At 59.6% G+C, this 54,985-nt stretch carries 60 protein-coding genes (2 of these 60 only partly in view); 26 read left to right on the forward strand and 34 right to left on the reverse strand.

Annotated elements, in window-relative coordinates:
- Nucleotides 1-185, reverse strand: the start of a protein-coding gene (locus NOR97_RS12050; RefSeq protein ID WP_257599250.1) for an SseB family protein. Its footprint begins 604 nt before the window's first position; the window shows 185 of its 789 coding nt (coding positions 1-185); it begins with the start codon at nt 183-185; its stop codon lies off the left edge, out of view.
- Nucleotides 178-789, reverse strand: coding sequence for a uracil-DNA glycosylase family protein (locus NOR97_RS12055; RefSeq protein ID WP_374041582.1), 612 nt, complete (start codon nt 787-789; stop codon nt 178-180). Before NOR97_RS12055 ends, NOR97_RS12050 begins: the two co-directional genes overlap by 8 nt.
- A gap of 224 nt (nt 790-1,013) precedes the next feature.
- On the opposite strand from NOR97_RS12055, the gene NOR97_RS12060 reads away from it, so the two are divergent.
- Genes NOR97_RS12060 through NOR97_RS12075 form a run of 4 tightly spaced genes read left to right on the forward strand, consistent with a single transcriptional unit; the run spans nt 1,014 to nt 5,579 of the window.
- Nucleotides 1,014-1,673, forward strand: coding sequence for an ABC transporter ATP-binding protein (locus NOR97_RS12060; protein ID WP_170346103.1), 660 nt, complete (start codon nt 1,014-1,016; stop codon nt 1,671-1,673).
- Nucleotides 1,651-3,228, forward strand: a complete 1,578-nt coding sequence (locus tag NOR97_RS12065; RefSeq protein WP_170346102.1) for a capsule biosynthesis protein — start codon at nt 1,651-1,653, stop codon at nt 3,226-3,228. The genes NOR97_RS12060 and NOR97_RS12065 overlap by 23 nt, the downstream gene beginning before the upstream one ends.
- Before the next feature lie 5 nt (nt 3,229-3,233).
- Complete coding sequence (kdsA, locus tag NOR97_RS12070) at nt 3,234-4,067, forward strand: 3-deoxy-8-phosphooctulonate synthase (protein ID WP_257599251.1); 834 nt, start codon at nt 3,234-3,236, stop codon at nt 4,065-4,067.
- 15 nt (nt 4,068-4,082) lie between these two features.
- Nucleotides 4,083-5,579, forward strand: coding sequence for a phosphomannomutase/phosphoglucomutase (locus NOR97_RS12075; RefSeq protein ID WP_257599252.1), 1,497 nt, complete (start codon nt 4,083-4,085; stop codon nt 5,577-5,579).
- A gap of 47 nt (nt 5,580-5,626) precedes the next feature.
- Here the strand turns inward: NOR97_RS12075 and NOR97_RS12080 are convergent, their stop codons facing one another.
- Complete coding sequence (locus NOR97_RS12080; protein WP_257599253.1) at nt 5,627-7,582, reverse strand: AsmA family protein; 1,956 nt, start codon at nt 7,580-7,582, stop codon at nt 5,627-5,629.
- Between the two features lie 94 nt (nt 7,583-7,676).
- Between NOR97_RS12080 and rimO the strand changes: the two genes are divergently transcribed.
- Nucleotides 7,677-9,065, forward strand: a complete 1,389-nt coding sequence (gene rimO / locus NOR97_RS12085) for a 30S ribosomal protein S12 methylthiotransferase RimO (RefSeq protein ID WP_257599254.1) — start codon at nt 7,677-7,679, stop codon at nt 9,063-9,065.
- Nucleotides 9,066-9,177: 112 nt separating this feature from the next.
- Nucleotides 9,178-9,537, forward strand: a complete 360-nt coding sequence (locus tag NOR97_RS12090) for a hypothetical protein (protein ID WP_257599255.1) — start codon at nt 9,178-9,180, stop codon at nt 9,535-9,537.
- 133 nt (nt 9,538-9,670) lie between these two features.
- Here NOR97_RS12090 and NOR97_RS12095 read toward each other — a convergent pair whose 3' ends face one another.
- The gene (locus tag NOR97_RS12095) at nt 9,671-9,859 is read right to left on the reverse strand and encodes a hypothetical protein (RefSeq protein WP_170346096.1); all 189 of its coding nucleotides are present in this window, start codon (nt 9,857-9,859) and stop codon (nt 9,671-9,673) included.
- A 230-nt stretch (nt 9,860-10,089) separates the two neighbouring features.
- On the opposite strand from NOR97_RS12095, the gene NOR97_RS12100 reads away from it, so the two are divergent.
- A complete protein-coding gene (locus NOR97_RS12100) occupies nt 10,090-10,332 on the forward strand; it encodes a CDGSH iron-sulfur domain-containing protein (protein ID WP_170346095.1) in 243 nt (80 codons plus the stop codon).
- Here the strand turns inward: NOR97_RS12100 and NOR97_RS12105 are convergent, their stop codons facing one another.
- From NOR97_RS12105 to NOR97_RS12125, 5 genes are all read right to left on the reverse strand, one after another.
- Nucleotides 10,333-10,593: a DUF6455 family protein gene (locus tag NOR97_RS12105; RefSeq protein WP_257599256.1), complete on the reverse strand. Its 261-nt coding sequence runs from the start codon at nt 10,591-10,593 to the stop codon at nt 10,333-10,335.
- The gene (locus NOR97_RS12110; protein WP_170346093.1) at nt 10,593-10,862 is read right to left on the reverse strand and encodes a DUF6455 family protein; all 270 of its coding nucleotides are present in this window, start codon (nt 10,860-10,862) and stop codon (nt 10,593-10,595) included. The genes NOR97_RS12105 and NOR97_RS12110 overlap by 1 nt, the downstream gene beginning before the upstream one ends.
- A 14-nt stretch (nt 10,863-10,876) precedes the next feature.
- On the reverse strand, nt 10,877-11,128 hold the full coding sequence (locus NOR97_RS12115) for a DUF6455 family protein (protein WP_117867945.1): 252 nt from the start codon (nt 11,126-11,128) through the stop codon (nt 10,877-10,879).
- A 69-nt stretch (nt 11,129-11,197) separates the two neighbouring features.
- The gene (locus NOR97_RS12120; protein ID WP_170346092.1) at nt 11,198-11,566 is read right to left on the reverse strand and encodes a YigZ family protein; all 369 of its coding nucleotides are present in this window, start codon (nt 11,564-11,566) and stop codon (nt 11,198-11,200) included.
- Nucleotides 11,563-12,270, reverse strand: coding sequence for a M48 family metallopeptidase (locus NOR97_RS12125; RefSeq protein ID WP_257599257.1), 708 nt, complete (start codon nt 12,268-12,270; stop codon nt 11,563-11,565). The genes NOR97_RS12120 and NOR97_RS12125 overlap by 4 nt, the downstream gene beginning before the upstream one ends.
- Before the next feature lie 120 nt (nt 12,271-12,390).
- Between NOR97_RS12125 and NOR97_RS12130 the strand changes: the two genes are divergently transcribed.
- Nucleotides 12,391-12,639, forward strand: coding sequence for a hypothetical protein (locus tag NOR97_RS12130; protein ID WP_170346090.1), 249 nt, complete (start codon nt 12,391-12,393; stop codon nt 12,637-12,639).
- On the opposite strand, the gene NOR97_RS12135 is transcribed toward NOR97_RS12130, so the two are convergent.
- Nucleotides 12,627-12,902, reverse strand: a complete 276-nt coding sequence (locus tag NOR97_RS12135; protein WP_171168874.1) for a DUF167 domain-containing protein — start codon at nt 12,900-12,902, stop codon at nt 12,627-12,629. The two genes, NOR97_RS12130 and NOR97_RS12135, sit on opposite strands and share 13 nt — an antisense overlap.
- A gap of 135 nt (nt 12,903-13,037) precedes the next feature.
- Here NOR97_RS12135 and NOR97_RS12140 point away from each other — a divergent pair, with 135 nt between their 5' ends.
- Both NOR97_RS12140 and NOR97_RS12145 read left to right on the forward strand, forming a co-directional pair.
- Nucleotides 13,038-13,616 carry a nitroreductase family protein gene (locus tag NOR97_RS12140; protein WP_257599258.1) on the forward strand — a complete coding sequence of 193 codons (579 nt, stop codon included), beginning with the start codon at nt 13,038-13,040 and terminating at the stop codon, nt 13,614-13,616.
- Entirely contained in the window at nt 13,613-14,311 is a 699-nt protein-coding gene (locus NOR97_RS12145; protein WP_257599259.1) for an EI24 domain-containing protein, read from the forward strand. The genes NOR97_RS12140 and NOR97_RS12145 overlap by 4 nt, the downstream gene beginning before the upstream one ends.
- A gap of 6 nt (nt 14,312-14,317) precedes the next feature.
- Here the strand turns inward: NOR97_RS12145 and NOR97_RS12150 are convergent, their stop codons facing one another.
- Together NOR97_RS12150 and mce are read right to left on the reverse strand one after the other, a co-directional pair.
- The gene (locus NOR97_RS12150) at nt 14,318-14,590 is read right to left on the reverse strand and encodes a DUF1467 family protein (RefSeq protein ID WP_117867937.1); all 273 of its coding nucleotides are present in this window, start codon (nt 14,588-14,590) and stop codon (nt 14,318-14,320) included.
- Between the two features lie 23 nt (nt 14,591-14,613).
- Complete coding sequence (gene mce, locus NOR97_RS12155; protein ID WP_170346086.1) at nt 14,614-15,018, reverse strand: methylmalonyl-CoA epimerase; 405 nt, start codon at nt 15,016-15,018, stop codon at nt 14,614-14,616.
- Between the two features lie 136 nt (nt 15,019-15,154).
- On the opposite strand from mce, the gene NOR97_RS12160 reads away from it, so the two are divergent.
- Entirely contained in the window at nt 15,155-15,874 is a 720-nt protein-coding gene (locus NOR97_RS12160) for a response regulator (RefSeq protein ID WP_257599260.1), read from the forward strand.
- Between the two features lie 172 nt (nt 15,875-16,046).
- On the opposite strand, the gene aspS is transcribed toward NOR97_RS12160, so the two are convergent.
- From aspS to NOR97_RS12180, 4 genes are all read right to left on the reverse strand, one after another.
- Nucleotides 16,047-17,825 (reverse strand): aspartate--tRNA ligase, encoded by a 1,779-nt coding sequence (gene aspS / locus NOR97_RS12165; RefSeq protein WP_257599261.1) that lies wholly within the window; start codon nt 17,823-17,825, stop codon nt 16,047-16,049.
- A 77-nt stretch (nt 17,826-17,902) separates the two neighbouring features.
- Nucleotides 17,903-18,574 (reverse strand): CPBP family intramembrane glutamic endopeptidase, encoded by a 672-nt coding sequence (locus NOR97_RS12170; RefSeq protein ID WP_257599262.1) that lies wholly within the window; start codon nt 18,572-18,574, stop codon nt 17,903-17,905.
- On the reverse strand, nt 18,571-19,218 hold the full coding sequence (locus tag NOR97_RS12175; RefSeq protein WP_257599263.1) for an aminotransferase class IV family protein: 648 nt from the start codon (nt 19,216-19,218) through the stop codon (nt 18,571-18,573). Before NOR97_RS12175 ends, NOR97_RS12170 begins: the two co-directional genes overlap by 4 nt.
- Nucleotides 19,173-20,300: an aminodeoxychorismate synthase component I gene (locus NOR97_RS12180; protein WP_257599264.1), complete on the reverse strand. Its 1,128-nt coding sequence runs from the start codon at nt 20,298-20,300 to the stop codon at nt 19,173-19,175. Before NOR97_RS12180 ends, NOR97_RS12175 begins: the two co-directional genes overlap by 46 nt.
- Nucleotides 20,301-20,490: 190 nt before the next feature.
- On the opposite strand from NOR97_RS12180, the gene carB reads away from it, so the two are divergent.
- On the forward strand, nt 20,491-23,835 hold the full coding sequence (gene carB, locus NOR97_RS12185) for a carbamoyl-phosphate synthase large subunit (protein WP_257599265.1): 3,345 nt from the start codon (nt 20,491-20,493) through the stop codon (nt 23,833-23,835).
- Between the two features lie 227 nt (nt 23,836-24,062).
- Here carB and NOR97_RS12190 read toward each other — a convergent pair whose 3' ends face one another.
- Genes NOR97_RS12190 through NOR97_RS12200 form a run of 3 tightly spaced genes read right to left on the reverse strand, consistent with a single transcriptional unit; the run spans nt 24,063 to nt 28,617 of the window.
- A complete protein-coding gene (locus tag NOR97_RS12190) occupies nt 24,063-27,104 on the reverse strand; it encodes an efflux RND transporter permease subunit (protein WP_257599266.1) in 3,042 nt (1,013 codons plus the stop codon).
- Nucleotides 27,105-27,115: 11 nt separating this feature from the next.
- Complete coding sequence (locus tag NOR97_RS12195; protein ID WP_257599267.1) at nt 27,116-28,153, reverse strand: efflux RND transporter periplasmic adaptor subunit; 1,038 nt, start codon at nt 28,151-28,153, stop codon at nt 27,116-27,118.
- Complete coding sequence (locus tag NOR97_RS12200; protein ID WP_257599268.1) at nt 28,150-28,617, reverse strand: MarR family winged helix-turn-helix transcriptional regulator; 468 nt, start codon at nt 28,615-28,617, stop codon at nt 28,150-28,152. Before NOR97_RS12200 ends, NOR97_RS12195 begins: the two co-directional genes overlap by 4 nt.
- A gap of 159 nt (nt 28,618-28,776) precedes the next feature.
- Between NOR97_RS12200 and NOR97_RS12205 the strand changes: the two genes are divergently transcribed.
- On the forward strand, nt 28,777-29,901 hold the full coding sequence (locus NOR97_RS12205) for a beta-ketoacyl-ACP synthase III (protein ID WP_257599269.1): 1,125 nt from the start codon (nt 28,777-28,779) through the stop codon (nt 29,899-29,901).
- 18 nt (nt 29,902-29,919) lie between these two features.
- Here NOR97_RS12205 and NOR97_RS12210 read toward each other — a convergent pair whose 3' ends face one another.
- A complete protein-coding gene (locus NOR97_RS12210) occupies nt 29,920-31,722 on the reverse strand; it encodes a hypothetical protein (protein WP_257599270.1) in 1,803 nt (600 codons plus the stop codon).
- Nucleotides 31,723-31,889: 167 nt separating this feature from the next.
- Nucleotides 31,890-32,351 (reverse strand): hypothetical protein, encoded by a 462-nt coding sequence (locus NOR97_RS12215; RefSeq protein WP_257599271.1) that lies wholly within the window; start codon nt 32,349-32,351, stop codon nt 31,890-31,892.
- A 354-nt stretch (nt 32,352-32,705) separates the two neighbouring features.
- Between NOR97_RS12215 and NOR97_RS12220 the strand changes: the two genes are divergently transcribed.
- Nucleotides 32,706-33,284 (forward strand): thymidine kinase, encoded by a 579-nt coding sequence (locus NOR97_RS12220; RefSeq protein WP_171206250.1) that lies wholly within the window; start codon nt 32,706-32,708, stop codon nt 33,282-33,284.
- On the opposite strand, the gene NOR97_RS12225 is transcribed toward NOR97_RS12220, so the two are convergent.
- From NOR97_RS12225 to NOR97_RS12245, 5 genes are all read right to left on the reverse strand, one after another.
- On the reverse strand, nt 33,281-34,231 hold the full coding sequence (locus NOR97_RS12225; RefSeq protein WP_257599272.1) for a D-glycerate dehydrogenase: 951 nt from the start codon (nt 34,229-34,231) through the stop codon (nt 33,281-33,283). The two genes, NOR97_RS12220 and NOR97_RS12225, sit on opposite strands and share 4 nt — an antisense overlap.
- On the reverse strand, nt 34,231-34,569 hold the full coding sequence (locus NOR97_RS12230; protein WP_117867910.1) for a tRNA-binding protein: 339 nt from the start codon (nt 34,567-34,569) through the stop codon (nt 34,231-34,233). Before NOR97_RS12230 ends, NOR97_RS12225 begins: the two co-directional genes overlap by 1 nt.
- Nucleotides 34,562-35,377 (reverse strand): pyrroline-5-carboxylate reductase, encoded by an 816-nt coding sequence (gene proC / locus NOR97_RS12235; RefSeq protein ID WP_257599273.1) that lies wholly within the window; start codon nt 35,375-35,377, stop codon nt 34,562-34,564. The genes NOR97_RS12230 and proC overlap by 8 nt, the downstream gene beginning before the upstream one ends.
- A 39-nt stretch (nt 35,378-35,416) precedes the next feature.
- Nucleotides 35,417-35,917: a YbjN domain-containing protein gene (locus tag NOR97_RS12240; RefSeq protein ID WP_117867906.1), complete on the reverse strand. Its 501-nt coding sequence runs from the start codon at nt 35,915-35,917 to the stop codon at nt 35,417-35,419.
- Nucleotides 35,918-36,238: 321 nt separating this feature from the next.
- Nucleotides 36,239-36,487 (reverse strand): accessory factor UbiK family protein, encoded by a 249-nt coding sequence (locus NOR97_RS12245; RefSeq protein ID WP_117867904.1) that lies wholly within the window; start codon nt 36,485-36,487, stop codon nt 36,239-36,241.
- Nucleotides 36,488-36,584: 97 nt separating this feature from the next.
- On the opposite strand from NOR97_RS12245, the gene lgt reads away from it, so the two are divergent.
- From lgt to NOR97_RS12270, 5 genes are all read left to right on the forward strand, one after another.
- Nucleotides 36,585-37,472: a prolipoprotein diacylglyceryl transferase gene (gene lgt / locus NOR97_RS12250; RefSeq protein WP_257599274.1), complete on the forward strand. Its 888-nt coding sequence runs from the start codon at nt 36,585-36,587 to the stop codon at nt 37,470-37,472.
- Nucleotides 37,469-38,536 carry a class I SAM-dependent methyltransferase gene (locus NOR97_RS12255; RefSeq protein WP_257599275.1) on the forward strand — a complete coding sequence of 356 codons (1,068 nt, stop codon included), beginning with the start codon at nt 37,469-37,471 and terminating at the stop codon, nt 38,534-38,536. The genes lgt and NOR97_RS12255 overlap by 4 nt, the downstream gene beginning before the upstream one ends.
- Entirely contained in the window at nt 38,533-39,291 is a 759-nt protein-coding gene (gene pgeF / locus NOR97_RS12260; protein ID WP_257599276.1) for a peptidoglycan editing factor PgeF, read from the forward strand. Before NOR97_RS12255 ends, pgeF begins: the two co-directional genes overlap by 4 nt.
- A 267-nt stretch (nt 39,292-39,558) precedes the next feature.
- Entirely contained in the window at nt 39,559-39,687 is a 129-nt protein-coding gene (locus NOR97_RS12265; RefSeq protein ID WP_256367481.1) for a hypothetical protein, read from the forward strand.
- 336 nt (nt 39,688-40,023) lie between these two features.
- A complete protein-coding gene (locus NOR97_RS12270; RefSeq protein ID WP_170346068.1) occupies nt 40,024-40,806 on the forward strand; it encodes a Hint domain-containing protein in 783 nt (260 codons plus the stop codon).
- Between the two features lie 119 nt (nt 40,807-40,925).
- Here the strand turns inward: NOR97_RS12270 and NOR97_RS12275 are convergent, their stop codons facing one another.
- On the reverse strand, nt 40,926-41,426 hold the full coding sequence (locus NOR97_RS12275; RefSeq protein ID WP_152458979.1) for an Lrp/AsnC family transcriptional regulator: 501 nt from the start codon (nt 41,424-41,426) through the stop codon (nt 40,926-40,928).
- 227 nt (nt 41,427-41,653) lie between these two features.
- On the opposite strand from NOR97_RS12275, the gene trxB reads away from it, so the two are divergent.
- The 3 genes from trxB (at nt 41,654) to NOR97_RS12290 (ending at nt 46,418) form a co-directional block, all read left to right on the forward strand.
- Nucleotides 41,654-42,595 (forward strand): thioredoxin-disulfide reductase, encoded by a 942-nt coding sequence (gene trxB / locus NOR97_RS12280; protein ID WP_170346067.1) that lies wholly within the window; start codon nt 41,654-41,656, stop codon nt 42,593-42,595.
- A gap of 216 nt (nt 42,596-42,811) precedes the next feature.
- Nucleotides 42,812-44,503 carry an adenylate/guanylate cyclase domain-containing protein gene (locus NOR97_RS12285; protein WP_257599277.1) on the forward strand — a complete coding sequence of 564 codons (1,692 nt, stop codon included), beginning with the start codon at nt 42,812-42,814 and terminating at the stop codon, nt 44,501-44,503.
- A gap of 196 nt (nt 44,504-44,699) precedes the next feature.
- Entirely contained in the window at nt 44,700-46,418 is a 1,719-nt protein-coding gene (locus NOR97_RS12290) for a bifunctional sulfate adenylyltransferase/adenylylsulfate kinase (RefSeq protein WP_257599278.1), read from the forward strand.
- A 396-nt stretch (nt 46,419-46,814) separates the two neighbouring features.
- Here the strand turns inward: NOR97_RS12290 and NOR97_RS12295 are convergent, their stop codons facing one another.
- The 3 genes from NOR97_RS12295 to NOR97_RS12305 all read right to left on the reverse strand — a co-directional run bounded on the left by NOR97_RS12295 (nt 46,815) and on the right by NOR97_RS12305 (nt 48,433).
- Complete coding sequence (locus NOR97_RS12295) at nt 46,815-47,705, reverse strand: PhzF family phenazine biosynthesis protein (protein ID WP_257599279.1); 891 nt, start codon at nt 47,703-47,705, stop codon at nt 46,815-46,817.
- Between the two features lie 84 nt (nt 47,706-47,789).
- Nucleotides 47,790-48,014, reverse strand: a complete 225-nt coding sequence (locus NOR97_RS12300) for a DUF1150 family protein (RefSeq protein ID WP_117872546.1) — start codon at nt 48,012-48,014, stop codon at nt 47,790-47,792.
- A gap of 5 nt (nt 48,015-48,019) precedes the next feature.
- Nucleotides 48,020-48,433, reverse strand: a complete 414-nt coding sequence (locus NOR97_RS12305; protein ID WP_058275530.1) for an Hsp20 family protein — start codon at nt 48,431-48,433, stop codon at nt 48,020-48,022.
- Nucleotides 48,434-48,596: 163 nt separating this feature from the next.
- On the opposite strand from NOR97_RS12305, the gene NOR97_RS12310 reads away from it, so the two are divergent.
- The 4 genes from NOR97_RS12310 (at nt 48,597) to NOR97_RS12325 (ending at nt 51,205) form a co-directional block, all read left to right on the forward strand.
- A complete protein-coding gene (locus NOR97_RS12310; RefSeq protein ID WP_152458986.1) occupies nt 48,597-48,821 on the forward strand; it encodes a YdcH family protein in 225 nt (74 codons plus the stop codon).
- 76 nt (nt 48,822-48,897) lie between these two features.
- On the forward strand, nt 48,898-49,383 hold the full coding sequence (gene purE, locus NOR97_RS12315) for a 5-(carboxyamino)imidazole ribonucleotide mutase (RefSeq protein WP_170346063.1): 486 nt from the start codon (nt 48,898-48,900) through the stop codon (nt 49,381-49,383).
- Nucleotides 49,380-50,135, forward strand: coding sequence for an NAD(P)-binding domain-containing protein (locus NOR97_RS12320; protein WP_257599280.1), 756 nt, complete (start codon nt 49,380-49,382; stop codon nt 50,133-50,135). Before purE ends, NOR97_RS12320 begins: the two co-directional genes overlap by 4 nt.
- Before the next feature lie 2 nt (nt 50,136-50,137).
- Entirely contained in the window at nt 50,138-51,205 is a 1,068-nt protein-coding gene (locus NOR97_RS12325; RefSeq protein WP_257599281.1) for a 5-(carboxyamino)imidazole ribonucleotide synthase, read from the forward strand.
- A 66-nt stretch (nt 51,206-51,271) separates the two neighbouring features.
- Here the strand turns inward: NOR97_RS12325 and NOR97_RS12330 are convergent, their stop codons facing one another.
- From NOR97_RS12330 to groL, 4 genes are all read right to left on the reverse strand, one after another.
- Entirely contained in the window at nt 51,272-52,423 is a 1,152-nt protein-coding gene (locus NOR97_RS12330) for an alpha-D-ribose 1-methylphosphonate 5-triphosphate diphosphatase (protein ID WP_257599282.1), read from the reverse strand.
- Nucleotides 52,420-53,193: an alpha/beta fold hydrolase gene (locus NOR97_RS12335; RefSeq protein ID WP_257599283.1), complete on the reverse strand. Its 774-nt coding sequence runs from the start codon at nt 53,191-53,193 to the stop codon at nt 52,420-52,422. Before NOR97_RS12335 ends, NOR97_RS12330 begins: the two co-directional genes overlap by 4 nt.
- 38 nt (nt 53,194-53,231) lie before the next feature.
- Complete coding sequence (locus tag NOR97_RS12340; protein ID WP_257599284.1) at nt 53,232-54,074, reverse strand: DMT family transporter; 843 nt, start codon at nt 54,072-54,074, stop codon at nt 53,232-53,234.
- 243 nt (nt 54,075-54,317) lie between these two features.
- Nucleotides 54,318-54,985, reverse strand: the final stretch of a protein-coding gene (gene groL / locus NOR97_RS12345; protein ID WP_170346057.1) for a chaperonin GroEL. Its footprint extends 976 nt past the window's final position; only the last 668 of its 1,644 coding nucleotides appear in the window; the start codon falls outside the window, past its right edge; its stop codon occupies nt 54,318-54,320.

The following is a 54,985-nucleotide window of genomic DNA, read 5'->3' on the forward strand; positions in this document are numbered from 1 at the left end:
ACAAAGCGCCCGTCAGCCACATCGAACACTTCGGGCGAGATATTCTGGTCCCGCGCTTCTTCGGTCAGCATCAGAAACAGCTCGCTATCCGCAAGCCGTTCAAAGAAACGCAGACGGGCGGCATCACTTGTCGGGTCCGCCTGCATCGCGGCATGCGCGGTGTCCAACGCCGTGGAGTCAGTCATTCAGCACCTCTTGGACCCGTGCACGCAAAACAGGCAGCAGTTCAGCCTCGAACCACGGGTTTTTCTTCAACCATGCCGTATTGCGCCAGGACGGGTGAGGCAAGGCAAAGACCCGCGGCGCATGGTCCCGCCAGTTGCGGACGGTGTCCGTCACCGACCCGCGCGCGCCAAGATGAAACTTGTGCGCGTGACCTCCGACCAGCACGGTCAGCGGCACACGCCCCAGGTCCTGCATCACCCGGTCATGCCAGGTCTTGCGACACATCGCAGGTGGGGGAAGATCCGCATTGCGCGCATCATACCCCGGAAAGCAGAACGCCATCGGTACAATCGAAACACGGTCGCGATCGTAAAAAACCGTCTCATCAATCCCCAGCCAGTGCCGCAGCCTGTCGCCGGACGGGTCGGTGAAGGGCCGCCCCGACTCGTGCACACGGGCGCCCGGTGCCTGCCCTGCGACAAGGATCGGTGTTCCGGGGCGGAACCAGACCACCGGGCGCGGCTCGTGTGCGGTTTCTGTTTGCGCGAACCTGTCGGCACACAAGCGGCAAGCGCGGATTTCCTGACGTAAAGCGTTCATCTGATCGTGACGGTCCCTGTCCATCCAGTCTGTTGTTGGCTGCCAAAACAGATAATAACGACCGAACGCAGCACCAAGTGAATGGAAACCCTTGCTGCGCCCGACCAGACATTCATGCGCGCAACCGGGACGCATTGATCATTTGTTTCATAATTCGACATAATGTAGCCAACATGGGCCGGTAAAAAAAACCCTTTCTGGCCGCCCGCAAGTGCGACAACACGAACGAAACGAGCAGCAGACAGCGAATGCTAGAATTCGACAACGTCAGCAAATCCTTCTGGACCGGAACGCGCCGCAAGGTGATTCTGGATCGGGTCTCGTTTCGGGTCGAACTGGGCACCTCACTGGGCGTTCTGGCCCCGAACGGAACCGGAAAAACCACGCTGATCAACATGATGGCCGGTCTGGAAAAACCCGACGAGGGCGTGGTCCGCCGCGAATGCCGGGTGTCCTTCCCCATGGGGTTCACCGGTGGCGTGTCGGGAAAACTGTCAGCGCTTGAGAACGCGCGCTACATCGCCAAGATCTACGGTATGGACCCCGATTACATCGAGGCCTACTGCAAATGGCTCTGCGGTCTGGGCGAATATTTCGACCAGCCCCTTGCCACTTACTCCTCTGGGATGAGGGCGCGCTTCACCTTTTCTTTGATGCTGGCGCTGGACTTTGACATGTATCTCATCGACGAAGGGATGCCGGCGACAACAGATGTCGAATTCAACGAAAAGGCTGGGGCGATCCTGAAGGAAAGATTGCGCACGACGACTTTGGTGATCGTATCGCACAGCCCGTCCGTGTTGGAGAAATTCGCCCAGAAAGCGGCCGTACTTCTGGACGGGCAATTGTATATATTTGACTCCTTGGAAGAGGCGAAGCAGCTGTATGACTACGAAACCCAAGGTTAGAAAATACAACTGGCGCCGCGGACGTCAGACGGAAAGCTCGGCCGAGGCGCGATCGGACGCCATCTCGCGTATTCGCAACGCGACGCAAGGCCCTGCGGCCGCCGGCGAAGCACAGCCCGGGACGCAGCTGGATGACATCAAGCGCGAAGGCCTGACGGGCCGTCAATTGCGTATCGCACGACGTCTGGCGCAGAAACACGGTCTGGCCGCGACGTCGGATTATGACGCGGTGCGGTTGCTGCGCAAAAAGGGCATCGACCCCTTCCAGCGCACCAATCTGCTGGACCTTGCTGCGGCAAAACCATCGAACGGGGGTGACAAACCCAAGGACAGGATCAACGTTCAACTGCCGCAGCCCATGGGCGCCGAGAAAACGAACCTGCCCGGGCCCGAGCTCAGCCCGGCTGAGCGGCGCAATTATGAAATCAGCCAAATCCAAAAAGACATCGCACGCCGTCGCAAGCGTAAACTGTTTGGACTGTTTGCGCGTCTGGCGGCCTTTGTGTTCCTGCCGACCTTCATTGTCGGCTTCTATTTCTACCGCATCGCCACGCCGATGTATGCCAGCGATTCCGAATTCCTGATCCTGCAAGCTGATGGCGGACCGGGCAGTGTCGGCGGTCTGCTCGCCGGCACGCAATTCGCCACCACGCAGGACTCGATCTCGGTTCAGTCTTTTTTGGAATCGAAAGAAGCTTTGCTGTTGCTGGATCGGGATGCCGGGTTTTCCGATGTCTTCAAGCAGGAATGGATCGACCCGATTCAAAGACTGGCGCCAGACGCCTCGCTTGAAGACGCCTATAAGCTGTTCAAACGCATGATCACCATCGGCTATGACCCGACCGAAGGGGTCATTCGGATGGAGGTTGCCGCCCCCGACGCGCAGACATCGACCGAGTTTTCCGAGCGCCTGATCTCTTACGCAGAAGACAGGGTGAACGCCTTGTCCGGAAAAAAACGCGAAGACCAGATGCGCGACGCGCTGCAAAGTTTCGAAGCGGCGCAGGAAGCGCGCAGGCAGGCTCAGGAAGAGTTGATCGAGCTTCAGCTTCAGGGCGCGGTTCTTGACCCCGAAAACGTCATTGCCAGCCTGCGTGCCCGCATCAACGAAATCGAAATACTGGTTCAGGACAAAGAGCTTGAGCTCGCCGCGCTTCAGGACAACCTGCGCCCGAACAAGGCAAAAGTTGATGGTGTCAAGGCAGATATCGCCCGTCTGGAAAAGGTTCTCAAAGAACTGAATGCCGAGATGCAGGATGCCTCGGACGGCGAAAACTCGCTGGCGCGGTTGAGCGTGCGTATCCAGATCGCGCAGGCGGACCTGGCGGCGCGTGACATGATGCTGCAAACGGCAATGCAGCAAATGGAAGCGACCCGGTCCGAAGCCAACCGGCAGGTGCGCTATCTGACCGTGTCGGTCAACCCGGTTCCCAGTCAGGAACCCAGCTATCCGCGCAAGTTCGAAAATACGATTTTGGCATTCCTGTTGTTTGCTGGTATCTACCTGATGATCTCGCTTACCGCGTCGGTCCTTCGTGAACAGGTATCCTCATAAAACTCATGAAACATGTTAAAATCTCCGACCTGACAGTCGGCAACGACCTTCCGCTGACCATCATAGCTGGGCCATGTCAGCTTGAAACCGCAGACCACGCGCAGATGATTGCGGGCAAGATGAAAGAAGCCTGCGACGCCGCCGGGGCGCAATACGTCTTCAAGGCGTCTTATGACAAGGCGAACCGGACATCCCTGTCGGGCAAGCGTGGCATGGGCATCGATGCGGGGCTGAAGGTGCTAAGCGACATCCGCAAGACGATGGGCATCCCGGTTCTGACCGATGTTCATACCGAAGCGCAATGCGCCATCGCCGCCGAGGCGGTGGACGTTCTGCAAATACCGGCATTCCTGTGCCGTCAGACCGACATGCTGCTGGCGGCCGGCAACACCGGCAAAGCGGTCAATGTGAAAAAGGGGCAATTCCTTGCACCTTGGGAAATGACCAACATCGTCGATAAAATCGAAAGCACCGGAAATCAGAATATCCTGCTGACCGAGCGTGGCACCTCATTTGGCTACAACACGCTTGTCGCCGACATGCGCGCGCTGCCCCAAATGGCGAAAACCGGGTATCCGGTGGTGATGGACGCCACCCATTCCGTGCAGCAACCCGGAGGCAAGGGCGGGTCTTCGGGCGGGCAGCGCGAATTTGCACCGGTAATGGCCCGCGCCGCGGTTTCTCTGGGTGTTGGGGCCGTGTTCATCGAAACCCATCAGGACCCGGACTCGGCCCCATCGGACGGGCCAAATATGATCCCCCTCGACCAGATGCCCCAACTTGTTGACACATTGATGCGATTTGATGCGCTTGCTAAAGCGAATCCGATACAGATTTAACGATTGAGACTTGTTATGACCAAACCCCTCACCGAGGTAACGCCCAACAGCTGGAACTTTCTGCGCGACGCGATGATCACGCCCACCGGGTTCCGTGAATACGACGCCCGTTGGAAATATCCCGAAGAGATCAACCTGCCCGGCATGACCGCGCTTGGGCTGGGGCTTGGCACGCAGATGCACAGGCGCGGGATCGAGCCTGTAATTGCTGTCGGCAACGATTATCGCGATTATTCATTGGCGATCAAAAATGCCCTGATGCTGGGCCTGATACAGGCTGGTATCCGTGTCAAAGACATCGGCCCTGCGCTCAGCCCCATGGCATACTTCGCACAGTTCCATCTGGATGTGCCGGCGGTGGCGATGGTCACCGCCAGCCACAATCCCAACGGCTGGACCGGGGTCAAAATGGGTTTTGAGCGTCCGCTGACCCATGGCCCGGATGAGATGTCGGAACTGCGTGACATCGTACTGAACGGCGAAAGCGTCACGCGCGAAGGCGGCTCGTACGAGTTCGTCGATGGCGTCAAAGAGGCCTATATCGACGACCTGGTCGGCGATTTCAAAATGTCCCGCCCGCTCAAAGTGGTCTGCGCAACGGGCAACGGCACGGCTTCGGCCTTTGCGCCCGAGATTTTCGAGCGGATCGGGGTTGAGGTCGTACCCAGCCATAACCGTCTGGACTATACGTTCCCCAACTACAACCCGAACCCAGAAGCCATGGAGATGCTGCACGACATGGCCGCCACCGTGAAATCCAGTGGTGCCGATCTGGCGCTGGGGTTTGACGGTGACGGAGACCGCTGCGGCGTCGTCGATGATGAGGGCGAGGAGATCTTTGCCGACAAGGTTGGCGTCATCATGGCGCGTGATCTGGCCAAGCTTCACCCCGGATCGACATTTGTCGCGGATGTGAAATCCACCGGTCTGTTCGCCAGCGACCCCGAGTTGCAGGCCCTGGGCGTCAAAGCCGATTACTGGAAGACCGGCCACAGCCACATGAAGCGTCGGGTCAAGGAAATCGGTGCACTGGCCGGGTTCGAAAAATCAGGCCACTACTTTTTGGCCGAACCGATCGGGCGTGGATACGACTGCGGGATGCGTGTCGCAGTCGAAATCTGCAAACTGATGGACCGCAACCCGGATCAGAGCATGTCGGACCTGCGCAAGGCCCTGCCCAAGACCTGGTCCACACCCACGATGTCACCCCACGCCGCTGATACCGAGAAATATGATATCCTTCAGCGGCTGGTCGACAAGTTGGTCGCCAAGGGAGATGCGGGCGAAACACTCGCTGGCCGCGCAATCAAGGAAGTGGTCACGGTGAACGGCGCACGTGTGATTCTGGACAACGGCAGCTGGGGTCTGGTGCGGGCTTCGTCCAATACCCCCAATCTGGTCGTTGTCTGTGAAAGCAGCGAAAGCGAGGCTGAGATGCGCGCCATCTTCGCGGACATAGACGCCGTCATCCGAACCGAGCCCGGTGTCGGCGATTACGACCAAACCATCTGAAAACAACTGCTTGGGGCATATCCCGATGCCCCAAGCACGATGGTTGCTCAGTCGCCGCCGAATAATTTGAGCAGGCCTTTTTTTGCCTCTTCTTCAAGCTTGTTCTTGATGGCGTCTTCGATCTGATCACTGTCGGTGATCGTCGTATCCAATTCGTTGCCGACCTTATCAAAAACCTTCTGTTTGGCGTCGTCTTCCAGTTCCTTGACCTTCACATCCGCGGCCGCCTCGATCACCTTGGTCAGGTCCGGCTTGATCGACGGGTCGCTCCAGGGGCCTTTGATGTGAACGGGAACCGATATCCCCTGCCCGGAATTGGCACGCAACGCCACGGGCGTGAACAGATAGTCGATGTTGCGACCCCCCAGATCTACTGTACCGGTGCCATCTGCACGGAAATTCTTCAGTGACATGAGCAGATCACTGTTCGTCAACACGCCCTGGTCGATGGTGAAACTGGCCGTCAGGCTGTTGAACACGGTGGTTCCGCCTGATCCGGTGCCCTGCCCCATCAATCGGTCCAGATCGAGCCCGGAAATCACTCCGGGACCGACATCCAGGTTTCCCTTGCCGCTGAGGGACCGCATGATCTGATCCTCGGACTGACCAACGCCCAGAAACTCAAATGCTCCCGCAGCGGTTCCCGACAGGCGTTTGACCCCGGCCATCGTGGTCAGTGCCTGTTCCAGATCGATCCCGGTGGCGGTCACGTTGCCGCCGACAGACAGGCCGTTGCGGTTGTTGGCAACCACCTGACCCTTCAGTTGCCCCGAAAACAGCGTGGCCGGGTGCATGTCCAGAACGGCCCGCGACCGATCCAGCGACAGGGTCAGGTCACTCTTACCGAACGTCATTCCGGGCACGGCGATCGAGTTGGCCGTCAGGCGAATCTTACCGTTCGCCAAGGCCAGAGCGGACGCGTCGATAGGGTCCTTCGACCACCCCTCAGGTGCAGGAGCGTTTGCCTGAGACGTGCCGCTTGGGGCAGAACCCGTTTCGGAAATCCGCGACAGATCCAGATCACCGGCATCCAGACGGGCCACGATACGCGGCGGGTCCGAGATGGTGATATCCGCCTCACCCACGAACCGGTTGTCATCCAATTGCGCAACCATGTTCCGCATGGAAATCCGCCCGTCCTGCGTATACGTCATATGCGCTGAAATGTCGGCGATTTTGCCCAATCCGGGCGGTACAGATGTGCCAGCCTGACCGAAGGCGGCAAGCATTCTTTCAGTGTCCCGCGTCACGACCTTGATGGTTCCATCCATTTCACCCGTAAGATTGACGCGTCCTTCAAATCCGATCTCGCCGCCCGGAGCCGTCAACGCCAGTTCCAGATCAGTCACTGACCCGGCCGCAAAAGCCGGTAAATCCGGGATTTTCAGATCAACCTGAACCGCACCTCCGGGCACTGGCATGGCGGCCTCCATCACCAACGGGGCCGTCACCTCGGGCCAGCTTGTAGATAGTGTCACGCCCGAGAAGTCCATCTGCGTGACGCCATTTTCCACGTAAATCAGCCGTGCATTTGTCAGCTCCAGTTGATCCAGCGTGACCTGCCCCGAGGGCTCAGCGGGCGTGGTGCCCCCGGTCGTGGCCGCAGTTGTCGCTGTTGTTGGGGTGCTCAATTCCCAATTGCCGCGCCCATCGGATCGTTCCAACCGCAACACGGGATTGTCTGCAAAAACACGTTTGATCCGCAGATCCCCGTTCAACAGCCCGGCAGCGTCCACCCCGACGGCCAGGCTATCCGCGCTGAGCATCGGCTCCGGTCCGGCCCAGCTTGCGTTGCCGAAACGCACCGGCCCGGTCTCCATCCCGACCACCGGCCAGAAGGATATGCGCACATCGCCGGTCAGTGTCAGATCCCTCCCGGTCTGGGCCTTGACCTGCTCGGCCAGAATCGCGGCAAGCTTCTCCCCCGGCATCAGCAACAGCGCGCCGATGATCAACGCGACCACGGCCACAACAATAAACAGGATGCGCATCAGCCATTTCATAGTCTGCTCTCCGCCTTTTGGCTTGTCATTGCCGTGATCATTCAAATCACACGTCACATTTGCAAGGGGAAGCTTTCCCCACTATATGCCGCGCATGACGACGAACCCGCCAAACCTCCGCCCCGACCTGGCGCCTGCTGCCCGGATCACCGAGACGCCCCAATCAAACCAGCCGACCATCGGTATGGTGTCCTTGGGCTGCCCAAAGGCGTTGGTCGACAGTGAACGCATTCTGACCCGGCTGCGTGCCGAAGGATACGGCATTTCGCCAGATTATGCCGGGGCCGATGCCGTCATTGTGAACACCTGCGGGTTCCTTGACAGCGCCAAGGCGGAATCGCTGGACGCGATCGGAGAGGCGCTGGTGGAAAACGGCAAGGTCATCGTAACCGGCTGTCTGGGCGCAGAACCGGATTACATTCGCGAGCATCACCCCCGCATCATGGCTGTCACCGGCCCGCACCAATACGAGCAGGTGCTGGATGCGGTGCATGCCGCTGTGCCCCCCGATCCTGATCCGTTCGTGGACCTGTTACCCGCCAGCAGCGTTCAGTTGACGCCGCGCCACTACAGCTATCTGAAAATTTCCGAGGGCTGCAACCACAAGTGCAAGTTCTGCATCATCCCCGACATGCGCGGAAAGCTGGCCAGCCGCCCGGCGCATGCGGTTCTGCGCGAGGCGGAAAAGCTGGTCGACAATGGCGTGCGTGAATTGCTGGTGATTTCGCAGGACACCTCGGCCTATGGGCTGGACCGCAAATACGATGTGAACCCTTGGAAAGACGGTGAAGTACGCAGCCATATCACCGATCTGGCGCGTGAACTGGGGCAGTTGGATGCCTGGGTGCGGCTGCACTATGTGTATCCCTATCCGCATGTGCGGGACCTGATTCCGCTGATGGCGGATGCCGGGTGCAACGTGCTGCCTTATATGGATATCCCGTTTCAACACGCCCACCCGGACGTTCTGAAACGCATGGCACGCCCGGCCGCGTCGGCCAGAACGCTGGATGAAATCAAGGCCTGGCGCGCGATCTGCCCGGGTATCACCCTGCGATCGACCTTTATCGTCGGCTATCCGGGCGAGACCGAAGCCGAATTCCAGACCCTGCTGGACTGGATGGACGAGGCACAACTGGATCGTGTCGGGTGTTTTCAGTATGAAAACGTGGATGGCGCGCGCTCGAACGACCTGCCCGATCACGTCCCGGCCGAAATCAAGCAGGAACGCTGGGATCGCTTCATGGAAAAGGCTCAGGCGATCTCGGAGGCCAAGTTGCAGGCGAAGGTCGGACAGACGCTTGAGGTGATCGTGGACGAGGTCGACGACGAGGCCGCCACCTGCCGCACCAAGGCAGACGCGCCCGAGATCGACGGCAACCTGTTCATCGATGAAGGGTTCGAAAACCTCAGGCCCGGTGACATCGTCACGGTCGAAGTGGACGAGGCCGGAGAATACGATTTGTGGGGTAAGCCCGTCTAAGGTCTGACACCGCGTCGAGCACACGGCATATGGGCAAAGCGTGAACCGAGTTTACTGGCCGAACACGCGGTCAGACCCGATCTTGGACTGAAAGCCAATCACGGGGGTTTTCATGTCTCATATCTTCAAGCTTGGCCGGAAGGGTGTGATATTCCTGATCGCTGCGCATTTCGTGGCCACCCCCGGTTACGCCCAGCCCACACAGGTCGGCTCTGCCGGATTTATTGTGGTCGGCGGCAAAAATCTGAGCTTTCACAAAAACGGCCGTCACAAGATAAACCGGTATTACGTGGCCCCGAAAGCCAAGTCACACGCCAAGCACCCCAAGGCGCATATCAAAAAACCGACCACGGTTTATCGATACACCGCCCCCAAACGGCGTGTCATCGGGCATATCCCCTATGGGTCGGTCAAACGACAGAAATTCAAGTCATTCAAGTTCAAGCATTCCTACGGCTTCAAAAGGCACTAAACAGGGGTCGCACCCCGCGACAAAGCACTTGCCGACAGCCGCAAAAAAGCAGGCAAGAAAAAACCGCCACGAATGGCGGCGGTCGTTCCCGAAAGGGTGCAGGCGGTCCGCGTCCGGGCCGCCTGCGAATGGCTTACTGAGTAACCGGATTACAGACCGTCTGGCCTGCTTCGGTTGTGGCAAGCTCATAGCCACCCGGGCAGCTGGGCGTGCCGGCTTTGTCATAGCTGGGCTGAACGTAAACAGGTGTCGGTTCTTCCTGCTGCGCACAGGCAGTCAGGATCAGTGCAAATGCGCCAACGGCGGCGAGTTTCAGTTTCATGTCCGTCAATCCTTTATTACTTTTCTGATATTGCCCAGCTTTTCGGGGCCGGTTTCAGAATACGGGTTGAACGACTATCTGGCAACTGAATCGATCACGACTTCGTGAGTCACAGCGAATCCATGCCAATCCAATGGCGCAATGACGTTCCTTGCGGCGTCAAACCTATCCTTCTGACTGCGACGCCCTAAACTGTTGCAGCACATTCAGCCAAAAGACGGAGAAGCCACATGTCAAACGCACCCATCATTGCCCGGAAATCGCCCTTTCCGGTCGAGGTCGTTCAGGGAAAAACCTATTTCTGGTGCGCCTGCGGAAAATCCGGCCGACAGCCGTTTTGCGATGGCTCGCACAAAGGCACCGGATTTGAGCCTGTGAAATATACAGCGGAAGACAGTAAGAAGGTTTTCTTCTGTGGGTGCAAACACAGTTCGAAACCGCCTTTGTGCGACGGAACGCACAACGGGCTTTGATCAGGTTTTCAACCCATTCAATATCTCGGCATTCGGGCAAAAATCCGGGGCCGTGGCCGCTGTGCCCTGTTGCCGGGCAAGCCAATACTCGCATTGCAAATCACATCCGGCAGCGCGACACCGCGTGACAAGCTCGGCGTATTGTTCCGGCGAAAGGCGTCCTTCGGCCATCACTTCGGTCATGGAAATGCCCATACAGCGCGAAACCGAGCGTGTAAGCCAGAAATGCTTTTCGATTTCCCCCAACGCGACCTGAGACATCAAGCGTGCTCCTTCTGCTTGGTTTTGAGGGCGGCAAAAAACGTGCGATTCGGGCATGTCGACGGTGCCTGTTCAACCTGTTCGCGCCGTTCCAACCATTCCGGGCAGTCCTTGGCCCAGGAACAGCCGCGGCACTGCTGCACGATTTCAGCCCATTCTTCCTGTTTCAGATGACCGCTCCGATAGGCCGCGGCCAAATCGGCTCCGGTTGCCTGCCCCATGCGCAACACCAAACGCAGATGGGTCATGATTTCGCCCAGACGTGTCATGGCACACCCGTATGTCAAGGCAGGAGATTGTCGAGCAATTCCTGGTTTCGGCAGTATTCGGGCGTACGCCGAGCAGAACCGGGATTGTTCAGCAAACTCTTGCAGTGATCCGGGTTCGGGCAGTCGGTACAGCGCAAAACAGCGTCAGAGATCTGGTCCACGGAAACGGAGCCATCAATGGCGGCTTCCTCAAGATCAATGTCCAGCATTCTGGCCATATCGTCCACCAATCCGGCATGCAGCCGCAGGGTCTCTTGGGTAGGCATGCTGTTTCCTCTCGCTTTCACGCTGTGTCCAAAGGGTAGCGCATCCGCGAGGGCAAACATTGACTCAGGTCAAGATTGGATGCCGATGTGATCCAGATAGGCCCGCGTGGCATCCTGAACACGGCGAAAGCGATCCCCGCCCAGTTTCTTGCCGCCATACCAGCGCGTCACGACAATTACGTGATTTTTCAACCCGGCGCGTTCGATCATCCGAAGGATCACCATACCCGCGCCGCTTTCCCCGTCATCGGCCTTCAACGCGCCGGTCGGCAAAGCCGCAGCCCAGGTGTTATGGGTAGCCTTTGCATAGCTCTTGTCGGATTTCAAATCCTCCAGAACGGCGTCGATTTCAGCCCGCGTCGTGACCTGCGCGCCTGACACCGCGTATTTCGAGCCGCGATCCGTCAGGACGACACCCAGACACGTAAGCGCGGTCATTGGGACAGACCCAGTTGCTCTGCTGTCTCCAGCACGATCTGAACGCGTTGAGCATTTGGCGGGTGGGTTCCCAAAAACCTGTCACCGGGATCCGGGATGCGATCAAAGAATTTTGCCCCAACCAACGGATTGTATCCCGCGTTATAGGTGATGATGGTTCCCAACTGGTCTGCCTCCAGCTCAAAGTCTTTCACATAAGCCTGAACGCCGACCTGCGCGCCCAGCTTTTGCGCCTCTTCTATGGCGGCGGCGTCCCCGCCGCGCAACTCTGCCACCCGCCCGAACTCGGCCGCGCTGGCGCTGGCGATTTCACTCTGCCTGGCGATGTGTCCCAACACGTGGTGGGCTGCTTCATGCCCCATGACAAACGCCAGTTCATCCGCGTTCTGGGTGGATTCGATCATCGAGCGGGTGAATATGATCACCGGCTGCTTGTTTTCATCCAGCGTCTGGAATGCATTGACCGAAGCCTGTGGGTTCAAGTCGACAAGAATCCGAAAGTCGCAATTCTGCCCGGTCGTCTGTTTCAGACACTGTCTGCGGGCTTCCGCCCCAACGGCCCGACTGACCTCTCGGAAGGTTTGCACCATCGGTTCGGCCTCTGGCTCATCCCCCCGCCATTCCTCGGCGGGTTGGACGCGCAAGGCCCCCTCTCCACATGCCGCAAGCAGCAGGGACAGCAAAAAAACAAACCATCTGTGCATGTCATATCCTTTGAGACCGAATGGCCGTGATTTCAACATAGTACGACCGTGCCGGCGAAACCACACCGCCGGTTCAACGAACGGCTTGCATTGCGCCCCGGCGGCTTGCACTCTGGCCTCATGTTTACGATTGAGCATGAATTCGACTCGACGGTCATTACGCTTGTGGACGAAGGCGAACAACCTTTGCAGGAAGATGTGGTGATCAACAATTTCGCGGAATGCGTCACGCTGGAACAACTTGATCCCCGCACCGATCAAATACAGAAGATCACGTTGTCGCCCGAGCAGGTGCGGGATCTGGCGGCCGCGCTGGATCTGCCCGAAGGTGTTTATCAAATTCGCGAAACCGGACCTCAGGGGTCATAGGAAAACAGCTTGATCCGTGCGGCTTGCCCCTGCTTCAGCATCAGGGTCGAGGGCGCGACGCCAAGACATTCTGCAAGCAGCAACTGCACGGCCCTGTTGGCCTTGCCGTTTTCCGGCGGGGCCGTAACGGATACCTTGATCTGACCGTCTTCGACGCTCACCCGATCGCGGGCCGCCTTGGGCGTCACCTTCAGTTTGAAAACGGCCCCGGCCTGCGCCATCGCGCTGAGATCCGGCAGATCGCGCAGTTTGGGTTTCGCCATTGTCTCCTCTTTTTTCTCAAAGTCTTGCACGAAGCACGTCGTAATGAAATTGATCCAAGCAATCCATTGGCGTGCCCTTGAAACGGGCAGAATACCGACCAAGATACAGAGTCCCGATGTAAAGGAAGTTAACATATGTCCCTGAAAAACCCCGCCGCTCTGGAGTTTTTGCAGTCGCGCCGGTCCCGGCCGGCCAAGACACTGGTTGCTCCGGCCCCAACCCGGGAAGAGTTGCTGCCGTTGCTGACGGCCGCCGCCCGCAGCCCCGATCACGGCAAACTGGAGCCCTGGCGATTCATCGTTCTCGAAAAGGGCGCGATGCCACGTCTGGCGACCCTGACCGAGGCCTGCGGGCAAAGGCTGAACAAAAGCCCGGAAGACATCGCCAAGGCGCGCAGCCAGTTCGATATGGGGCATCTGGCCATCGCGGTCATCGAGGTTCGCAAGCAATCCGAAAAGATTCCGGCCATCGAACAATCCTACTCTGCTGGCGCGGTCTGTCTGGCGCTGCTGAATGCCGCGCTGGCTGCGGGCTGGGGCGCCAATTGGCTGTCGGGCTGGCAAACACATGATCGCGCGTTCTGTGTCGATGCTTTCGGGCTTGCCGAAAACGAACGCGTGGCCGGGTTGATTCATATCGCCACCGAGGGCGCGACCCCGCCGGAACGCCCCCGGCCCGATGTGGCCGCGTTGACAGAGTGGGTTTCGGAATGATCATCCTGAACGCCTTTTTCAGCGCACTTGGCCAGACCGGAGATCCCAAGTTCCGTGCCGTTTTGCTGCGCGGCGTGGGGTTGACCATTCTGCTGCTGGTTCTTGCCTGTGCAGGCGCAATCTGGTTGATCAACTGGTTGTCGGGCAGCGAAATCTCATTGCCGTTCGTGGGGGCTGTCCCGTGGCTGAACGACGTTCTGAACTATTCCGGTATCGTGCTCGTCCTGATCCTGCCCGTTTTTTTGATGGTGCCGGTCGCATCCGCCATCACCTCGATCTTTCTGGACGAGGTGGCACAGGCGGTTGAGGACAAACATTTTCCGGCGTTGCCGCCCGCTCGGCGTATCCCGGTCTCAGAGGCGGTAATGGACGGTCTCAGCTTTTTTGGTGTTCTGATTGTGGCAAACCTGCTGGCGCTGATCCTGTACGCAATTTTCACCCCGCTTGCGCCTTTCATCTTTTGGGCGATGAACGGGTTCTTGCTGGGGAGGGAATATTTCACCCTGGCTGCGATGCGAAGAATCGGGCGCGACGGGGCACGCAAGCTGCGGTCCAAACACTCGACAACGATCTGGGTGGCGGGCACCTTGATGGCCATTCCGCTTTCAGTGCCGCTGGTGAACCTGGTGATCCCGATCATCGGGGCCGCCACGTTCACCCATATCTATCACGCCGCGTCGGGCCAAAAGGCCTGACGGGGATTATCTTGGCTCCAGTTGGTTCAGCCAGTCGAAATCCCGCACCGAGATCACGCCCGACAGGATGATCCCGGCGATGATCGCCCACAGAACCACAGAGATACCGGTGGTGATCCACATCTTTCTTTTCATGTGATGCACTTCCGGCGCGCCCGCATGCGTGCCGGGAACGATGTCACCCAGATCGCCCTGGGTTTTGATGCGAATGGGCAGCACCACCAACAACGTCATGAACCAGATGACGGCGAACAACACCAGCGCGGCAGTAATGGTCATTTCGGGCCCTCCGGGGCTGGGGGTTATACCTGCTCCAGCTCGACCAGGCAGCCGTTGAAATCCTTGGGGTGCAGAAACAGAACCGGTTTACCATGCGCACCGATCTTGGGCTCACCTGATCCCAGAACACGGGCTCCGGTCGCTTTCAGATGATCACGGGCCGCGATGATATCCTCGACCTCGTAACATACATGGTGGATGCCGCCGGCCGGGTTCTTTTCCAAAAAACCGTTGATCGGGCTGTCATCACCCAGCGGATACAGAAGTTCGATCTTGGTGTTGGGCAGTTCGATGAACACGACCGTGACACCGTGATCCGGCTCGTCCTGCGGCGCGCCGACCTTGGCGCCCAGCGCGTTGCGGTATTGCTCGGACGCCGCCTCAAGATCCGGTACGGCGATGGCGACGTGGTTCAGACGTCCAATCATGTCTCACTCCTGCTGTCCTGCGTTGCATGGGTTATGGGGGCTGACCCGCCAAAGGACAAGTGCGCCAAATCGCGCGTTAACGTCGTGTTAGCCAGAAGTTCCTAGCGTGAAGCATCTGCTGCATAGGAGAGCTGCCATGGACGATTCGGGCCTACTTGCCACCACCACCGCCGCGCCCACCGCGACTCGACCCTTGCTGGGTCAGACCATACTGGTTGTCGAAGACAGCCGGTACGCTTGCGATGCCATCCGCCTGATGTGCCTGCACAGCGGCGCGCGCATTCGCCGTGCGGATTGCCTGAAATCGGCCCGAAGGCATCTACAGATCTATCGGCCTTCGGTCATCCTGGTCGATATGGGCCTGCCGGACGGATCCGGCGCCGACCTGATCGCCGAATTGGCCGAGGCCACGCCCCGTATCAGTGTCATCATGGGCCTGTCGGGCGATGACGGCAGCGAAGACATGGCTCTTGCGGCCGGAGCGGATGGGTTTTTGTCCAAGCCGCTAAAATCAATGTCTCATTTTCAGAAATCCATTCTGGAACGCCTGCCGGAGGATCGGCGGCCCAGCGGGCTTCATGCGGTGCGCGATGAAATCATCCGCCCGGACCCTCTGGCCTATCAGGACGACATGGCCCATATCGCCGATGTGCTCGCAGGTCCCAACGATCATCGTACCTTGGACTACGCCGCTCAGTTCCTGCACGGCGTCGCGCGCGAGGCAAATGACAGGCCCTTGGCGGAAGCCGCGCGAAAGCTGGCATTGTCACGCGCAAACGGGACGCCGATCATGGCGCAGGCAGCGCAGATTGCCGGGATGGTGCAGAACCGACTGGAACAGCGAGAGGCGATTTGAAATGGTGACAGCCTATTTCATCACTGCGACCCTTCTGTGCATCTGGCTGTACCGCCAAACACGGCATGCCGCGCGTTCCATACGCGTCAATCGAGACAATCTGAAAAACCCACTGGACTGACACACGCAGCCTGCGTGAAAAAAACCGCCCGCGACAAGCGGGCGGATTTTTTTACTGGTCCTGAGGGATAATGCGAAGACCCAACTCCATCAACTGATCCGAGGTCGGATCCGAAGGTGCGTCCATCATCAAGTCTTCGGCACGCTGGTTCATCGGGAACATCATGACTTCGCGGATATTGGCCTCATCTGCCAACAGCATCACGATCCGGTCGATACCAGCCGCACATCCACCGTGTGGCGGGGCGCCGTAGTGGAAGGCGTTGAACAGTGCGCCAAAGCGGGATTTTACTTCATCCTCGCCATAGCCTGCCAGTTCAAAGGCCTTCAGCATGATTTCCGGCTTGTGGTTCCGGATCGCGCCTGAAACCAGCTCGTACCCGTTACACGCCAGATCATACTGGTAGCCGCACACATCCAGCGGGTTGCCCTGCAACGCCTCCATACCGCCCTGCGGCATCGAGAACGGGTTGTGTTCAAAGTCGATGGCGCCGGTTTCTTCGTCCTGTTCATAGATCGGGAAGTCCACGATCCAGGCAAAGGCAAAACGGTCTTTTTCGGTCAGATTCAATTCCTCACCGATCACGTCACGCGCCTTACCGGCGACCTTTTCAAAGGCTTTTGGCTTGCCGCCCAGGAAGAAGGCTGCATCGCCAACACCTAGACCCAGTTGCTGACGGATTGCCTCGGTGCGTTCGGGGCCGATGTTCTTGGCCAGCGGTCCCGCAGCCTCCATCCCCTCACCCTGATCGCGCCAGAAGATATAGCCCATCCCCGGCAGACCCTCTTTCTGGGCAAAGGCGTTCATGCGGTCGCAGAACTTGCGGCTGCCGCCGCCTGGCGCGGGGATCGCCCGAATCTCGGTGCCTTCCTGTTCAAGCAGCTTCGCGAAGATTGCGAAACCGGAACCGCGGAAATGCTCGGAAACCACCTGCATCTTGATGGGGTTCCGCAGATCCGGCTTGTCGGTGCCATACCACAGCGCCGCGTCCTTGTAGGAAATTTGCGGCCAGTCCTGATCAACCTTGCGCCCGCTGCCAAATTCTTCGAACACGCCGGTCAGAACGGGTTGAATGACGTCGAACACGTCCTGCTGTTCGACAAAGGACATCTCGAGGTCCAGCTGGTAGAAATCGGTGGGCGAGCGGTCGGCGCGCGGGTCTTCGTCGCGAAAGCAGGGCGCGATCTGGAAATACTTGTCGAAGCCCGACACCATGATCAGCTGCTTGAACTGCTGCGGGGCTTGCGGCAACGCATAGAATTTGCCCGGATGCAGGCGCGAAGGCACCAGGAAGTCGCGCGCGCCTTCGGGCGACGAGGCGGTGATGATCGGCGTCTGATATTCGCGAAAGCCCTGATCCCACATACGTTTGCGCATGGACGCAACCACGTCTGAGCGCAGGGTCATGTTCCGCTGCATCGCCTCGCGGCGCAGGTCCAGATAACGATAACGCAGGCGGGTTTCCTCGGGGTATTCCTGATCGCCGAAGACCATCAGCGGCAATTCGTCGGCGGCCCCCAGAACTTCCAGCTCGCGTACATAAACTTCGATCTCGCCGGTGGGCAGTTTCGGGTTCACCAGGTCCGGGTCACGGGCTTTGACGGTGCCATCGATGCGGATGCACCATTCGGACCGTACTTTTTCCAACTCGGCAAAGGCGGCGCTGTCGCCGTCGCACAGGATCTGGGTTACGCCGAAATGGTCGCGCAGGTCGATGAACAGCACGCCCCCATGATCTCGAACCCGATGCACCCAACCGGACAGGCGAACGGTTTCTCCAACATTGGCGGCGGTCAAGGCGGCGCAGGTGTGGCTGCGATAGGCGTGCATGGAATATCCCTTCGGGCGCAGAATTCGTCGCGCCGATACACCCTGTCAGACCCGGAAAGTCAAGGCGGGTCGCCCTTTCAAAACGGCCTTTGCACATTGCCTGAGTAGAAATAGACACCCAGCCCCACCGCAAAGATGATATTGCCGGCAATCGCGTGCAGCAGTACCGCATAGAAGAATGACCCGCGCTGCCGGTAGGCCCAGGTGAACAGTAGCCCGCCGACAAATGTCATCAGGGCGACGATCCAGCTCCAGTACATAAGGTGTGCGAACGAGAATATGGCCGCGTTCAGCAGATAGGCCGCACGCCCATCCGGCAGGATCGCGTGATAGCGGCGAAAGAACAAAGGGCGGAACAGCAGTTCTTGTGGCAGCGCTGACAACAGTGGGTACCCGACCCAGATGAGCGCCAGCATTTCGGGGCGGTGCGTCAGCAGGAAGAACGCGGCTTCCGGGCGCGTGATCTGAATCAGCCCAACGCAAAAGGCAGAAACGATGGCAGAGAACAGAGCCAACTCGCGCAGGGTCCAGTTGGCCCAGCCGTAACGAAGCTCGGCCCATTGAAACCCGGGCGTCCGGTGCAGCAGCACGATACCAAGCCCGGTCAGTGCAAACAGGGCCGGAAACATCCAGTTCGGTGGAAAGAGAACAGCGATCAGCAACGGGAAGCCGATATAGAACAGGCCAAATTCCAGCCGCAGCCGTCGCAATGCAACCGGCGGTTCGACCATCGTGCTGTTTTTTGTCACCCGTCTATCAGCTCCACCTCGATCAGTCCGCGCAGTGAATTTCCGATCCGCACAGTTTGCGCATTTTTCAGGTCGGTCAAGGTCAGCACGGCTTCGGCGACCGCTTTGTTTTCCAGCAGTTCTTCGCGCAGTATCCCCGGCAAGAGCCCACAGGACAAAGCGGGCGTCAGAACCCGACCATCAGGCATTTCCAGAAACAGGTTCGTGATGGTGCCTTCACAAAGCTCATCCAGTTCATTCAGAAACAACAGCTCGTCCACCCCCTCGGGCAGTGCGGCGCGCGAAGAGTCATAGAGCGCACGGCGCGTGGTCTTGTGACGCAACCAAAGGTCATTCGAAGCCAGACGCTGATCTGACAGAGCGACGCGCCAGAACCCGGGATTGTCCACCAGGTCGCCGGTTGTCAGATCGATCGAGCCCGACACATTCAGCGTAAGGCGGCAACGCAGCGGGGTGTCACACGCGGCGCTTTTCAGCCGGGCGGTCGCTTCATCGGGATTGAAAGGAATCTCGAACACCTTCGCAGTGCGGGCCATTCTTGCAAGATGGCGGTCCAGCCTGACAAAGCCCTGATCCGGCCGGAAGGCCAGTGTTTCGATCAGGCTGAAATCAGGTTCAGCTGGCGGGCGAAGCGGGCTTTCCATAACGCCTCCTCATACTCTGACGGGGCGGTGCTGTCCCAAACGACACCGCCGCCTACGTTCAGAGTGGCCTGATCATCCTCAAGCATCAAGGTGCGGATGGCCACGTTGAACTCGGACCGACCATCAGGCGCGGCCCAACCAATCGTTCCGCAATAGATGTCGCGCGCCCATGGCTCCAGTTCCGCCAGAATTTCCATCGCGCGGATCTTGGGGGCTCCGGTGATCGATCCACAGGGAAACAGTGCGGTCAGTATTTCACCCAACCCAACGCATTTGTGCAGCTGCGCCCGCACCAGCGAGACCATCTGATGTACGGTGGCATAGGTTTCCACCCGGAACAGGTCAGGCACATGAACAGATCCGGGCAGCGCGACGCGGCTGATATCGTTGCGCAGCAAATCAACAATCATCAGGTTCTCGGCCCGATTCTTTTCGTCCGCGCTCAGAAAAGCCCGGCGGCGCGCATCCTCATCTGGGTCTTCACTGCGCGGTTGCGTGCCCTTCATCGGCCGGGTTTCGATCCTCCCACCCTCATCGGTGCGGAAAAACAACTCCGGCGAACGGCTGAGCAGATCGGGCAGCCCATCCTGTTGCACCAGTGCTCCGTGGCCCACCGGCTGCCCCGCCGCAAGCGCGGCATAGAGCGTTTCGCTGTTGCCCGAGACGGTCAGATCAATCGGAAATGTCAGATTGGCCTGATAGATGTCGCCGGCACCGATGGCGTCATGCACGGCCCTGAAGGCCTTGCCGTATCGTGCTTCATCCCAGCGCGGCCGGAATGCGCCCACTTCACCCGCAGGCGACGGAAGGGCGACACGATCCGGTGCATCATAGACCCCAAAGCACAACAAAGGCAGGCGTCGTTCTTCCGGCAAAAGACCATTGAGCCGGGGTTCAAGCGCATAGCCAAGTTCGTAACTGGCATACCCTGCCAGCCAGGCACCAGCTGCGCGCGCCTCGTCCAGTGCCGCCAGAGCCTGGGGCACGTCCTCCGCCACATCCGCGCGGATCACTTGAGACGGACGCTGAAACCGGGTTCCTCGCCCGGCCGGTCCCTGATCGAAACGAATACGCACTTGCATCCTCATTTGCCGTGAGGGGCCATATAGAGAATACTCTGCCAAGTGAAAGAGGGGAAAGCGGCAATTTCGCCCCTGTTTCCGATACCTCTTGCACCTTTTCGCGCGGTCCCTATAACGCAGGACAATTTGGGCGCTGGGGCGGTGCCCCGACTCGCTGAAATGCCTCGCGGACAATCGAAGGAACAAGGCCATGCCGAGAAGAACCGACATCCAGTCGATCATGATCATTGGGGCGGGCCCCATTGTTATCGGTCAGGCCTGTGAATTCGACTATTCCGGCGCCCAGGCTTGCAAGGCCCTGCGCGAGGAAGGTTACCGGGTTATTCTGGTGAACTCGAACCCGGCGACGATCATGACCGACCCCGGCCTGGCCGACGCCACCTATATCGAGCCGATCACACCCGAGGTTGTCGCCAAGATCATCGAAAAAGAACGCCCCGACGCCCTGTTGCCTACCATGGGCGGACAGACCGGCCTGAACACCTCGCTGGCACTGGAAGAGATGGGCGTGCTGGAGAAATTCGGGGTCGAGATGATCGGCGCCAAGCGCGAGGCCATCGAAATGGCCGAGGACCGCAAGCTGTTCCGAGAGGCGATGGATCGGCTGGGGCTGGAAAACCCGAAAGCGACCATCGTAACCGCACCCAAGCGCGAGGACGGAACCACCGATCTGGATGCCGGTGTGCAGATGGCGCTTGATGAGCTGGAAGAAATCGGCCTGCCCGCCATCATCCGCCCCGCCTTTACGCTGGGCGGCACCGGTGGCGGTGTGGCCTATAACCGCGAGGATTACATCCATTTCTGCCGCTCGGGCATGGATGCCTCGCCGGTCAATCAGATCCTTGTCGATGAAAGCCTGCTGGGCTGGAAGGAATACGAGATGGAGGTGGTCCGCGACACCGCTGACAACGCCATCATCGTCTGTTCCATCGAAAACGTCGATCCGATGGGCGTACACACAGGTGACTCGATCACCGTGGCCCCTGCCCTGACGCTGACCGACAAGGAATACCAGATCATGCGCAACGGATCGATTGCCGTTCTGCGCGAGATCGGCGTCGAAACCGGTGGTTCGAACGTGCAATGGGCGATCAACCCCGATGATGGCCGCATGGTCGTGATCGAGATGAACCCGCGCGTGTCCCGGTCTTCTGCATTGGCCTCGAAAGCGACCGGTTTCCCGATTGCCAAGATCGCAGCCAAGCTGGCCGTTGGTTACACGCTGGACGAGCTGGACAACGATATCACCAAGGTCACGCCTGCATCCTTCGAGCCGACCATCGATTATGTCGTCACCAAGATACCGAAATTCGCGTTCGAGAAATTCCCCGGTTCGGAACCCTACCTGACCACCGCGATGAAGTCGGTGGGCGAGGCGATGTCGATCGGCCGCACGATCCACGAATCGATGCAAAAGGCGCTGGCGTCGATGGAATCGGGCCTGACCGGCTTTGATGAGGTCGAAATCCCCGGCCTGAACGTGGGCCTGTGGGACGAAGCCGATGACAAGGCCGCCGTGATCAAGGCGATCAGCCAGCAGACACCGGACCGTCTGCGCACCATTGCGCAGGCGATGCGCCATGGCCTGACCGATGACGAGATATTCGGTGTCACCAAGTTCGACCCGTGGTTCCTGGCCCGCATCCGCGAGATCATCGAGGCCGAACGTCAGGTACGCAAAGACGGCCTGCCCGTCACCGAGGACGGTATCCGCAAGCTGAAAATGCTGGGCTTTACCGACGCGCGTCTGGGCAAGCTGACGGGCCGCGACGAAGACAACGTTCGCCGTGCGCGCCGCAATCTGGGCGTTTCAGCGGTGTTCAAACGCATCGACACCTGCGCGGCCGAGTTCGAGGCGCAGACGCCTTACATGTATTCAACCTACGAAGCGCCCATGATGGGCGAGGTCGAATGCGAGGCGCGCCCGAGTGACCGCAAAAAGGTCGTCATTCTTGGCGGCGGCCCAAACCGCATCGGTCAGGGCATCGAGTTCGACTATTGCTGCTGCCACGCCTGCTTCGCACTGACCGAAGCGGGGTATGAAACCATCATGATCAACTGCAACCCCGAGACGGTTTCGACCGATTATGACACTTCGGATCGCTTGTATTTCGAACCGCTGACCTTTGAACACGTCATGGAAATCCTGACGAAGGAACAGGAAAACGGCACGCTTCACGGTGTGATCGTTCAGTTCGGTGGACAGACCCCGCTGAAACTGGCCAACGCGCTCGAGGCCGAAGGCATCCCGATCCTGGGCACCACGCCCGACGCGATCGACCTGGCCGAAGACCGCGAACGTTTTCAGGCGCTGGTCAACCAGCTGGACCTGAAGCAGCCCAAGAACGGCATCGCCTCGACCGACGCTCAGGCGCTGGAGATTGCAGAAGAGATCGGCTTTCCGCTGGTGATCCGCCCCTCCTACGTTCTGGGTGGCCGCGCGATGGAGATCGTGCGCGATATGGATCAGTTGCGACGCTACATCAACGAAGCCGTGGTGGTCTCGGGCGACAGCCCCGTTCTGCTGGACAGCTATCTGGCCGGCGCGGTCGAGCTGGACGTGGATGCGCTGTGCGATGGCACCGACGTGCATGTGGCCGGTATCATGCAGCATATCGAAGAGGCCGGCGTGCATTCGGGCGATAGCGCCTGTTCGCTGCCGCCCTATTCGCTGTCGAAAGAGATCATCGCGCAGATCAAGGATCAGACGTTCAAGCTGGCCAAGGCCTTGAACGTTGTCGGCCTGATGAATGTGCAGTTCGCGATCAAGGATGACGAGATCTACCTGATCGAGGTGAACCCGCGCGCCTCGCGCACCGTGCCGTTCGTGGCAAAGGCCACCGACAGTGCGATTGCGTCCATCGCCGCGCGCGTCATGGCGGGCGAAAAGCTGGCAAGTTTCCCGCAGCGCCCGCCGTACAAGACCGTGGACGACACCAAGATCGCCGATCAGATGACGCTGGCCGACCCTGATATGCCGTGGTTCTCGGTGAAAGAGGCGGTTCTGCCCTTCGCCCGTTTCCCGGGCGTCGATACCATCCTGGGTCCGGAAATGCGCTCGACCGGCGAGGTCATGGGCTGGGACCGCGATTTCCCGCGCGCTTTCCTCAAGGCGCAGATGGGCGCGGGCATGGTCCTGCCAACCTCGGGCCGGGCCTTTATTTCGATCAAGGATGCCGACAAGGGCGCGGCGATGCTCGAGGCCGCACAGGTTTTGGTCGAACAAGGCTTCACGCTGGTCGCCACCCGCGGCACGCAAAGCTGGCTGGCGGAACAGGGTGTGCCCTGCGACGTGGTCAACAAGGTCTATGAGGGCCGCCCGGACGTGGTCGACATGCTGAAAGACGGTCAGGTGCAGCTTTTGATGAACACCACCGAAGGCGCGCAGGCGGTCGAGGACAGCAAGGCCATCCGGTCCATCGCGCTTTATGACAAGATCCCATACTACACCACCGCCGCTGCAAGCCACGCTGCCGCGCTGGCGATCAAGGCGCAGGCCGAAGAGGATGTCGAGGTGAAGTCGCTACAGGGATAACCCGCCTGAGCCACAATTGGCTCATCAATGAACGAAAAGATGCGCGCCCGTTGACCTGAACTCAACGGGCGCGCATTTCGTTCAGGCATAAGGCGAATGAAACAATGCGCACATTTCTGGTTCTCGCAATCTTCACTGCACTGGCTGCCTGTGACGTGCCGTTTGTCCCATTGATCTGATCCAACCGGGTCCGTTCGATCAAGCCCGGACCCGGTCACAGACCGTTTTCAGACTGCCTGTGCCTCGCGTTTTTCATCGCCCGCAAAGAAGAGCAGGTAGAACACCGGCGCGGCGACCATGGTCAGGACGGTCGCAAAAGCCAGCCCGCCCATGATCGTCACCGCCATCGAGACGAAGAACGCGTCCGTCAGCAAAGGCGCCATACCCAGAATGGTCGTGATGGCCGCCAGCATAACAGGACGCAAACGTGAGACGGAGGCTTCGACGATGGACTCGCGCAGGGGTTTGCCCGTGGCGCGAACAAGGTCAATCTCTTCGACCAGAACAATACCGTTCTTGATCAGCATGCCCGACAGGCTGAGCAGACCCAGAAGGGCCGTAAAGGTGAAGGGCAAACCTGTTCCCAGCAGGCCGATGACCACGCCGTTGACCGACATCGGAACCAGCAGCCAGATGATGATCGGCTGGCGGATCGCGTTGAACAGCAGAACCGAGATCAGCACCATGATCAGCAGGCTCAGCGGCAGTTGCTTGCCCAGACTTTCCTGCGCGTCGCGCGAGTTTTCGAACTCGCCACCCCACTCCATCTTGTAGCCCGGTGGCAGTTCGATTGCCTCGATGGCGTCCCGCACTTCGGCATGCACTTGCGCAGCCGTCAGGTCGGGCGGGATGTCCGCGCCGACGGTGATGGTCAGAACACGGTCGCGACGGTGAACCAGCGTATTGAGGGATTTGTACTCGAATCCATCGACCATCTGTTCGATTGGTACAAATTTCCCGGACTGATCCGAGTACACCACCTGATCGACAATCGAGTAATCTCCATCAGCCGGTCGGCGCAGGATGATCGGAATCAAACGATCCCGTTCGCGGAACACGCCGCCGGTGATGCCGTCGGTCGAAAATTGCAGCGTGGCCGCAATATCCTCGCGCGTGACACCCGCAGTCTGCGCCCGTTCCGTGGCATAGATCGGTTGCACCGCCAGTTCCTGTTCGCGCCAGTCATGATGGACAAGCAGCGCGTTGGGTGACGCCGCCGACATGCGCTGCACGGCCTGGTCCGCAAGCTGGCGCAGAACCACCGGATCGCTGCCCGAGAACCGGGCCTGGATCGGATCGCCGCCGCCGGGGCCAAAGACCAGACGCTTGGTTCCGAACTCTCCTTCGGGGAACTGGACGGACCCGAACGCTTCCAGATCCGCCTGCAAGGCCGGGATATCCTCCAGGTTTTCCGTGCGGATGATCATGTGACCATAGCTCGGGTTCGGTTTTTCCGCCGAATAGGTCAGCATGAACCGGGTTGCCCCCTGACCGACGAAGGTCGTGACTGAAACCACGTCATCGCGTTGGGTCAGCCAATCTTCGAACACCGCCATATCCTGTGCCGTGCGGGCAATCGGCGTGCCCTGAGGCAGCTTGTAATGCACAAAGAACAAAGGCGTGTTCGAATTGGGGAAGAACTGCTGTTTCATCAGCCCGAACCCGGCATAACACGCTGCGGTTACGCCGATGAGACCCGCAACAACCAGCCACCGGAAGCGCAGCGCAAAGCGCAGGATCGCGCCATATGTGCGGAACAGGATGCCCCCGTAGGCGTCGATCTCACCTTCCTTGCCCTGCTTGAAGAAGTAATGCCCAAGCAAGGGCGTGACCGTGATGGCCAATATCCAGCTGAGCAGCAGCGAAATGCCGATCACCGCAAACAGAGAAAACAGAAACTCGCCCGTCGCATCCGGGCTGAGCCCGATCCCGGCAAAGGCCATGATGCCGATCACGGTGGCCCCAAGCAGGGGGATCTGGGTTTTTGAAGCCACATCTACAGCCGCATCCCGCGAAGGTTTTCCACGCAGCATCGCGATCTGCATCCCTTCGGCCACCACGATGGCATTGTCCACAAGCATACCCATGGCAATGATCAGCGCACCCAGGGAAATCCGTTCCATCTCGATCGAGAACAGCGCCATGAACAGAAGCGTGCCGACCACGGTCAGCAACAGGGTCGAACCAACGACGATGGCCGCGCGCCACCCCATGAAGATACCCAGCACGGCGACCACGATGGCCACTGACATGGCCAGATTGACAAGGAAGTCGTTCGAGGCCTGCTCGACCACCACATGCTGCTGATAGATCGGCAGAATATCGACACCGAAGGGGATGTTCGCATCCAGCTCGGCAAATTTGGCGTCAGCCCGTTTGCCGACCTCGACGATGTTTTCCGTCGCCAGACCGGCGATGCCGAGGGTAAAGGCTTCGGTCCCGTTAAAGCGGATCATGATGTCCGGATCGTTCTGACGCGCGCGATAGACATCGGACATGTCGAACAGGTTGATCACCTGCCCTTGCGAGCCGACAGACAGGCCCGCAATGGCCGAAACACTGTCCGAACCCTCGGCCGTCAGAATGGTGGTGCGGGTATCTTCTGACCGCAAAGACCCCGAGGAATTCACCGAATTCGCATTGGCTATGGCTTCGTTGATCGCTTGCAGCGGGACGTTCTGGTTCACCGATATCGCCAGGTCGGGTTCGACAAAAATCGCCTCGTCCGGCAGGCCCTGAACCTCGACATCGGCAACGCCGTCCACGGTCAGCAGTTCCCGACGCAGAAACGTTGCCAGTTCATGCTTTTCGGCGTCCGAGAACCCTTCGGCGGTCACCGCATAGAACAGGCCGAACACATCACCGAACCCGTCATTCACATAAGGTTGGCTGACACCCGACGGAAGCCCCCGGGCGGCATCGCGCACCTTGGCCCGCAGGCGGGTCCAGATATCGGGCAGTTCGGTGCCGTCGTAGGTCGACTTGATCTCTACTTCGATCAAGGATTGTCCGGGTTGGTTGACCGAGGTGATGACATCCACCTCGCCCATCTGCTGGATCGCGGATTCAAGGGGCTCGGACACTTCCAGCGCCACCTGTTCCGCCGTCGCACCGGGATACTGCGTGGCGATGACCGCGTTCTTGATGGTGAAAGCCGGGTCTTCCAAACGACCAAGCGACGTGAACCCCCAGATGCCCCCAAACAGAGCGATAAGGATGATCAGCCATGTGTAAAGCGGTCGATCAATCGAGGCGCGCGCGATGTTCATCTGTCAGCCCCTCAGTTCGCGAAGCCGGTGAACCGGCGCACGGGCTGACCGTCTGTCAGCACGGCGCCGCCAGCCACAACAACTTCGTCACCGTCGGACAAGCCCGTCAACACCCGAACATCGCCCGTCTGCGTGGGCTCAATCGTCACCGGAACGCGGCGGACCGTGCCTTCATCCGCACCAACCGGCGAGAACACCATGACGCTCAGCTCGCCTGATGCATCAGCAACAACGGCCGTTGCTGGCACAACGATGCCTGTGCGTTCATCCTGAACCTTTACGTTGACGGTGACGGACGAGCCGGGAAGAATTTGCAACCCCTCGGGCGGGGTCAGGCCGAACTGGATGCGGAAGGTCTGCCCGACGCTGGAGGTTTCAGCGTCGAATTCACGAATCTCCAACGGGAAGACTTCATCACTTACGGGAAACTTGGCAGTGATGGTGATGTCATCGTTCTGGCCCGAGCGTTGGAACAGGATCTCGGGAACGTCGACCTCGATGCGCAATTCGGACATGTCGTGAATGCGGACGATGGGCGTGCCTGCCGATACGGTGGTGAAAGCTTCGACCGCGCGGCTGGAAACCAGCGCGTCAAATGGTGCGGTCAGTGTTGCGTGTTCCAGTTCGTATTCCGCGTCGCGCAGAGCGATCGCGGCCAGTTGCGCTTCGGTCTCTGCGTCATCGACCGCCACCTGGCTGGCCGTGGTGCCACGCAAACGCGACAGGCGCGCGACGGTTCGGTCGGCCTGTTCCTTTTGCAGCTGCGCCCGCTCAAGCCGCAGTTCGAATGGCTCCTGATCCAGTCGCGCGATCAGGCCGCCTTTGGGGATGACAAACCCTTCGTTGACCGGCATCTCGACGATCTGACCGGCGACCTGAAAGGCAAGATCGACCGTCTGCCGTGCCGCAACACGGCCGAAAAACTGGCGGGTGAAGCCGGGCGCCGTTTCGCGCACCTGCATCAGCTTGACCGGTTTCGGAGTATCTTGAGCGGCAATCGGAGTTGCCAGAACGGCCAGTGCAAGGCCCAGAGAGCTCAGGAGTTTCATTTCTTCAGTCCCTCGGGAATTCCCGTTTTCAAAACATTGTCACGGATTTTGCGCGCCAGTCGCGCGAATTCGGCTGTTTCTTCGTCGTTCAGGCCCGAGGCCCTGTGAAACAGATCCCCGGCCTCGGCCACCAGCATGTTGCGGGCTTGTTCACCCTGCTCGGTCAGCACCAGCAACCAGGCGCGGCGGTCTTCGGGGTCACGTTCGCGCGTCAGATAGCCTGCTTTTTCCAGCGAATCCGCGGTGGCGGTGATTGTGGACGGCACGCTCAGCATATCCGCAGCCAGGACCCCCATGCGTTTCGGCTGATCCAGCTTGATCAGCATGTGGCATTCGGGGTGGCTCAGGTCGGTCTCGATGCAGTCAAACGTCTCTTCCAGTTTCCAGTACAGGGCATACACCCCCATGATCGCCTGAATCTCGGGGCTGAGGCGGCCAAGTCTGGTACTGATATCGTCGGGCATGGGGGATCTCCGCGCGCGTTGGGGCGTCATATACTTCAGTTTCTGAACTATTCAAGATATGAAACTGCCGCGTTGCGCGCATTCCCTTAGGTCAACATACCTTGATCAAATCACACCGTGACTGCATTTTGGGCAAATCCGAAACATTCAGGGCCCGCCATGTATACCCCCGCCATCACCGGTACCGGTGTCTTCACGCCTCAGAACGTCATCACCAATGCCGAGCTTGTCGAGGCATTCAACGCTTATGCCGACAAGCAGAACGCCAAGAATGCCGAAGCCATCGCCGCCGGACAGATGGAGCCGATGCAGCATTCATCGGAAGAGTTCATCGTCAAGGCATCGGGGATCGAGAACCGTTACGTGATGGACAAGAGCGGTGTGCTGGACCCGGACGTGATGCATCCACTGCTGCGGCAGCGCAGCGATGATGAACCCGGCATCATGACCGAAATGGCGGTGGACGCCTGCAACAAGGCGCTGGCACAGGCGGGGCGCACGGCGGCAGATGTTGATCTGGTGATCTGCGCGGCCTCGAACCACGAGCGCGCCTATCCGGCAATTGCGATCGAAATTCAGCAGGAACTGGGGATCGACGGGTTCGGCTTTGACATGAACGTCGCCTGTTCGTCGGCCACGTTCGGCATTCAGGCTGCGGCGGATATGGTGCGGTCGGGATCGGTGCGTGCGGCGTTGGTGGTGAACCCCGAAATCTGCTCGGGCCATCTGGAGTGGCGCGACCGCGATTGTCATTTCATCTTTGGCGATGTGGCGACAGCGACGCTGATCGAACGGATCGAAGACGCCAAAGGCCCGCATTTCGAGATCTTGTCGACTCGTTGCGCCACGGCGTTTTCCAACAATATTCGCAACAACAACGGCTTTCTGCGCCGCTCGCGCCCTGACGGGCTGACCGACCGGCGTGACATGCAGTTCACGCAGAACGGTCGGAAAGTATTCAAAGAGGTACTGCCGATGGTCAGCAAACATATCAGCGACCACATGAATGCCGAAGGAGTTGGGAACTCTGATCTGAAACGCCTGTGGCTGCATCAGGCCAACAAGACGATGAATGACTTCATCGGCAAGAAGGTTCTGGGCCGCGAACCCGAACCGGGCGAGCAACCAAACATCCTTCAGGATTATGCCAACACGTCATCTGCGGGGTCGATCATCGCGTTTTCGAAATATTCCGACGACTTGCAGGAAGGGGATCTTGGCCTGATCTGTTCCTTCGGCGCCGGGTATTCCGTTGGGTCGGTGATCGTGAAACGCCACGCCTGATGGCCGGTTCTGTCCGGCCTAGCGTGCCGCCGTCACTTTGAAGACCTGGAACGCCGCATCTTCCGTAGTTTGTACCCGCGTGAGGTAGCCAGGGATTTCACCTGCAACCAAGTGCGATTGCAAACCACGACCCTGTGAGGCCCAGGACCAGAATTCGGCACGCGGCGCGGACGTGCAGAGCATGACGTAATCCACATCCAGCTCGGTCAGACGTGATCCGATCTGAGAAGCGTCCGAGCGGAACAGTTCGATCTGCGCCAGAATTCCAGCCTGATTCCGATGGTAATTGCCCGCCAGAACGGAATGGTCGGTATGGCGCAGAACGTTTGCGGCAAAGTCGAAATCAACAAGAACTCTTCCGGCTGGAAGATCACGCAGGGCCGCATAGGCTTGGGGCGTTTTGCAGGATGCGCCCGAGTTTTGCCGTGACTGTCGGGCCGGCATCGCGGATGCGGCAAGGGACGGCCCGGCAAAACGCCCCAGTTGCTCATCGATACTGGCCCCGGTTTTCGGCGAGATGCAGAGGATGAACGCAACCATCGCAAGCCCTGACAACGCGCGGCGACTGCTCGCATAGCGGGTGTAAAGGACACGCAGGATCTGCGCCTGGACGGCCACCAGCGAAACACCCAGGAATGTCATCATTCTGGACTGATAGAGGAACACCACCAGGCCGGTCACGATCAGGGCCAGAAACAGGGCGTATTCCAGTTTGAACGGGGATCTGACTGCAAAGATCAGGGCGGCTGCCATGCACAGGATCGACATTGCGATCAGGGCCAGCGCTTCGCCCCGGTGCAGTTGCAGAATGACGTTGATCTTCTGGGCTTCCGCCACCTGGCTCAGCCAGTAGTCGCGCATGTCCTGCGGCAGGGCTTCGATCGGGTTGCTGAGACAATGCGGGGCGAAACCGTAAGCGCAGGCCAATGTCACCACTCCGACCGCAACACATGCGCCGATGCGGCCCCAAAGCGACCAGCCAGACCCGATCCAGGCCGCAATGCAAAGACCCACCGCGGCGACGCTCGCCGGCAACGCCACACTGAGTGTCAGGGCGTCACAGCTTGGAAACAGAAAGGCCTGGTGTCCGGTTGTTGCGAGGCTGGTCAGCACAAGCGTCAGGACCAACCCGACGCCAAACGCCATGGTCCGGCGACGGGCCGGGTCGCCATTGATGATCCAATCAACGGCAAAGAAAATTGCGACGAGTGCGATCTGCAATATCGATTCGGTGCCTATCGATACCGAAAGCGCCAGGCAGGCACCCAACAACCATCCGGCATATGGTTTGTCCCTGCGCAATGCGAACAACATCAGGGCCGTGGCGAACAGAAGAATCTGAGCATTGTGGTGATCAAACGAAAAATAGTCGAACTTCCGCGAGTGTTCGAGCGCCAACACACCCACAACCAGCGCCGAAACAGCGCCTTCCCGCGCGCCCAAAACGTTTCCCGTCACGGCAAAGGCCCACAAGGTCAGACCCGCCAAAAGTGAGGGCCAGACGAATGCCGTCACCTGAAGGGCCATATCGGGCGGCAAAACCAACCCGAATGTTCCGTAGAGCAAGGCAATCGGTGCGTCGATCAGTCGGGACCAATGCATCAACGTACCGCCCTCGGGGCCCAGCCGATACTGATGGCTGTCGAACCAGCCCTGCCCCTGCAACAGATCCTGCACGACCACCCAGCGCATTACGTCATCAGAGCCTTCCTGATGACCACTCAGGGCCATAAGAACCAGAAGGGCCGCATAGGCGCATACAAAAAATCGCAGAACCACACGGTCTGCGAAAAGACTGTATGTTCCCTGCGAATTCTGCATGGTCCTCTGCCCTTGACGCTCTTGCCCGCGACGGACCTTAAAGGACAGACGTGACTGAATTGAGGCAAAAACCACAGTCAGCGTTTCTGCCTTCTCGCGCATGAAAACGGTTGGGCTGCACAGGCGGAATGTGGCCAGTCATGGGCGCAACGGCTCCCGGATCCCGGCTAGCTGACGCTTTCTTCTTCCAGATGCAGCTTCATCTCGATCAGAACCTGTTGCAGCAAGCTGGTTTCTTTCAGCAGCCGTTTGGCTTCGTTGACCGTGATGATTCCGTCTTCGATTGCGGCCTGATATTCGGTCATCAGCATTGCGAATCTTTGGCTGAGTGCGATGACATCCGAATTCACACCACCGGTGCGCGGTGTTTCAGTATTGCGGTCGCTGTAGGACAACGTGATGTTTTTCAAATCCGCCAGGGCCGACGTCACATGCGGGTAAGTCGCCGCGTTTTCAAGGCGGGCCACCGCATCCACGGGCATGAACCTGTCTGCGTGTTCGGCATTGTCGGAGTAATACCGGCCCAAAGTGGCCTTGGATTTCCCGGTAATCTCGCACGCGGCCTCGATTCCGACGTCCTTGACCAGCGCTTCTGTGTGTTTTTTCAGATAGGCCCCGATATCTGCCATTGTTTTACCTTTGTTACCTGCAAACGCCTACCCGTTGTCCAAACAGGGGAAAGCGTGGGTAAATTTCCCATAACCAAGTCATAATTGAAATGTCATACATTGGCTATCCCTCAGATATGCGGGGGATTTTGTGAGTGAGTGGCGGCAGTTCAAGCCGGTAATGAGTGTTTGCAGGGTGATATTGTTAAACCTTGCTGCGTTTTGGCCACATGTTGGCCGACGGCGTCGCTGTTGCAGATGTGGGGGTTCCATCCCCTAGAGCGTAGCTCGGCCTCTGCGAACGCAACGGCGACGTCGCTCCATCAAAACGATTGATATCTTGTTCCTTTTCCCCAAGCGTTTTAGACCCGCGTCATGGCAAAGCTGTACTTCAACTATTCAACCATGAACGCGGGGAAATCGACCGTGTTGCTGCAAGCCTCGCACAACTATCGCGAGCGCGGGATGCAGACCTACCTGATGACCGCAGCCATTGACGGAAGGGCGGGTGCCGGACGGATCGCATCGCGCATCGGCATCTCGGAGGAGGCTGATACCTTCACGCCCGGCGACGACGTCTTTGCGATGATCCGAAATCGTCTGAACGAAGGTCCCGTAACCTGCGTGTTCATCGACGAGGCCCAGTTCCTGTCCGAAGCGCAGGTCTGGCAATTGGCGCGCGCCGTCGACGATCTGGACGTACCGGTGCTGGCCTACGGGCTGCGGGTGGATTTTCAGGGCAAGCTGTTTCCGGGATCAGCGGCGCTGCTGGCGCTGGCCGATGAGATGCGTGAAGTCCGCACCATTTGCAAATGCGGGCGCAAGGCCACGATGGTGATACGTCAGGACGAAAACGGCAACGCCATCACCGAAGGTGCCCAAGTGCAGATCGGTGGCAACGAGACCTATGTTTCGCTTTGCCGCAAACACTGGCGCGAGGCGGTGGGCGACTAGACCGGGTTGGGCAACGCCTCGCCCGCCACAAAGGCCGCCACGTTATCCAGGGCCATGTGTCCCATGCTGCTGCGCACCTCTTCGGTGGCCGTGCCCAGATGGGGCAGCAGGGTGACGTTTTCCATTTCACAAAGGGCCTGGGGTACTTCGGGTTCGAACTCGTAGACATCCAGCCCGGCCCCGGCAATCTGACCCGATTGCAGCGCCGCGATCAGGGCCGCTTCGTCCACGACCTCGCCCCGCGCGATATTGACCAGAATGGCCGAAGGTTTCATCGCCTGAAGAACCTGCGCATCGATCAGGTGTCGGGTTTCTGCACCGCCGGGAACGGCGAGCACAAGGAAATCGACCGACGCGGCGAGTGTTTCAAGGTCAGGTGTGAACTCGGCCGGAAAGTCCAGTTGCTTGGCGCTTCGGGATTGATAGGCCACCTGCATTTCGAAACCGAAATGGCACCGGCGCGCGATGGCCTGCCCGATACGGCCCATCCCGACGATACCGACGCGTTTGCCCGTGACATGATGGCCCAGCATCTGCGTGGGATGCCAACCCTGCCATTGGCCTGCGCGGACCAGCCGTTCGCCTTCGCCCGCACGCCGGGCCGTGCTCAACAGCAGGGTCATGGCGATATCCGCCGTGGCGTCGGTGACTGCGCCGGGCGTGTTGGTCACTTCGACGCCTGCTGCGCGCGCGGCCTCGACATCGATGTGGTTGTAGCCGACACCGAAATTGGCCAGGAGCTTGCACCGAGGCGCGCCTGCATCCGTAAATATCCGAGCCGAAAACTGATCGCCCAGCGTGGGCACGACCACGTCGAAATCCGTCAGAGCCGACAGCATTTCCTGTCGCGACATGGGCGCCGTAACTTTGCGAATCTCTACGTCGAACGCGGCGCGGGCGCGGGCCTCGACTGCCGGCGTCATCGGGCGCGTGATCAGCAATTTCATCAGTGCATCCGCCCGCCTGTCGGAACTCGGCCGTCGGGGCCGATCAGAACAATCTCGCCGTTTTCATCGGGCAGACCCAGCACCAGAACCTCGGACATGAACCTGCCGATCTGGCGAGGGGGGAAATTGACCACGGCCATGACCTGTTTGCCCACCAGAGTCGATGGATCATAATGCGCGGTGATCTGGGCCGACGTTTTGCGTTCACCGATCTCATCACCGAAATCAATCCACATCTTGATCGCGGGTTTGCGGGCTTCGGGATAAGGTTCGGCGCGGATCACCTCACCCACGCGGATATCGACCTTGAGAAAGTCGTCGAAAGAAATCTCACTCACGTGACAGCTCCTTGGATCGGTCGGTTGCGGCCTTGACGGCACGGTGCAGCAAGTCAGGGAAGCCGCGTTCTTCATGCATCAGCACCTCAAGCGCGGCCTGGGTCGTGCCGTTCGGCGAGGTTACGTTGATCCGCAGTTGTGACGGATCCTCATCAGCGGCCATCGCCAGTGCGCCGGCTCCGGCCACCGTCGATTTGGCCAGTTTCATCGCAAGGTCATGCGGTAGACCCTGCGCCTCGCCTGCTTTGGCAAGCGTTTCAATCAGATGGAACACATAGGCAGGACCGGATCCGCTGAGGCCGGTGACCGCATCCATCTGCGCCTCATCCGTCAACAGAACCGTTTCGCCAATGGCCGAGAGCAGGTTTTCCGCAAGCGTCAGATCATCAGAGGATGCGTTTGAATTCCCGATCAGCGCGGTGATGCCCTGACGGATGGCGGCGGGGGTGTTGGGCATGGCACGAATGATCGGCGTATCGCTGCCCAGAACAGATTCGAAGGTGGCAATCGAGGTGCCCGCCGCGACCGAAACAAACAGCGTGCTGCCACCGCCCAGCGCCTGAATGGCGGGCAAGGCCTCGCCCATCATCTGCGGCTTGACCGCGACCAACACCACGGCGGGGGCTTCGGGCAAGGGTGTGTTGATGTTGACGCCCTGCGCTTTCAACCAGTCGGATGGGTGCGGATCGATCACCCAAACGGACGCTGGCGGGAGGCCGTGTTCCAGCCATCCCGCCAGCATTGCGGACCCCATCTTTCCGCACCCCAGAAGCACAAGCCCCTGTTCGGCCACACGCGTCATGTCCATTTGCCCCTCCCGCGTTACATATCGGTTCGGGGCAAAGCTTTACGCCCGGCCGTAGGCCTCTGCAATGGCCACTTGCATGGCTTCTTCTGGTCCTCGATTGCCCCAGGTGACCAGTTGGATGGCCGGATAGTACCGCTCTGCGCTCATGACGGCGGCGGTGATCATCGTGTCGATCTGTTCGGCGCTGGCTGTCTGCCCGCCTGCAAGGACCAGCCCATACCGGTACACCATCAGCTTCTGGTTCGCCCAATAGGTAAAGGCACCTGCCCAGCACTGATCATTCATCTTGTTGAGCAGCTCATAGAGCTGCATTTCCCGCTCGGCCGGCGGTTCCATTTCGAACGAGCACACCATCCGCAGCGTTTCGTCATAGTTGGACCAGGCGAGTGTGATCGAATACGTCCGCCACTGGCCTTCGACGGCCATGGCGATCTGATCGTCCCCAATGCGGTCAAAATCCCAGTCGTGATGTTCGGCCAGATGTTCAACAATGTCGATCGGATGAATGTCTTCTTCGAGATACTGCTCGGAAAGGGCCATAATGCCACCTCACTAATCTCTAGCATTTCGGGGCTGGCAGCGCCCCAGCGCTAGTTGCCTGCTCTACAAACCGGGCTTCCCCCATAGGCCTGTACTAAATATGGTGCGATGTGGCGTTGGTTCTGGCAACCCTATTTGTTGGGGATAACAGCAATAAGTTGTGGACAGAAGGCAACGGGGATCAAAATATTGGATGTCGGGTCAGCTTTGTCTTGATTTAATCCCGCGATGCGTCAGAATGCACGGCACCGCACAATCCCGGCTGGATTGCGCGGCGTAAGAGTTTGTCCAAAATTGTGAAAACAGGGAACGCCCGGGGCGTCACTTGTCCTGTTTTGCCTCAAGCGCGGCAATGCGGGCTTCGAGTGCGGCGTTTTCTTCGCGCGCTTTCTGGGCCATGGCGCGGACGGCATCGAATTCTTCGCGGGTGACGAAATCGCGGTCGGCAAGCCAGCGGTCGATCATCGACTTCATCGCGTTTTCGGCCTCTTCCCGCGCGCCCTGCGCGACACCCATGGCGTTTGTCATCAGTTGGGACACGTCGTCCAGGATCTTGTTGCGGGTTTGCATATCTTTACTCCGGTATCGCGGTTGAACTCTATATGGGGAAAGATTGCCGCAGGCTCAAGGTTGACTTGCCCCGCAAACCCCGGGCAATGAGACGCACATGCAGGCTGTTCTGAATTTCCCCGATCTGTCGCCCGAACTGTTCTCGATCTCGCTGTTCGGGATGGAGTTCGCGTTGAGGTGGTATGCGCTGGCCTATATCGCGGGCATCCTGATTGCGTGGCGGCTGGCGGTCGTGGCGTTGCGCCTCCCTGCCCTGTGGCCAGCCGGCGGTCCGCCGATGAAACCGGACCAACTGGAAGATCTGGTCACCTGGATCATTCTGGGCGTGATCCTGGGCGGGCGGCTGGGTTTCGTGCTGTTTTACCAACCCGGCTATTACCTGTCGCACCCGTTTGAGATCTTGAAGGTCTGGCAAGGCGGCATGGCGTTTCATGGGGGGCTGCTGGGCGTGATCCTGGCCTCGTACCTGTTTGCCCGGCGCCATCGGATCCCGGCCCTGTCACTGGGCGATCTGGTTGCTTACACCGTGCCACCCGGCCTGCTGCTGGGACGGCTGGCCAATTTCGTCAATGCCGAGCTGTGGGGCCGCCCGAGCGAGCTGCCATGGGCCGTCATCTTTCCCGGTTTTGCCGCACAGGACTGCCCCGGCGTGGTTGCGGGAATGTGCGCCCGACATCCCTCGCAGTTGTACGAAGCGGCGCTGGAAGGTGTTTTGCTGGGCGCGCTGTTGCTGTGGCTGGTCTATCGACGCGGCGCGTTTCACAAACCGGGCTTTGTCATGGGCACGTTTCTGGCGGGATACGGCGCATCGCGCTTTATTGTTGAATTCTTCCGCCAGCCCGATGCGCAGTTCGTGTCGCCCGGCAATCCGCTGGGGCTTGCATGGCATGTGGGCGGATATGGTCTGACCATGGGGCAGATCCTGTCGCTGCCCATGATCGCGCTTGGCCTGTGGTTTGTCCTGTGCGCAGGGCGGGCAAAATGAGCCTGACCGATCACCTGATCGCCCGCATCCGACAGGATGGACCGATGAGCGTGGCCGATTACATGGCCGAATGTCTTCTGCATCCCACGCTGGGCTATTACACGACGCGTGATCCGCTGGGGGCTGCCGGGGATTTCACCACGGCACCGGAAATCAGCCAGATGTTTGGAGAACTGATCGGGCTGTGCCTTGCGCAATGCTGGATGGATCAGGGCCGTCCCGCGCCATTCACCCTGTGCGAATTGGGGCCCGGGCGCGGCACTCTGATGAGTGATATATTGCGTGCCACCCGAACCGTGCAGGGATTTCACGATGCTGCCCGGATTGTGCTGGTTGAGGCCTCGCCTGCCCTGAAGCAGGTGCAGGCGGACACCCTGAAGGGTTACACACCGAACTGGGCCGACAGCGTCGCAGAGTTGCCGGACCAGCCCCTGCTGCTGGTGGCGAACGAGTTCTTCGACGCGCTGCCTGTCCGGCAGTTCCTGCGCGACGGTGACGGCTGGAGCGAACGCCTGGTCGGCGAACGCGACGGCGAATTGCTGTTTGGGCGGGGGCCCAACGGGCCGCAAGTGGCGCTGGCTGACAGGCTTTCGGACACCAAGGATGGTGATCTGGTCGAGCTGTGCGCGGCAGCGATCCCCATTCTGACCGTGATTGCCGGTCGGATCGCCAGCCACGGAGGCGCCGCGCTGATCATCGATTATGGCGACTGGCATTCCTTGGGCGATACGCTGCAAGCCCTGCAAAACCACGAGCCCGCCGATCCGCTGGCGTCACCCGGCCAGGCCGACCTGACGGCACATGTGGATTTTGAGCCTCTGGCCGTTGCGACCCGCGCCTGTGGAGCCAGGCATACACGCCTGACTCCGCAGGGCGTGTTTCTGGAACGGCTCGGCATAACCGCCCGGGCACAGGCTTTGTCCCGGACGCTGAGCGGTTCCGAGCTGGACGCCCTGATTGCAGCGCATCGCCGGTTGACGCACCCGGACGAAATGGGAAATCTGTTCAAGGTGATGGGCCTGTATCCGGCCTATGCTGCGCCACCGCCGGGATTGGAGCCATGACACTGGAAATACTGACTTCGGACTTGCTTTCCCCATTTCGTCACGGGTTCTTCACCCGTCGCGGCGGGGCTTCTTCCGGTATCTTCGACGGGTTGAATTGCGGTTATGGATCGTCAGATCAAACCGAAATTGTCGCGCTGAACCGCCGGCGGGTTGCCGACGCGATGGGTGTTGCGCCCGAGGCGATGATCGGCGTGCATCAAGTTCATTCCCCAACAGTTCTGACGGTTGAACAGCCCCTGGAAGGTGAAAAACCGCGCGCGGACGCGGTCGTCACGGCGACACCCGGTCTGGCGCTGACGATTCTGACGGCAGATTGCCAACCGGTTCTGTTTGCCGATCCCGCGGCCAATGTGATCGGAGCCGCCCATGCGGGCTGGCGCGGCGCGCTTGACGGCGTGCTGGAGGCGACTCTGGACGCCATGGAAGTACTTGGCGCGACGCGCCGGAATATCAACGCCGTCATCGGCCCCAGCATTTCCCAACGCGCGTATGAGGTAGGCCCCGAGTTTCTGGACGCATTTATCGCCGATTCTCCGGAGAACAGCCGGTTCTTTGCAAACGGTCAGGATGACCGGTTGCAATTCGACCTGCCCGCCTTTGGTTTGCACCGATTGCGGCAGGCCGGTGTCGGGCAGGCGGAATGGACCCGGCACTGCACATATTCCGACCCGGACCGGTTCTATTCCTACCGCCGCACAACACACGCAAACGAGGCCGATTACGGGCGACTGATCTCGGTCATAAGATTGTGATTTTGGCCCAGATTTAGGCACGTCGCCACTTTTCCGCCACATTTGTTGTGTTTATCGGACTCAGAATCGTAACGAGTTTTGCCAGCTATCAGATGGTCTTCTGACGTCCCTGTTTCGGACGCTGGCGTGTTGAGTGAAAGGATGGACCGACCATAAATTTCTTGTCTGAAAAACATCCCGGATAAGCCTTATCCATGCCGCAAACATGCGTCACAAAAGGTTCATAACGGATGCGGGAAACAAACCCGTTCAGAGCAGGACCAGAACATGAAAACCAAGTCTCGCTTTCTCAAAGCCATGGTTGCCGCCACGCGGAGCCAGAAGCTGGAAATGCCGTGGAAGCGGGTATCAAGCCATTCTGTCAGGGTCGCCAGTCGCATCGCGGCACGACGCTGAGGCAGAAGCACCCTGAGGCCAAGCTGCCGGTCTCGATGGGGTGAACGCGCTTCGGGCATGCTCCTGCCCGATGTGTGGTGCGTCACGATCTAAGGGGGTCGAGGCGAATTCAGGAGTTGTGTGTGTGTGCGGGCAATTTTCGCCCGTGAAGTACGAGTTTGTCTGGGGGGTCAGTGTGTTGACCATTGGAAAGCGAGATTTTGTCGCAATGCGGGGTCCGACCGGCCGCCGCCCATGTGTCATCCATTTGTTTCAAGACAAAGAACCAGTTCGCCAGGTTGGTCTGTACGGGGATACGCCGCGCCTGACCGGACAATTTGAGGGGAAGGAATATTTATGACTATTCCTAGTTCACTGGCCCGTGCGGCCAGAAATGCGATCGAAACGACAGCCATGCTGCGGGAAGCACCGCGGCCGGTTGCGAAACCAAAGGCCCAGCTGCGCCGGTATGAAGTCAGCAGCCTGTTGAAAAACGGAAACGTGGTTCAGACCAGACACATCGCGCCTGCCCTGCCGATGTTCGAAGACGCATTTTGTGCCTTCACGCGCGGATCGCTGGTTGAAACGGAACATGGGCCGATGGCCATCGAAGACCTGATGCCGGGGGATACGGTCCTGACCCAGGATGGCGCGTCCGAAACCGTGCTGTGGAAGGGATCTGTCACTCTGATCCCCGGACGTCCGGATTCGCGGGGCCGCACGCGGCCGCTTACGCGCATAACGGCGGATACATTCGGGATGCAAAAGCCGATGTCGGGTGTAATCGCCGGGCCTGCGGCGCGGATCGTGGGCACGCCGACGCATTTGCGGCATCTGCATGGGAATGGCCCGATTCTGACCCCTGTGTCCGAATTCCAGGATGGAACGGGCGTGATTGAAACAATGCCGCCGACGCCAGTTGAACTGTTTCACATTTGCCTAAAACGGCATTCCGTTATTCGGGTAGATGGTTTACAGTTCGAAACGTATCACCCAGGTGTGAACGCGGTCCGGATGATCAGCCACTCGTTGCGGTCGGTTTATCTGAACCTGTTCGCGCATATCGAATCGCTCAACGATTTTGGTCCGCTGCTGATGCCGCGCGCCGGAGACGGGGAAATCGACGCGATGACAGCCTGAGTGCGATAGCGATTACTGCATTATGGGGGGCATCATGCAGCTGGTACTAAGTTGGATTCTATCCTTGGCGGTGGCTGCCATGCTGCCACCAAACACCGCACCTGCAAAACGTCTGGGGGTTACGCCGTCCGGTTCATTCGTTCTTCCAGAACGTCGAACGGCACGCCTGGTTCGTCTTTTGCGCCGCGGATAACAAGCGATGTCTTGACGCTGGCCACGTTTGGCGTGGTCAGCAGTTCACCGGTCAGGAACTGCTGAAAACTGCTGAGATCAGGTGCGACGCATTTCAGGATGAAGTCCACCTCGCCGTTCAGCATGTGACATTCCCGAACCAGTGGCCATTCGCGGCAGCGCTCTTCGAACGCGCGCAGTTCGGTCTCGGCCTGACTGTCGAGCCCGACCATGGCGAACACCTGCACTTCGAATCCCAGCTCGCGGGAGTTCACCTCGGCGTGGTAACCGGTGATATAGCCGGATTCCTCCAGTGTGCGCACCCGGCGCAGACAGGGCGGCGCCGAGATTCCGACCCGTTTGGCAAGTTCCACATTGGTCATCCGACCGTCTGCCTGCAATTCCGCCAGAATCTTGCGGTCGATATCATCCAACCGAGTCGTGACCATCAAATGCTCCTGATTTTTGCGGTTCTTATATCAGCCCCCCACGCGCACGCAATAATGTTTCGCACATGCGCAATTTTCTTTGTTTTCAAATCTCTCATTTCGCCCGCACCCTGCACTGGGCGGCTTGAATGGCCTTGAACAGTAAGGGGCTTTAAGCCGGGTCTGTCGGTCGCTATATCGGGGCGACGGGCCAAAAGCCCAATTCAGGCAATTCGAGCGGGGGTACCATGGCCGACACACGACACACCAAGGTTCTGATCATCGGATCGGGGCCAGCAGGATACACCGCGGGCGTTTACGCAAGCCGCGCCATGCTGGAACCCATTCTGGTACAGGGCATCGAGCCCGGCGGCCAATTGACGACAACGACCGAGGTCGAGAACTGGCCCGGCGACACCGAGGTACAGGGCCCCGACCTGATGGTACGGATGCAGGATCACGCCAAGGCCATGGGTTGTGAAGTGATCGGTGACATCATCAACGATCTGGATCTCAGCCAGCGCCCCTTCACCGCCAAGGGCGACAGCGGCACCACATACACGGCGGACGCCGTCATTCTGGCGACCGGCGCGCGCGCCAAGTGGCTGGGCCTGCCGTCGGAAGAGAAATTCAAGGGCTTTGGCGTTTCAGCCTGCGCCACCTGCGACGGGTTCTTCTATCGCGGACAGGAAATCGTGGTGATCGGCGGCGGCAACACGGCCGTGGAAGAGGCCCTGTTCCTGACCAACTTCGCCAGCAAGGTGACTCTGATCCATCGCCGCGATGAACTGCGCGCGGAAAAGATCCTGCAAGACCGGCTGATGAAGAACGACAAAATCGAACCCCTGTGGTTCCACCAGCTGGAAGAAGTGATCGGCACCGATGCGCCACTGGGCGTCGAGGGCGTTCGCGTCAAACATGTCAAAACCGGAGAGATCACAGAAATCCCCTGCAAAGGCGTGTTTGTTGCCATCGGCCACGCGCCCGCGAACGAGCTGGTCAAAGACACGCTTGAAACGCATATGGGTGGCTATGTCGTCACCAAACCGGGCAGCACGGAAACCTCGGTTCCGGGCGTGTTCGCGGCGGGCGATCTGACCGATCACGTCTATCGTCAGGCGGTCACAAGCGCCGGTATGGGCTGCATGGCGGCACTGGATGCCGAACGGTTCCTGGCGGAAAACGAATAACGCGCGTTCTGAATACTCCGGGGCTGACCCGGTATATTCAGAACCGCAGGCCGTCAGCCTTTTTCCGGACAGTGCCCCCGGGGTTTAAGGGGGCACCGCGCAGCACAAGTTGCGGTGCAATCTCTGATCAGCAGCCGACGCCGCCTGCCAATCCCTTGACCCCCAGCCAGCGGCGTATCAGGATTGCTGAGGGAAAAGCGAAAAGCAGGTGAGCATTTGAACAACGCTCTTTGGCGCGGCGGGTGGTCAACCCGACTCAGGATCGTCAGTGGTCTTGTGTTGTTTGTTTTCGCATTCTTCCATTTCATAAACATTGGCTTGGGCCTGTTTCACACGGATTACCTGCACGGGATGCAGGACGGTCGGAAGGCCATCACCCGCCACAATGTCATCAGCGTGCTTTTCTATGCTGCTCTTTTCACGCATGCAGGTCTGGCCCTGACGTCGATCGCACAACGCAGAACCCTGCGGATGCCCTACAGCACGGCCTTGCAGGTCGGACTGGGCTTGCTGATTCCGCTGCAACTGATCTCGCACATCGTTCACACGCGGGTCGCGCACGAGGTCTATGACGTCAACGACGAGATGGGATACATCATCATTCTGATGTGGCCCAGTATCGCCGTATGGATGCAAAGCGCCTTGTTGCTGATCGTTTGGATACACGGCTGCATCGGCTTGCATATGTGGCTGCGGCTGACCCGGTGGTGGTCGCGGGTCGCGCCCTATCTGATCGGTGTTGCGGTTTTCGTGCCTTTTTTCGCGTTGGCCGGCCTGCTGACCGAGGGGCGTCGCATATGGGCCGACTTCGCTGATGAATTCCTGCGCGAGCAATATATCGAGCACTACAACTGGCCGTCGCCCGAGACCTTCCAGACCCTGTTCAGTGTAAAAGACTATGGCCTTATGGTGTTCTGGCTGGCCCTTGGTGCAACGGGTCTGGTTTACATCGGGCGCAAACTGTGGCGGCGCAGGCATTCGGTGCGCGTGCGTTACGCCAAAGGGCCTGAAGTTGTCGCGGAAAAAGGCATGACCCTGCTTGAGATTTCGCAGGTAAACGGCGTCCCGCATGCGGCCCTGTGCGGCGGAAAGGGGCGCTGCACCACTTGCCGTGTCATCGTGGAGGATGGCAACGACGCCCTGCCGCCGCCCGGTGATGTCGAAGCGCGCAGCCTTGCTGCTGTGGGTGCATCGTCACAGACGCGACTGGCCTGCCAGATACGCCCGACAGAACCCACCACCGTTTTTCGGGTCTTCAGGCCAGATGGCGGACGCATACGCGGACATGCCAGTCAGGGTCAGGAACGCCAGTTGGCTGTTCTGTTTCTTGACATGCGCGGCTTTACCGCGCGCACGACCGGCCAATTGCCTTATGACATCGTGTTCCTGCTGAACCGGTTTTTCGACGCCGTCGTGCCTGCCATCACCAAGGAAGGCGGTGTCGTGGACAAATACATGGGAGACGGGCTGCTGGCCGTTTTTGAAAAGCCGAATGCGGCGGCGTCCGCCCGTGCCGGATTGAAAGCCGCCATCGACATCAGTCACGCCCTCGATGAATTCAACGCACAGCTCGAGGCCGAAGGCAGCCCCGGCATTCGCATCGGGATGGGTCTGCATCTTGGGGATCTGGTGGTGGGTGAGATCGGCGCGGCGGGGCATGCGTCGAAAACCATAATCGGCGACACCGTCAATGTCGCCAGTCGCCTTGAAAGCGAAACCAAGGCGCTGAAGGTCGAATTGCTGGTCTCGGAAGCGTTGCTGAAGGCCGCAGATGTCGTCATACCACAGGACGAAATCAGGTTGTTCCAGTTGCGCGGCGTGTCTGAACCGATTCCCGCCCTGCCTGTCACCCGCGCGTCCATACTTGAGCACAACGTCACAAAACAGGAACAGAAATACTCCGCTTGAACGAATAACCTCTGATTGCAAGTATCAGATCATCGATTTGACTTGTGAATTAGAAATTTCTTCCAATTCAAAAGTATTCGGCGCATATCCTCCTTTGTTACATTGACGCCTGTGGACTTCGCCTGTCAGCCGGTGCAAACGCCTCGAAACCGCCCGATATCCACTGGCAAATCAACACTGCTACAAGAGTATTCCGATGACGATGTTAAGCAATCTGGCCCCGATCTCCGAACTGTATGTGTCATACGATTCGGCGCAGAAGCTGAAGGTGGAAGCTGCCGATCTGACCAGCTGGGATCTGAGCCCGCGTCAGATCTGCGACCTGGAACTGCTGATGAATGGTGGCTTCAACCCGCTCAAAGGATTTCTGAGCGAAGCAGATTACGACAATGTGGTCGAGAATATGCGCCTGGCCGATGGAACGCTTTGGCCAATGCCCATCACTTTGGATGTCAGCGAAGACTTCGCGGATCGGATCGAACTTGGGCAGGACATCGCTCTGCGCGATCAGGAAGGCGTGATCCTGGGCACCATGACCGTGACCGACCGCTGGACCCCGGACAAGGCGCGCGAGGCCGAGAAGGTCTTTGGCGCTGATGACGACGCTCACCCGGCGGTGAACTATCTGCACAACGTGGCCGGCAAGGTCTATCTGGGCGGACCGGTGGTCGGAATCCAACAGCCCGTGCATTACGATTTCCGTGGCCGCCGCGACACGCCGAATGAATTGCGCGCCTATTTCCGCAAGCTGGGCTGGCGCCGCATCGTGGCCTTCCAGACCCGCAATCCACTGCACCGCGCGCATCAGGAGCTGACCTTCCGCGCCGCCAAAGAGGCACAGGCCAACCTGCTGATCCACCCGGTCGTGGGCATGACCAAACCGGGCGACGTCGATCACTTTACCCGTGTGCGCTGTTACGAGGCGGTGCTGGACAAGTACCCCGCCTCGACCACCTCGATGAGCCTGCTGAACCTGGCCATGCGCATGGCTGGCCCGCGCGAGGCCGTCTGGCACGGCCTGATCCGCGCCAACCACGGCTGCACCCACTTCATCGTTGGCCGCGACCACGCGGGCCCCGGCAAGAACAGCAAAGGTGAGGATTTCTACGGCCCCTATGACGCGCAGGATCTGTTCCGACAGTTCCAGGACGAAATCGGCGTTGAAATGGTGGATTTCAAGCACATGGTCTATGTGCAGGAACGCGCCCAGTACGAACCGAATGACGAGATTCTCGACAAGGACAACGTCACGATCCTGAACATCTCGGGCACCGAACTGCGCCGCCGCCTGCGTGAAGGGCTGGAAATCCCCGAGTGGTTCTCGTTCCCCGAAGTGGTCGAGGAACTGCGCCGCCGCTTCCCGCCGCGCTCCAAGCAGGGTTTCACCGTCTTCTTCACCGGCTTTTCGGGCTCGGGCAAGTCGACCATCGCCAACGCGCTGATGGTCAAGCTGATGGAGATGGGCGACCGCCCGGTGACGCTGCTGGATGGCGACATCGTGCGAAAGAACCTCAGTTCGGAACTGGGCTTCTCGAAAGAGCACCGCGACCTGAACATCCGCCGCATCGGGTATGTGGCATCCGAGATCACCAAGAACGGCGGCATCGCCATCTGCGCCCCGATCGCGCCCTATGCCACCACGCGCCGTGCCGTGCGGGAAGAGATCGAACAGTTCGGTGCCTTCTGCGAGGTGCATGTGGCCACCAGCATCGAGGAATGCGAACGCCGCGACCGCAAGGGCCTTTACAAGTTGGCGCGCGAGGGCAAGATCAAGGAATTCACCGGAATTTCGGACCCTTACGATGTTCCGGAAAACCCGGAACTACGGGTCGAAACCGAGAATGTCGAGGTCGACAATTGCGCCCATCAGGTGCTGCTGAAACTGGAAAGCATGGGCCTGATCGCAGCAAACTGATTGCGGTCTCATCTGATTGTATTGGGCGGCCTCCGGAGATTCCGGGGGTCGTTTTTTTGGCTTTCAAATGACGATAGCCGCTGGTCCTGATACTGTTCAGGACCTCAAGGCGGGTGTGAAACTGAGATGGCGAACAGGTCTCCGACCATTGCCAGTTTCTGGTTTGGATCCGACCTGAGCTTGTCGGAGCACCTCTGCCTTCAGTCCTTTCCGGATCAAGGACACCGCTTCGTCCTTTGCATCGCATCCGAGGTCGGCGACCTTTGAACTTATGCTGGATTCTGTTTTGTCGGCAAACCCGACCCAACCCAGGCGTGAGCCCAGATTGCGGCTGCGCTGGATGTAACCTGCCGCCTCCGGCCAGAATGTCGGAGGCAGCCCTCGGTCAACGCCCGCTCATTTTATCGGCGCTTCCGGCAGGTCAACCTGCCCGCGCATCAGGATATGCCCCTGACCAGAAACCTTGATGCCTGTCATCGCATCAGGCGGGCCGACACGCGTGACGATGGCTTTCCCGGGGCGCCCCATATCGTGACCCTGCTCGGCGATGAAGCTTTCCTTTTTCATCAACCCGTGTTTCCACAAATAGGCGGCCATCGCACCGGTGGCGGACCCGGTAAACGGATCTTCGGGCGGGCTGGGCGGAGCCAGAAGAAGGCGCGAAAACGTATCCCCCTCATCGGTTGCCCCTTGCAGCGTGACAAGAAACGGTTCGGCCATATCCGAGCCGGAATACCCCGCGGTTTCAGCCACTTTGCGCAATGGGCCTTCAACCAGTTGAGCGGCCCGCAATGCCGTATGATCCCGCAGAACGGTGATGCAGAACGGCAAGCCGGTTGAAACCATCTGAGGCGGCGAAATGATGGCTTCCTGTGGCAGGCTGATCGCCTTCGCCACCAGTTCCGCAGGCACATGCGCTCCGAATTGCGGTGCGACCTGAGTCATTTCGATCTGCTCATCCTGCAACCGGATCGAGACCAGACCCGCACCGGTTTCCAGCGTCAGACTATCGCCCGAGATCATGCCGCGGGATCGCATCGCCGCGACGGTGGCGATAGTCGGATGCCCCGCGAAAGGGATTTCGCGGCTGGCCAGAAAATAGCGGACGCGGATGTCGGCCACCTCGGACGGGCCGGTAAAGGTGCATTCGACCAGAGAGGTTTCGCGCACATAGGCCATGCAGACCTGTTGCGTTAGGCGCGCACCTTCGTGGACGACGGCACATCCGTTGCCGCCGAAGGCGCGATCACTGAAGGCGTCCACCCAGTCAAAGTCAAACCAGCCCATGGTGCCGCTCCTGCCTTTGCATGTGCGGCAAGATCACCGCATGAAAAGAAAATGCCACTTCGTTTCAGCAGAGATTTCGGCCGCCTAGTGAACGGCCACCGGAGACAGATCATGTTCGCGCGCCAGCACAAAGGCCAGCTTGCGGTCTGCGACCAGCGCCAGTTGCTGCCCGTCGGAATCGTGGACGGCGTAAAGCTGATCCAGATCGCCTGCCTGTTCACGAACTTCCCGAGGCAATTCAGATACTTCAACCGTTTTGACATAGACAATACGGTTGCCTTCGGTGTTGATTTCAATCGGTGTATTCATTGCTCTTACCCCTTCCGTATGTTGATCGTCTGAACCACGGTTTCCGGCACGGCGCGGGTCAGATCCACATGCAGCAGACCGTTTTCCATGATCGCCTCGCCCACTTCGACACCGTCGGCCAGCACGAACATGCGCTGGAACTGACGCGCCGCAATGCCGCGATGCAGGAATATGCGCCCCTCGCTGTCGTCGCGCTGACGGCCCCGGATCACCAACTGGCGATCTTCAATCGTGATTGACAGATCCTCTTCGGCAAACCCGGCCACCGCAAGAGTGATGCGGTAGGAGAAATCCGACGTCTGTTCGATGTTGTAGGGCGGGTACCCTTCATTTCCGGCCTTTGCAGACCGTTCCAGAAGGCGTTCCAACTGCTCGAACCCCAAAAGATGCGGGTATGAGCCAAGAGTAAGTTTCGACACGTATTTTCGTCCTTCATTGTCAAAGCGACGTGGTGTGCGGCCCCGTTCTGGCAACCGCCTGCAATAGAATATGGGAAGAAACCAGGATGTCCACAAGGTCTGGCGCGATAACGTCTGACACACTATCTTGTTGGCCAAGCACCACAACCAACTCGAGTCGCCAATGAACGCGCCTACCGATCTTTCGATGAAAACAGATGAAGTATTGCGCGTTGAGCTTGAGGTCTTCCGCCGGCAGCACCGCGATCTGGATGAGGCGATTCAGGCATTGCATGACAAAGGAACGGCCGATCAACTGACCTTGCGGCGCCTGAAAAAAGAGAAACTGCGCCTGAAAGACATCATCCGCCTGATCGAAGACCGCCTGACCCCCGATATCATCGCCTGAACGCCCTGTACCGCATTGCCAGCCAACCGGATTTGGCTATAGTGCGCGCTCTTTCTGAGCGCGGGGACGTATGCGGATGAGCGAAGTGAAAGTGGGGATCATCATGGGCAGCCAGTCGGACTGGCCCACGATGAAGGAAGCCGCGGATATTCTGGACGAACTGGGCGTCGCCTACGAAGCGCGCATCGTATCGGCCCACCGCACGCCGGACCGGCTGTGGGACTATGGCAAAACCGCAGTTTCGCGCGGGTTGCAGGTGATCATTGCAGGTGCGGGCGGGGCGGCGCATCTTCCGGGCATGATGGCGTCGAAAACGCGGGTGCCTGTGATTGGCGTCCCGGTGCAGACCCGCGCCTTGTCGGGCGTGGATTCGCTGTATTCCATCGTGCAGATGCCCAAGGGATTCCCGGTGGCAACCATGGCGATCGGGTCCGCCGGCGGGGCCAATGCCGGCCTGATGGCGGCGGGCATTCTTGCATTGCAGGATGATGCTTTGGCGGAACGGCTGGACAACTGGCGTGACGCGTTGTCAGCATCGATCCCCCAGGAACCGCAGGGATGAGCCGGATCGGCTTTGTCGGCACCGGCCATATCGCCGCGCCGATCGCGCGGCTGATGGCCGCCAAGGGGCACCAGATCAGCGTGACCGAGCGCAACGCCAAAGTTTCTTCTGCCTTGAAGGCGGAACTGGGCGCGACCATCGCCAAGCCTCAGACCGTGATTGACACCTCGGACATCGTGTTTCTGTGCCTGCGCCCGCATATTGCGGCCGACGTTCTGGACCCGCTGATCTTTCGTGCCGATCAGCAGGTCGTGTCGGTCATGGCGTCGGTGCCCGCCGAGCAACTTGCCGCGCTTTGCGCCCCTGCGTCGGATTTCGTGCAGACCATCCCGCTGGGGTTTCTGGAAACCGGCGGCTGCCCGATGGCGGCTTTTGGCAATGACCGCCTGCTGGCGGATCTATTTGAGCCCGAGAACCCCGTGGTCAAGGTTGCGGATGAAGCCGCGCTGAATGCGCATTTCGCCATTTGTGCCATGGTTCCCGGCATTCTGGACCTGATGGCAACGGGTGCCGAATGGCTGGGTGACGCAACCGGAGATACGGACGGGGCCGAGTTCTATACAACACAGTTGATGGCGGGCTTTCTGGCCTCGATGAAAAAAGGCACAGCCGGCCGGTTGGCGCAGGAGCGTGACGCCCTGGCGACAGAGGGCACGCTGAGCCTGCAAATGACGGACGCCCTGAAGGACGGGCGCGCGCATGAGGCGCTGCGTTCCGCGCTTGGCGCTATTGGCAAACGTTTGGAGAGTTGAAGATGGCGGAAATGCTCGCCCAAGGTGCAGTGATCGGGATTCTGGGGGGCGGTCAGCTGGGCCGGATGCTGTCCGTGGCAGCCGCCAGGCTGGGTTTTGTCAGCCATATCTACGAACCGGGTGCGAACCCGCCGGCGGGGCAGGTTGCGGATCGCGTCACCACTGCGGCTTATGATGATGCAGAAGCGCTGAAAGCCTTTGCCGGTGCTGTCGATGTCATCACCTATGAGTTCGAGAACATCCCGACCGAAGCACTGGACATTCTGGAAGCGCACCGTCCGATCCGCCCCGGGCGCGAGGCATTGCGGGTCAGCCAGGACAGGTTGACCGAGAAGACATTTCTGCAAGAGCTGGGTCTGAAGACGGCCCCGTTTGCGGATATTGCCGACCTGAACAGCCTGAATGCGGCGATCGAACAGATCGGGACGCCCGCCATCCTGAAAACCCGTCGCTTCGGCTATGACGGCAAGGGACAGGCCCGGCTGCGCAAGCCTGAGGATTCCGAGGCCGCTCTGGCCGATATGGCCGGTGCACCAGCCATTCTGGAAGGGTTCGTGGATTTCTCGCACGAGGTGTCGATCATCGCGGCCCGTGGTCTGGACGGTCAGGTTGCCTGTTTCGATCCGGGTGAGAATGTGCACCGCGATGGCATCCTGCGCACCACCACCATCCCTGCCCGCCTGTCCCCCGCCCAGCGCACAGACGCAATCCTGCTGGCGGCGAACATCCTGAACGCACTCGAATATGTCGGCGTGATGGGGGTCGAGCTGTTCGTGACGCCCGGTGGCCTGATCGTGAATGAGATCGCTCCGCGGGTTCACAATTCGGGCCACTGGACGCAGAACGGCTGTGCTGTCGACCAGTTCGAACAGCATATCCGCGCCGTGGCAGGCTGGCCTTTGGGGGACGGACAGCGCCATTCCGATGTGGTGATGGAGAACCTGATCGGCAACGACATGGACCGCGTACCAGAACTGGCCCGTGAGCGGGACGTGGCGCTGCATCTCTACGGCAAGGCCGAGGTAAAGGCCGGGCGCAAGATGGGGCATTTCAACCGCATCAAACGTTGAGGGTGTCGCGCCTGCGCGCGACGCCTTCGGCGAGAGTATTTGGGAAAAGATGAAGGTTTTGCGGGTCTACCCGAAAAACCGGGCGGCGATGTCGCCTGACATGTAACTGACGCGCCCACCAGCCAGGGTGGCCGCAACGCGATGGGTATCCGCATCCAGGATGACCAGATCGGCGCGTCTTCCCGGCGCGAGCGTGCCCCTGTCCTGCATGTCCAGCACCCGCGCGGGGCCGGACGAGACCAGCGCCCAGGCATCGGCCAGATCCAGCAGACCGGTTCTGGCCAGCATCAGCGCCGCGCGGCGCGGGCTGGGATAGTGGTAATCCGAGGCCAACGCATCACAAAGCCCCATGGCGATCAGTTCGACGGCGCTGGCATTCCCCTTGTGCGACCCACCCCGCACAACGTTGGGAGAGCCAAGGATAACGTGATCCCCGGCGGAACGCGCGGCCTCGGCGGCTTCAAGCGTTTCGGGGAATTCGGCAATACGCACGCCTTGGTCGCGCCACCATGCCCTTGTCTCGGCGGTCGCGTCATCATGGCTGCCCAAGCGTACCCCCATTGACACAAGTTCGGCGCTGAGTGCTTCGACGGCAGCAGGCACTTCGTTCCTGCGGGCATGCATATTGAGCAGCATCTCAAAATGCGCGTCCGGGTTGCGTCCGGCCTTCAGTGCCTGACCGGTCAGGCGCGGTGGCTTTTTGCCCTGCGCCAAACGATCATGCGGCAGGTGATCATTGAACACCACATAAGGCACCTGCCATTCGGCGATGCGACGGGCCAGACCCTCGTAATCCCCTAACATGTTGGTTTCGAAACGCAATTGCGGGATCAGATCGGTGACGGTGCTGTCCTTGACCGCAGCGATGGCCCGAAACACCTGCGCGGCAAACTCGGGGCCGCGCACGCCACCTTCCCAACTGTAGAACTGGGCCAGAACGGCGGTGGTGATGCCATTGGCGGCCAGTTCGGCTTCGGCTGCCAGAATGCCTTCGTTCATCTGCTTCATCGCGCCGCGCCGAGGGGCGATGTGGCGTTCGAACCCGTCCCCGTGCAGATCGACGATACCGGGCAGGACAAGATAACCGCTCAGGTCAACCCTGCGCCCGGTCCGATCTTGCTGAATGACGCCCTCTGCTATCGAGAGATCGCAGCGCGACAGACCCTCCTTCGGCAACAGAACCTCTGCGCCGGTCAAAACCAGGTCCAGTGCAGTCATCGTGTGGACTCCGAGTCAGGTTCTGAGCAATCCTGCCCGATGCAGATCTCGTCGATTATCTCCATCACGCCGTCCAGCCAGGTGATCTGCCGATCGAAGCGGCCGAATTCGATGAAATGCAGCGCCTGTGCCATAACGCGCGGGTTGTTCATCATGAAGGTGTGGGTCACCGGCAGAACAAGATGATCCTTCATCCCTTCGACCTTGGTGGTTTCAACCGAAACCTTACCGTCATCCGGCCCGTCGATCAGCGATGAAAACAGCGGGTTGAGCGAATTCTCACCCGCGATCACCCCCAGCTCAAAATCCACCGGCGGCAGGCGGCGCGGAATGCCTTCGGGACCTGTGCCCAATTGCAGGCCCGCCGGGCCGTTCAGATACCCGAACACTTCCCAGGCGCTCAGCTCATCGACCAACTGGCTGCCCTGATTGGGCGGGCCGAGCATGACGACACGACCCAGGTTCTCGGGCCGATGGTCCTTGAGCCAATAGCGCAACAGGATACCGCCCATGGAATGCGCAACGACATTGGCTTTGTCATCGCCACAGGCTGCAAGCGCGTCGGGGATGGTTTGCTCTGCCAGTTCCGGAATACCGATTTCAGTCGATGGATACCCGTGGCGCACAACAGTATAGTCATGCGCCTTGAACAGCTGCTCCATCACGGTAAACGAGGCCTCGGTGCGCGCAAGACCGTGCAGAAGGATCACGCATTTCGCACTGGCTGCGGCTGGAACGAGGCAGAAGAGCAAGGCAATCAGAAGTTTCATAACCGCCAGATAAAGCCTATCGGCCCTCGATAAAAGCCCTAGCCCCGGTGACGTCGCAGCACGGCCAGCGCGATACCGCCCAAAACTAGCGTGGCGCCGATGATCAGCCGTGCTCTGGCAATCTCGCCCAGAAAGGCGACACCGCCGAGAATTGCGATCACCGGTACGCTGAGCTGAACGACAGCCGCCACGGACGGGGCCAGTTGAGGCAAAACACGATACCACAAAGCATAGCCAAGCCCGGATGTTACCGCACCGGACAGGACCGCCAGCAGATACCCCACCCCATTCATCTGCCAGACGCCGCCGGTGGCCAGCATCGCCAGGGCAGTCAGTGGCAAAGCAACAATGAAGTTGGCGGCCGTTCCCTCCAGCGGGTTTTTCTCTGATCGGCCCGCTATCGAGTAAAGGGCCCAACCGATACCGGCGGCGGCCATCAAAGCCGCGCCGATCAGGTCGACCTGATCGGCGTCAGTCGGCCACAGCACATAGGTCAGACCGGCAAGCGCAACACCTGCCCCCGCCACCTGCCGGGCGGTCGGTGTCGCACCCGTCAGTGCGCCGATCGAAAACATTGTAATTTGCACCGTGCCAAACAGGATCAATGCACCCAATCCGGCATCCAGCGTCAGGTAGGCGATCGAAAACCCGATCATGTAGAGCGTCAACGATCCCGCACCAATAATCCGCCTTCGATTGCGCAGCGGAAGGCGCCCCCCGCGTGCCAGCACAAGAGCGGCCAGCACCACGGCCCCCGCCAAAACCCGCAGGATGGCAAATCCGGTCGGATCGCTGGCTCCGCTGTCGATGGCCAACCGGTTCAGAATGGAATTCGCCGCGAAGGCGCACATGGTCAGGGCGGTGAGCAAAAACAATCTCATGCCATCCGCATAGCCGTTTGGGCCGAGTTTGCACACTCACTTTCCCGAAGGTCGCAAGACAGACCAACAGCGCTTGTCGAAGCTGCGTCGCAACCCGCTGACAAAACAGAACGGTCAATACAAAACGGGGCCGCCCGAAGGCGACCCCATTCTTAAGCTTCAGGGCTTCCCTTTCGGCAGCTTGGTCATACCGCCAAGCGCCTGTCGGGTCGTCAGAATTCGCCAGAGGCGAATTCGACGTGCTTACATCATGCCGCCCATGCCGCCCATGTCGGGCATGCCACCGCCAGGTGCCGCGCCTTCTTTGGCCGGCTTGTCGGCAACCATTGCTTCGGTAGTGACCAGCAGGCCAGCAACCGATGCAGCGTCTTCCAGAGCGGTCCGAACCACTTTGGCCGGGTCGATCACGCCGAACGAGAACATGTCGCCATATTCTTCGGTCTGAGCGTTGAAACCGAAGGCCGCGTCGTCGCTTTCGCGAACTTTGCCAGCGACAACCGCACCGTCGACACCTGCGTTCTCGGCGATCTGGCGCAGCGGCGCTTCGATAGCCTTGCGAACGATGTTGATACCTGCGTCCTGATCGGCGTTTGCACCTTTCAGAGCTTCCAGTGCTTTACCGGCCTGAACCAGAGCAACACCACCGCCCACAACAACGCCTTCCTGAACGGCAGCGCGTGTTGCGTTCAGAGCATCGTCCACACGGTCCTTGCGCTCTTTCACTTCAACTTCGGTCATGCCGCCGACGCGGATCACGGCAACACCGCCTGCCAGTTTGGCAACGCGCTCTTGCAGCTTCTCACGGTCGTAGTCGCTGGTGGTTTCTTCGATCTGAGTACGGATCTGGGCAACGCGTGCTTCGATCTCGGCCTTCTCGCCAGCACCGTCGACGATGGTGGTTTCGTCTTTGG

Origin of the sequence: Ruegeria sp. YS9 (assembly GCF_024628725.1) — a bacterium.
GTDB lineage: Bacteria > Pseudomonadota > Alphaproteobacteria > Rhodobacterales > Rhodobacteraceae > Ruegeria > Ruegeria atlantica_C.

Coding starts and splice junctions, on each gene's coding strand:
- NOR97_RS12055 (WP_374041582.1), bottom strand. CDS start 789: ATGGACAGGGACCGTCACGATCAGATGAACGCTTTACGTCAGGAAATC.
- NOR97_RS12060 (WP_170346103.1), top strand. CDS start 1,014: ATGCTAGAATTCGACAACGTCAGCAAATCCTTCTGGACCGGAACGCGC.
- NOR97_RS12065 (WP_170346102.1), top strand. CDS start 1,651: ATGACTACGAAACCCAAGGTTAGAAAATACAACTGGCGCCGCGGACGT.
- kdsA (WP_257599251.1), top strand. CDS start 3,234: ATGAAACATGTTAAAATCTCCGACCTGACAGTCGGCAACGACCTTCCG.
- NOR97_RS12075 (WP_257599252.1), top strand. CDS start 4,083: ATGACCAAACCCCTCACCGAGGTAACGCCCAACAGCTGGAACTTTCTG.
- NOR97_RS12080 (WP_257599253.1), bottom strand. CDS start 7,582: ATGAAATGGCTGATGCGCATCCTGTTTATTGTTGTGGCCGTGGTCGCG.
- rimO (WP_257599254.1), top strand. CDS start 7,677: ATGACGACGAACCCGCCAAACCTCCGCCCCGACCTGGCGCCTGCTGCC.
- NOR97_RS12090 (WP_257599255.1), top strand. CDS start 9,178: ATGTCTCATATCTTCAAGCTTGGCCGGAAGGGTGTGATATTCCTGATC.
- NOR97_RS12095 (WP_170346096.1), bottom strand. CDS start 9,859: ATGAAACTGAAACTCGCCGCCGTTGGCGCATTTGCACTGATCCTGACT.
- NOR97_RS12100 (WP_170346095.1), top strand. CDS start 10,090: ATGTCAAACGCACCCATCATTGCCCGGAAATCGCCCTTTCCGGTCGAG.
- NOR97_RS12105 (WP_257599256.1), bottom strand. CDS start 10,593: ATGTCTCAGGTCGCGTTGGGGGAAATCGAAAAGCATTTCTGGCTTACA.
- NOR97_RS12110 (WP_170346093.1), bottom strand. CDS start 10,862: ATGACACGTCTGGGCGAAATCATGACCCATCTGCGTTTGGTGTTGCGC.
- NOR97_RS12115 (WP_117867945.1), bottom strand. CDS start 11,128: ATGCCTACCCAAGAGACCCTGCGGCTGCATGCCGGATTGGTGGACGAT.
- NOR97_RS12120 (WP_170346092.1), bottom strand. CDS start 11,566: ATGACCGCGCTTACGTGTCTGGGTGTCGTCCTGACGGATCGCGGCTCG.
- NOR97_RS12125 (WP_257599257.1), bottom strand. CDS start 12,270: ATGCACAGATGGTTTGTTTTTTTGCTGTCCCTGCTGCTTGCGGCATGT.
- NOR97_RS12130 (WP_170346090.1), top strand. CDS start 12,391: ATGTTTACGATTGAGCATGAATTCGACTCGACGGTCATTACGCTTGTG.
- NOR97_RS12135 (WP_171168874.1), bottom strand. CDS start 12,902: ATGGCGAAACCCAAACTGCGCGATCTGCCGGATCTCAGCGCGATGGCG.
- NOR97_RS12140 (WP_257599258.1), top strand. CDS start 13,038: ATGTCCCTGAAAAACCCCGCCGCTCTGGAGTTTTTGCAGTCGCGCCGG.
- NOR97_RS12145 (WP_257599259.1), top strand. CDS start 13,613: ATGATCATCCTGAACGCCTTTTTCAGCGCACTTGGCCAGACCGGAGAT.
- NOR97_RS12150 (WP_117867937.1), bottom strand. CDS start 14,590: ATGACCATTACTGCCGCGCTGGTGTTGTTCGCCGTCATCTGGTTCATG.
- mce (WP_170346086.1), bottom strand. CDS start 15,018: ATGATTGGACGTCTGAACCACGTCGCCATCGCCGTACCGGATCTTGAG.
- NOR97_RS12160 (WP_257599260.1), top strand. CDS start 15,155: ATGGACGATTCGGGCCTACTTGCCACCACCACCGCCGCGCCCACCGCG.
- aspS (WP_257599261.1), bottom strand. CDS start 17,825: ATGCACGCCTATCGCAGCCACACCTGCGCCGCCTTGACCGCCGCCAAT.
- NOR97_RS12175 (WP_257599263.1), bottom strand. CDS start 19,218: ATGGAAAGCCCGCTTCGCCCGCCAGCTGAACCTGATTTCAGCCTGATC.
- NOR97_RS12180 (WP_257599264.1), bottom strand. CDS start 20,300: ATGCAAGTGCGTATTCGTTTCGATCAGGGACCGGCCGGGCGAGGAACC.
- carB (WP_257599265.1), top strand. CDS start 20,491: ATGCCGAGAAGAACCGACATCCAGTCGATCATGATCATTGGGGCGGGC.
- NOR97_RS12190 (WP_257599266.1), bottom strand. CDS start 27,104: ATGAACATCGCGCGCGCCTCGATTGATCGACCGCTTTACACATGGCTG.
- NOR97_RS12195 (WP_257599267.1), bottom strand. CDS start 28,153: ATGAAACTCCTGAGCTCTCTGGGCCTTGCACTGGCCGTTCTGGCAACT.
- NOR97_RS12200 (WP_257599268.1), bottom strand. CDS start 28,617: ATGCCCGACGATATCAGTACCAGACTTGGCCGCCTCAGCCCCGAGATT.
- NOR97_RS12205 (WP_257599269.1), top strand. CDS start 28,777: ATGTATACCCCCGCCATCACCGGTACCGGTGTCTTCACGCCTCAGAAC.
- NOR97_RS12210 (WP_257599270.1), bottom strand. CDS start 31,722: ATGCAGAATTCGCAGGGAACATACAGTCTTTTCGCAGACCGTGTGGTT.
- NOR97_RS12215 (WP_257599271.1), bottom strand. CDS start 32,351: ATGGCAGATATCGGGGCCTATCTGAAAAAACACACAGAAGCGCTGGTC.
- NOR97_RS12220 (WP_171206250.1), top strand. CDS start 32,706: ATGGCAAAGCTGTACTTCAACTATTCAACCATGAACGCGGGGAAATCG.
- NOR97_RS12225 (WP_257599272.1), bottom strand. CDS start 34,231: ATGAAATTGCTGATCACGCGCCCGATGACGCCGGCAGTCGAGGCCCGC.
- proC (WP_257599273.1), bottom strand. CDS start 35,377: ATGGACATGACGCGTGTGGCCGAACAGGGGCTTGTGCTTCTGGGGTGC.
- NOR97_RS12240 (WP_117867906.1), bottom strand. CDS start 35,917: ATGGCCCTTTCCGAGCAGTATCTCGAAGAAGACATTCATCCGATCGAC.
- NOR97_RS12245 (WP_117867904.1), bottom strand. CDS start 36,487: ATGCAAACCCGCAACAAGATCCTGGACGACGTGTCCCAACTGATGACA.
- lgt (WP_257599274.1), top strand. CDS start 36,585: ATGCAGGCTGTTCTGAATTTCCCCGATCTGTCGCCCGAACTGTTCTCG.
- NOR97_RS12255 (WP_257599275.1), top strand. CDS start 37,469: ATGAGCCTGACCGATCACCTGATCGCCCGCATCCGACAGGATGGACCG.
- pgeF (WP_257599276.1), top strand. CDS start 38,533: ATGACACTGGAAATACTGACTTCGGACTTGCTTTCCCCATTTCGTCAC.
- NOR97_RS12265 (WP_256367481.1), top strand. CDS start 39,559: ATGAAAACCAAGTCTCGCTTTCTCAAAGCCATGGTTGCCGCCACGCGG.
- NOR97_RS12270 (WP_170346068.1), top strand. CDS start 40,024: ATGACTATTCCTAGTTCACTGGCCCGTGCGGCCAGAAATGCGATCGAA.
- NOR97_RS12275 (WP_152458979.1), bottom strand. CDS start 41,426: ATGGTCACGACTCGGTTGGATGATATCGACCGCAAGATTCTGGCGGAA.
- trxB (WP_170346067.1), top strand. CDS start 41,654: ATGGCCGACACACGACACACCAAGGTTCTGATCATCGGATCGGGGCCA.
- NOR97_RS12290 (WP_257599278.1), top strand. CDS start 44,700: ATGACGATGTTAAGCAATCTGGCCCCGATCTCCGAACTGTATGTGTCA.
- NOR97_RS12295 (WP_257599279.1), bottom strand. CDS start 47,705: ATGGGCTGGTTTGACTTTGACTGGGTGGACGCCTTCAGTGATCGCGCC.
- NOR97_RS12300 (WP_117872546.1), bottom strand. CDS start 48,014: ATGAATACACCGATTGAAATCAACACCGAAGGCAACCGTATTGTCTAT.
- NOR97_RS12310 (WP_152458986.1), top strand. CDS start 48,597: ATGAACGCGCCTACCGATCTTTCGATGAAAACAGATGAAGTATTGCGC.
- purE (WP_170346063.1), top strand. CDS start 48,898: ATGAGCGAAGTGAAAGTGGGGATCATCATGGGCAGCCAGTCGGACTGG.
- NOR97_RS12320 (WP_257599280.1), top strand. CDS start 49,380: ATGAGCCGGATCGGCTTTGTCGGCACCGGCCATATCGCCGCGCCGATC.
- NOR97_RS12325 (WP_257599281.1), top strand. CDS start 50,138: ATGGCGGAAATGCTCGCCCAAGGTGCAGTGATCGGGATTCTGGGGGGC.
- NOR97_RS12330 (WP_257599282.1), bottom strand. CDS start 52,423: ATGACTGCACTGGACCTGGTTTTGACCGGCGCAGAGGTTCTGTTGCCG.
- NOR97_RS12335 (WP_257599283.1), bottom strand. CDS start 53,193: ATGAAACTTCTGATTGCCTTGCTCTTCTGCCTCGTTCCAGCCGCAGCC.
- NOR97_RS12340 (WP_257599284.1), bottom strand. CDS start 54,074: ATGAGATTGTTTTTGCTCACCGCCCTGACCATGTGCGCCTTCGCGGCG.